Below are 56669 nucleotides of genomic sequence, written 5' to 3' on the forward strand. Positions count from 1 at the left end.
CCCAGCTGAGCTAATCACCCTTCGCTTCGGTGTGGCGCGCATTCTACGGAGCGACCCAACCTCTGGCAAGCACTTTTTAAAATAATTTTCTCAGGCCTTCCAAAGGCTTAGAGAAAGGTTGGCCTATGGCACGGCGAAGACAATAATGCCCCCCTTTGTATAAAGGAGAGACTCACCCCATGTGGTTCAAAAACCTGCTTATCTATCGCCTGACCCAAGATCTGCCTGTTGATGCCGAGGCGTTGGAAACTGCACTGGCCACCAAACTGGCGCGTCCATGTGCAAGCCAGGAGTTGACCACCTACGGTTTCGTCGCGCCATTCGGCAAAGGCGAAGATGCACCGCTGGTGCACGTCAGCGGTGACTTCCTGCTGGTGTCCGCGCGCAAGGAAGAACGTATTTTGCCAGGCAGCGTCGTGCGTGACGCGGTCAAGGAAAAGGTCGAAGAGATCGAAGCAGAGCAAATGCGCAAGGTCTATAAGAAGGAACGCGATCAGATCAAGGATGAAATCATCCAGGCCTTCCTGCCCCGTGCCTTTATCCGCCGCTCGTCGACCTTCGCCGCCATCGCGCCGAAACAGGGCCTGATCCTGGTCAACTCGGCCAGCCCGAAACGCGCCGAAGACTTGCTGTCGACCTTGCGCGAAGTGATCGGCACCCTGCCGGTGCGCCCACTGACCGTAAAAATGTCCCCGACCGCGACCATGACCGAGTGGGTCACCACGCAGAAAGCCGCGGACGATTTCTTTGTGCTGGACGAGTGCGAACTGCGCGACACCCACGAAGACGGCGGTATCGTGCGTTGCAAACGCCAGGACCTGACCAGCGAAGAAATCCAGTTGCACCTGAGCACCGGCAAAGTGGTCACTCAACTGTCCCTGGCCTGGCAGGACAAACTGTCGTTCGTCCTCGACGACAAGATGGTGGTCAAGCGCCTGAAGTTCGAAGACCTGCTGCAAGATCAGGCGGAACAGGATGGCGGCGACGAAGCACTGGGCCAACTGGATGCCAGTTTCACCCTGATGATGCTGACCTTCGGCGACTTCCTGCCGGCGCTGGTTGAAGCACTGGGTGGTGAAGAGACTCCGCAGGGGATCTAAACCCTGGTGATCTCAACCTGTGGGAGCGGGCTTGCTCGCGAAGGCGGAGTATCAGTCGACATCTATATTGACTGACACTCCGCCTTCGCGAGCAAACCCGCTCCCACATTTTATTTTGTGGTGCTACTTAATAACAAGGATCAGGCCATGCGCGCATTGGCTGCATTGAGTCGTTTTGTCGGTAACACGTTCGCTTACTGGGTACTGATTTTCGCCGTCGTGGCGTTTCTGCAGCCGGCGTGGTTCCTCGGCCTCAAAGGCGCCATCGTGCCCTTGCTCGGGCTGGTGATGTTCGGCATGGGCCTGACCCTCAAACTCGAAGACTTCGCCGAAGTCGCTCGCCATCCATGGCGGGTGGCCTTGGGCGTGGTTGCACATTTCGTGATCATGCCGGGGATGGCGTGGTTGCTCTGCCAGGTGTTCCACTTGCCGCCGGAAATCGCCGTCGGCGTGATCCTGGTCGGCTGCTGCCCAAGCGGCACGTCGTCGAACGTGATGACCTGGCTGGCCCGTGGCGATCTGGCGCTGTCGGTGGCCATCGCCGCCGTCACCACCCTCCTCGCCCCGTTGCTGACGCCAGCGCTGATCTGGCTGCTGGCCTCGGCCTGGTTGCCGGTGTCGTTCATGGAGTTGTTCTGGTCGATCCTGCAAGTGGTGCTGCTGCCGATCGTGCTGGGCGTGGTTGCCCAACGGTTGCTCGGCAACAAGGTCCGTCATGCGGTGGACGTTTTACCGCTGGTGTCGGTGGTCAGCATCGTGATCATCGTCACGGCAGTCGTCGCCGCCAGCCAGGCGAAGATTGCCGAGTCCGGCCTGTTGATCATGGCCGTGGTCATGCTGCACAACAGCTTTGGCTACCTGCTGGGATACTTCACCGGACGCCTGTTCAAGTTGCCACTGGCCCAGCGCAAGTCCCTGGCCCTGGAAGTCGGTATGCAGAACTCCGGATTGGGTGCCGCGTTGGCGAGTGCGCACTTCTCGCCACTGGCGGCAGTGCCCAGTGCATTGTTCAGTGTCTGGCACAATATTTCCGGGGCATTGCTCTCCACGTATTTCCGCCGCATGAGTGAAAAGCAGGATCGGGAAATAGCGGCGCAACAGGTCAGTGACTGACTTGAAAACTTGATCCCCGGATTAATGCTGGGCACTATATTGCGCATCGCGAGGACGACCTCGCGGCTCGATCGAGTCATTAATCTGGGGACGACCCCGTCAGACGATGGAGGTCTTTCATGTCCTGGATCATTCTGTTTTTCGCCGGCCTGTTCGAAGTGGGCTGGGCCGTCGGCCTCAAGTACACCGATGGCTTCACCCGCCCGCTCCCCACTGTGTTGACTGTTGCGGCCATGGCTATCAGCCTCGGCTTGCTCGGCCTTGCAATGAAGGAATTGCCGCTGGGTACGGCCTATGCGATCTGGACCGGTGTCGGCGCCGTTGGCACGGTGATCGCCGGGATCATTCTGTTTGGCGAGTCCATGGCGCTGGTGCGGCTGGCGAGTGTGGCGTTGATCATTTCCGGGTTGGTTGGGCTCAAGGTCAGCGCTTAGGCTACAACTGCCTTCGCGAGCAAGCCCGCTCCCACAATTGGAATGCAATCCTACTGTGGGAGCGGGCTTGCTCGCGAAGAGGCCCGTACTGTCACCGACTATCTAACTGCCCCGCGCAACTCCCCCACCAACGTCTGCAACCTGGCCGGTTCAGCCACTTCAACCGCCACCGCCGGCCCAGCCACCAACGTCACTCGCGACCACAGGCGGTGAAACAGCCCCTTGCCCGGATCGCGACTGAAGAAGCTCCCCCACAAACCCTGCAAGGCCAATGGAATCACCGGCACCGGAGTCTCTTCGAGAATCCGCGTCAACCCGCCCTTGAACTCATTGATCTCGCCATCAGCGGTCAATTTCCCCTCGGGGAAGATGCACACCAGCTCTCCGTCCTTCAGATACCGCGCAATGCGCGTGAAGGCCTTTTCGTAGATCTGGATGTCTTCATGACGCCCCGCGATAGGAATCGTCCCCGCGGTACGGAAGATGAAGTTCAGCACCGGCAGATTGTAGATTTTGTAATACATCACAAAGCGAATCGGCCGACGCACCGCGCCGCCAATCAACAAGGCATCGACGAACGACACGTGGTTGCACACCAGCAGCGCCGCGCCTTCATCGGGGATCAAATCCAGATTGCGGTGCTCGACGCGATACATGGAATGGCTGAGCAGCCAGATCATGAAGCGCATGGTGAACTCGGGGACGATCTTGAAGATGTAGGCGTTGACGCCGATGTTCAGCAACGAGACCACCAGGAACAGCTGCGGAATCGACAGTTTGGCCATGCTCAACAAGACGATCGAAACAATCGCCGACACCACCATGAACAACGCGTTGAGGATGTTGTTGGCAGCAATCACTCGCGCCCGTTCGTTCTCCGCCGTACGTGACTGGATCAGTGCATACAGCGGCACAATGTAGAAACCACCGAAGATCCCCAGACCGAGGATGTCGAGCAACACCAGCCAGGTGTGGCCAAAACCGAGGATTTCGATCCAGCCATGGCCTGAGGCGCTGTCCGGAATTGAGCCGGAATGCCACCACAGCAGCAAACCGAAAACGGTCAGGCCGAACGAACCGAACGGCACCAAACCGATCTCGACCTTGCGCCCGGACAATTTCTCGCAAAGCATCGAACCCAATGCGATGCCGACCGAGAACACCGTCAGAATCAGCGTCACCACGGTTTCGTCGCCGTGCATCCACTCCTTGGCATAGGCCGGGATCTGCGTCAGATAAATCGCCCCGACAAACCAGAACCACGAGTTGCCGACAATCGAACGTGACACCGCCGGCGTTTGCCCCAGGCCGAGTTTCAACGTGGCCCAGGACTGGCTGAAGATGTTCCAGTTCAGGCGCATTTGTGGCGCGGCGGCCGCAGCGCGGGGAATGCTGCGGCTGGCCAGGTAACCGAGCACGGCAATGCCGATGATCGCCGTGGACACCACCGGCGCGTAATGCGCCGAAGACATCATGACCCCGGCGCCAATGGTGCCGGCAAGGATCGCCAGGAAGGTGCCCATTTCCACCAGGCCGTTGCCACCCACCAGCTCATCTTCATGCAAGGCTTGCGGCAGGATCGAATATTTCACCGGCCCGAACAGCGCCGAGTGAGTGCCCATGGCGAACAGCGCCACCAGCATCAGCGACAGGTGATCGAACAGGAAGCCGATCGCTCCGACCACCATGATGGCGATTTCCCCAAGCTTGATCAGACGGATCAGCGCATCCTTGGCGAACTTTTCCCCGAATTGCCCGGCCAGTGCCGAGAACAGGAAAAACGGCAGGATGAACAGCAGCGCACACAGGTTGACCCAGATAGAGCGGTCGCCCTCGATGGTCAGCTTGTACAAAATGGCCAGGATCAACGACTGCTTGAAGACGTTGTCGTTGAACGCCCCGAGGGACTGGGTAATGAAGAACGGCAGGAAGCGCCGGGTACGCAACAAGGTGAACTGCGAGGGGTGACTCATCTTCCATGTGTCCCTGATTATGTAGAGAGTGGCCTGGATACTGTTATTGGAGTATCGAACGTCGATCCAGGCCACACCTTACCTAATCTTTGCCGGTTATTTCTTCAATCCGGCAATGCACGGCGAGACAAACAGCTCGCCCCGCCAGGCACCCAGCACCGTGCGCTTGCCGACGATCAGCCACATCACCGCCAGCAACGCCACCAGCACACAGCCAAACACATTGAAAAACGTCAGGTTCAAGGTGCTGGCCAGTTTCAACGTCGCTAGAGAATAGACGCCCAACGGAAAGGTAAAGCCCCACCAGCCGAGATTGAACGGAATGCCGGCACGCAAGTAGCGCACGGTAATCAGCAGCGCCATCAGCATCCACCACAAACCGAAACCCCACAGGGTGATGCCAGCCACCAGCCCCAATCCTGCCGCAATTTCACCGACTCCCGGCAGACCATTGGCGGAGAAGATCAGCGGTGCATCTGCGCCCAACACCAGCATTCCCAACGCGCCGGTGCCGATCGGACCAAGGGCCAGCCAACTCGAGGCGGCCATGTTTTCGTGGGGCAGTTTATGCAGGGCCATACGCAGCAGCAGAATGGTCAGGATGCTAAAGGCCACCGGCAGGGAAAACGCCCAGAGCACGTAGCTGGTCACTAGCACCACCAGTTGCGAGTGAACGTCGGCCAAATGCGGCGCCAACAGGCCTCCGCTGGCGGCCGCCACTTCTGCCGCGACCACCGGCAACAACCAGACGGCGGTCATCTGGTCGATGCTGTGCTCCTGACGGGTGAACATCATGTAGGGAATCAGCACGCCGCAGGCCAGAGACATGGCGACATCCAGCCACCACAGCACCTCGGCCAGCGAAATCACCCCTTCGCCCCAGCGCGGCAGGCCGAAGACCAGGAAGCCATTGATGATGGTCGCCAGGCCCATGGGGATAGTGCCGAAAAACATCGAAACCGTGGAATGGCCGAAAATCCGTCGTGCTTCGTTGAAAAACAGCAGCCAACGCGCGGCGTACAGCGCCGTAAACAGCAGAAACAACGCGATGTTGAACAGCCACAGGGCTTCGGCAAAGGCGTGCAAGGCGGGCATGGCGACCGGCAATTGCGCCAGTGCCAACGCCAGCACACCGGTGCCCATGGTGGCCGCGAACCAGTTTGGCGTGAACTGGCGGATCACTTCGCGTGGGTGCTGCAGGTGACTGAACGGTTTGATTCCGGGCTTGATGCTATTGGCGCATGTCATGGCGAACTCCTGTCCTCTCGTGAGGTAGAGCCCATGTTAGATCCGAATAGAATATCTATATAACGGGTAATATCTCTATATGTTATCTATTACATAGATATTTAATCAGGAACTGGCCTCACATGCCCTGCCTGAACGCGGGCGCATCAAACCTGCCAAAGCGCCAAGGGCCAGAAGAATCAACACCGTGCCATAACCGTCGACGGTCGCCACTAAACCGAGGGTTCGGCTCAGGCTCCCGGCCAGCAGCGATGGCAGGCAGAAGGCAAGATAGCTGAGCGCGTAATACGCCGATACCAGCCCGGCACGCTCATGGGGCAAGGCCAGCGGCACCAGACTACGCAAGGTGCCAAGAAAACCGGAGCCGAAACCACATCCTGCGACCAGGGTGCCAAGGAAGAACAGCAGCAGGCTGGCACTGTGCACACCCAGCAAAATCAACACGACACCCGTTGGCATCATGCTGGCGCCCAATAACAACGCCTTGCCGGCGGGTCGGTTGCGCATGCTGTAAATCATCAGCGCACCGGTCAACGTCAATGCGGCAACGCTCGCCCCGCCGATCATGTTCGAGGTCGAGCCCGTGGCCGTGCGCACCAAGGAAGGCGCCAGGGAAGCGTAGAAACCGCCGAGAGCCCACAGGGCAGTATTGAGCGGCAGCACCCGCCACAAAGTGGAGCGCGCTTGCAGCGGCACATGCAGAGTAGGTCGCAATGAGGCCCAAACCCCGGCCTGCCGCGAGACGCTTTCCGGCAAACGCCAGACATACAACGCCTGCATCACAAACAACGCCAGCAGCAGCCAGAACGTCAGGTGCAACGGCGCCGGGGCGAACTCGGCTAACGCACCGCAGCCCAGCCCGCCAATGGCCATACCGGTCAACGGTGCAACGCTATTGACCAGCGGCCCCCGTTCGCGGTCGGTATCCAGTAGCGTTGCGCCCAACACCGCGGTAGCCATGCCGGTGGCAAAACCTTGCAGCACCCGGGCACTGATCAGCCACGCAACGCTATCGGCGTAGATAAACAGCAGCATCGCCAGGATATTCAGCACCACCGCCGTGAAAATCACCGGTTTGCGCCCCAGGTAATCCGACAGCGATCCGACGGTCAGCAACGCCGCCAACAGGCTGAGGGCGTAGACGGCAAAAATCAGGGTCAAGGTCGCGGCCGAAAACTGCATCTGCTCCTGATACAGGTGATACAGCGGCGTCGGCGCGGTGGAGGCCGCCAGGAAACTGAGCAAGGTAATTGCCAGAAACCACAGGCTGGCACGATTTGAATGAGAACTGGGCATGGACCTACTCCGCAAAAGCTAAATATTTGCTTTTGCGGAGTGTGCTACTGCCTCCCTCTTAAAGCAAATTCTTTGTGTTAAGGTCCGAGGCACGGCTTTTACAGGAAACTCAGGATGACAGCTCCCACCTTACGCCCGGGCGGACGCAGCGCGCGGGTACAAGAATCGATTCATTCGGCCGTGCGTCAACTCCTCGAGGAGCAGGACCGCGCCAGTCTGACCGTGCCGCAAATTGCTGCGCGCGCAGGCGTTACACCCTCGACCATCTATCGGCGCTGGGGTGATTTGTCGGCGCTGCTGGCCGACGTCGCCCTCGCCCGCATGCAGCCCGACAACGACCCCACCCACACCGGCAGCCTGCGCGGCGATATTCGAGCCTGGGCGGAACAGTACCTGGACGAAATGAGCTCTGAACCTGGTCGCAACATGCTGCGCGACGTACAAGCGGCTCTCAAGCCAAGTTACTGCGCGACGATCATTGGCGGGCAGTTGCAGACAATCCTCGACCGTTTTCCCAACGAGCCCGTGCCGGGTGTCGATCGGCTGATCAACCTGATCGCCGCCCCCATCGTTTTCCGCATTCTGTTTTCCGAAGCAGCGCTGGAGGTTGAAGAGCTGCATCGGTTGATCGAAATTGCGTTGATTGCGTAGTACCGCTCTTCGCGAGCAAGCCCGCTCCCACAGTTGATCGCGTTTCTCCTGAAAGAAACCGCCCGAATGTGGGAGCGGGCTTGCTCGCGAAGAGGCCTGTCCAGCCACTGGAAATACCCCTGCGACACCCCGCCACGCCACGACCTTGGTCGACACTGACTAACGCTGGCGGTCGTGCGAGACTGTCTATCCGGGCGGGATGCCCGAGTGTCTTTTGTCTGGAGTCCCCATGTCGCTGTCCACCGGGCTGATTGCCGCCGTCGCCCTGGCCTATATGGCCATCATGTTCGCCATCGCCTTCTATGGCGACCGTCGCAGCGCGCCCTTGCCGCCGCGCATGCGAGCCTGGGTGTACAGCCTGTCGCTGGCGGTCTATTGCACCAGTTGGACCTTCTTCGGCGCCGTGGGCCAGGCCGCCGAACAGCTCTGGTCGTTCCTGCCGATCTACCTCGGGCCGATCCTGTTGCTGGTCGGCGCGCCGTGGGTCCTGCAAAAAATGGTGATGATCAGCAAACAGGAGAACATCACCTCGATCGCCGACTTCATCGCCGCGCGCTATGGCAAATCCCAGTCATTAGCGGTGGTGGTGGCGCTGATTTGCCTGGTCGGCGTGTTGCCCTACATCGCACTGCAGCTCAAGGGCATTGTGCTCGGTGTGAACCTGCTGATCGGCGCCGGTGCCGACGCCATGGGCACTCGCGCCCAGGACACCGCACTGATCGTGTCGCTGGTATTGGCGCTGTTCACCATTGTCTTCGGTACCCGCAACCTCGACGCCACGGAGCACCACCGCGGCATGGTGTTGGCCATTGCCTTCGAATCACTGGTCAAGCTGTTCGCGTTTCTCGCCGTCGGCGCCTTCGTGACCTACGGCCTGTACGATGGTTTCGACGACCTGTTCGACCAGGCCATGCTGGCGCCGCGCCTCGAACAGTACTGGAAGGAAACCATCAACTGGCCGTCGATGGTGGTGCAGACCGGTGTGGCGATGATGGCGATTATTTGCTTGCCGCGGCAGTTCCACGTGACCGTCGTCGAGAACATCGATCCCCAGGATCTGCGTCTGGCCAAGTGGGTATTTCCGGCCTACCTTGCCCTCGCGGCATTGTTTGTCGTGCCGATCGCACTGGCCGGCCAGATGCTGCTGCCCAGCTCGGTGTTGCCGGACTCGTTCGTCATCAGCCTGCCCCTGGCCCAGGCGCATCCGGCGTTGGCCCTGCTGGCGTTTATCGGGGGCGCATCGGCGGCCACCGGCATGGTGATCGTGGCCAGCGTGGCACTGTCGACCATGGTGTCCAACGACATGCTGTTGCCCTGGCTGCTGCGTCGCAACAACGCCGAGCGCCCGTTCGAAGTGTTCCGCCAGTGGATGTTGTCGGTGCGCCGCGTCAGCATCGTGGTCATTCTGCTGCTGGCCTACGTCAGTTACCGCTTGCTGGGCTCGACCGCCAGCCTGGCGACCATTGGCCAGATCGCCTTCGCTGCCGTGACCCAACTGGCCCCCGCCATGCTCGGTGCGCTGTACTGGAAACAGGCCAACCGCCGAGGCGTTTTCGCTGGCCTCGCCGCGGGCACGTTCCTGTGGTTCTACACCTTGATCCTGCCGATTGCCGCCCTCAGCCTCGGCCTGTCCTTGAGTACATTCCCGGGGCTGGCCTGGTTGCACAGCAATCCACTGAACCTGCCAATCACCCCGCTGACCCAAGGCGTGGTGCTGTCGCTGGCAGGCAATTTCACGCTGTTCGCCTGGGTCTCGGTGCTGTCGCGCACCCGGGTTTCCGAGCACTGGCAGGCGGGCCGCTTCATCGGCCAGGAAATCAGTGCACGCCCCAGCGCACGCTCGATGCTGGCGGTACAGATCGACGACCTTCTGCAACTGGCGGCGCGCTTCGTCGGCGAAGAACGCGCCCGTCAGAGCTTCATCCGTTTTGCCTATCGCCAGGGTAAAGGCTTCAACCCGAACCAGAACGCCGACAGTGAATGGATCGCCCATACCGAACGCCTGCTGGCCGGTGTGCTCGGTGCCTCTTCGACCCGCGCGGTAGTGAAAGCCGCCATCGAAGGCCGGGAGATGCAATTGGAGGACGTCGTACGGATCGCCGACGAAGCCTCTGAAGTCCTGCAATTCAATCGAGCGTTGCTGCAAGGGGCTATCGAGAACATTACCCAGGGCATCAGCGTGGTCGACCAATCGCTGAAACTGGTGGCCTGGAACCGTCGCTACCTGGAGCTGTTCAACTACCCGGATGGCTTGATCAGTGTCGGTCGGCCGATTGCCGACATCATCCGCTACAACGCCGAGCGCGGCCTGTGCGGCCCCGGTGAAGCCGAAGTGCACGTCGCCCGTCGCCTGCACTGGATGCGTCAGGGCCGGGCCCATACCTCCGAGCGCCTGTTCCCCAACGGCCGGGTGATCGAACTGATCGGCAACCCGATGCCGGGCGGCGGCTTCGTCATGAGTTTCACCGACATCACTCCGTTCCGCGAAGCCGAATACGCGCTGACCGAAGCCAACGAGGGCCTGGAGCAGCGGGTGGCGGAACGTACCCATGAACTGTCGCAGCTCAACGTGGCCCTGACCGAAGCCAAGGGCACCGCCGAAGCGGCCAACCAGTCTAAAACCCGTTTCCTGGCGGCCGTCAGCCACGACTTGATGCAACCTTTGAACGCTGCCCGACTGTTCTCCGCAGCCCTGACCCATCAGGAAGAGGGCTTGTCCGAGGAGGCGCAAAAGCTGGTGCAGCATCTGGACAGTTCACTGCGTTCAGCTGAGGACCTGATCAGTGACTTGCTGGATATTTCCCGCCTGGAAAACGGCAAGATCAATCCGGACGCCAAGCCGTTCGCACTAAATGAATTGTTCGACACCCTCGGCGCCGAATTCAAGGTACTGGCCCGGGAACAAGGGCTGGAGTTCCGCGTCCGGGGCAGCAGGCTACGTATCGACAGCGACATCAAACTGTTGCGGCGGATCTTGCAGAACTTCCTGACCAACGCTTTCCGCTACGCCAAAGGCCCTGTGCTATTGGGGGTTCGCCGGCATAAGGAAACATTGAGCCTGGAAGTCTGGGACCGTGGGCCGGGTATCCCGGAAGATAAACGACAGGTGATTTTCGAAGAGTTCAAGCGCCTCGACAGTCACCAGACCCGGGCCGAGAAAGGCCTCGGCCTGGGGCTGGCGATTGCCGACGGGCTCTGTCGCGTGCTCGGCCATACCTTGCGCGTACGCTCCTGGCCGGGACGCGGCAGCGTGTTCAGCGTCAGCGTGCCGCTGGCCCGGGCGCAAACCGCAGCGCCGGTCAAAGTCGCCGAGCTCAATGGCAAATTGCTCAATGGTGCGCAGGTGCTGTGTATCGACAACGAGGACAGCATCCTGATCGGCATGAACAGCTTGCTCAGTCGCTGGGGCTGCCAGGTCTGGACCGCGCGCAATCGCGAGGAATGCGCAACGCTGCTGGGCGAAGGCGTACGCCCGCAATTGGCGCTGGTGGATTACCACCTCGATCATGGCGAGACCGGAACCGATTTGATGGCCTGGTTGCGCACGCAAATGGGCGAGCCGGTTCCAGGGGTGGTGATCAGCGCCGATGGCCGGCCGGAGACGGTCGACCAGGTGCATGCCGCGGGGCTGGATTACCTGGCCAAACCGGTGAAACCGGCGGCGTTGCGTGCGTTGTTGAGCCGGTATTTGCCGCTGTAGCGCGGTTCAACACAGCCTCCTGTGGCGAAGGGGCTTGCCCCCGTTCGACTGCGCAGCAGTCGTCAGTCCGGCAACGCGTTTTACCTGAAGAGGCTCATTGAATGGTTTGGGGCCGCTACGCAGCCCAACGGGGGCAAGCCCCCTCGCCACAAGGTCCGCGGTCGACCGGGGGCTACTCCGGCAACTCTACCAACCCATCGACATCGGTCATCGCCCGCTCCAGCAAGTCCGCCGGCAGGCTCTTGCTCGCCCGCGCGCCCAGCAGCTTGAGCTGTTCACTGCGACTGACCAGGTTGCCACGCCCTTCTGTCAGCTTGTTACGTGCCGAGCTGTAGGCCTTGTCCAGTTGCTGCAGGCGATTGCCGACTTCATCCAGGTCCTGGATGAACAGCACGAACTTATCGTACAGCCACCCGGCCCGTTCGGCGATTTCCCGGGCATTCTGGCTTTGTCGCTCCTGCTTCCACAGGCTGTCGATGACGCGCAGGGTTGCCAGCAACGTGGTGGGGCTGACGATCACGATGTTGCGATCGAATGCCTCCTGAAACAGTGTTGGCTCTGCCTGCAACGCGGCAGAAAACGCCGCTTCGATCGGCACGAAGAGCAACACGAAATCCAGGCTGTGCAAACCGTCGAGGCGCTTGTAATCCTTGCCGGCCAGGCCTTTGACGTGATTGCGCAACGACAGCACGTGCTGCTTGATGGCGATCTGGCCGATGGCCTCGTCCTCAGCCGCGACGTATTGCTGATAGGCCGTCAGGCTGACCTTGGAGTCGACCACCACCTGCTTGTCGCCCGGTAGATAAATGATCACATCCGGCTGGAAGCGCTCGCCGTCCGGGCCCTTGAGATTGACCTGAGTCTGGTACTCGCGCCCCTTCTCCAGCCCCGCGTGCTCGAGCACGCGCTCAAGAATCAGTTCGCCCCAATTGCCCTGGGTCTTCTGCCCTTTCAAGGCACGGGTCAGGTTGGTGGCTTCATCGCTCAAGCGCAGATTCAACTGCTGCAGGCGCTCCAGTTCCTTGGCCAGGGAGAATCGCTCGCGAGCCTCGTTCTGATAGCTTTCCTCGACACGCTTTTCGAAGGACTGGATGCGTTCCTTGAGTGGATCGAGCAATTGCCCCAGACGCTGTTGACTGGTTTCGGCAAAACGCTGCTCGCGTTCATCAAAGATTTTCCCCGCCAGTTCGGCGAACTGCGCCCGCAGTTCGTCTCGCGAGCCTTGCAGGTCGTTGAGGCGTTGCTGGTGACTGTCCTGTTGCTCGCGCAATTCGGCGTTGAGCGACGCGGCCTGGGCATCCAGGCGGCGCAATTCTGCTTCTTTTCCGGCGCGTTCGATATTCCACGCATGGGCGGCGTCCCGGGCGTCGTCACGCTCGATCTGCAGCAGGTCGACTTCACGACGCAGTGCTGCCAGATCAGCCTGTTTAGCGGAATTGGCCTGGGTCAGATCAGCGATTTCATCGCGGCTGGACTCGAGTTGTGCATTCAAGCCGTCCTGCGCCAGTTGCGCCATGGCCAGGCGTTCCTGCAGCAGTGCAACGTCTGCCTGCGTAGTGCTGGCCCGACGCTGAAGTTGCCAGGCCAATACCAGCAACGGCAACCCTGCCGCTGCCAGACCCAGCAATACGCTGGTCAAGTCCATTGCCATAGCCACTCCTGCCATTCGGATAAAGCCTGAAGGTTAACCAAGGCGTCCGGTCTTGGACAGCTCAGTCTTCGATCAGCCCCAATTCCTGTTGAGCGCGGCGATCGCCTGCCCGAGCGGCCTGACGCAGCAGGTCCTGACCGATCCGGCGGTCCCGGGCATTCCCGCATTCGCGGCACATCAACTGGCCAAGGCGACTTTGCGCAGCCACCACGCCTTCACGGGCCGGTTGCTTGAGCAGACGTCCGGCGAGGTGTTTGACGTTAGGGTTTTCGCCCAGGTGCGGGCTGTCCAACAGCCACTCTGCCACACGCATGGAAAAGCGCTTGGTAGGGGCAACAGAGGGTGGTGTGGAGGAAGAGGAAACGGAGGCTGAGCGAAACTTCATAAAGCACTGTGGGGCAGATCGGAAGGCGCGCAACTTTACTCTCTTTTTCTTACAGGTAAAGCTGAAAATATCCCGGCACGCCCGTGCTAGAGCAAGCGCTCGGGACAATCCACAGAAGCTGTGGATAACTCAGTGGACAACCGCCCTTGAACCGGCTCAAAGCCCTGTGGAATGGGGCCCGCAGTCAAACTGACGATTTTTTCACCAGTAAAAAAAAGCGATGTTTTTCATTGACTTAAATTTTGGTTACAGGCAGCCATTGCGCTTGAACGTGAGATGACAGCAGGGTGACAGACTGCGCAACTAATGTGCACAAGTGCCTTTGTGACGGTTATATCAATGCACTTTTTCGGCGCATTTTTTGACGCTCCTGGGGATAAACCCTGCCGAACCCGGTATTTAGACGACTGCGTTGCTACAAACTTCCATGACCGGCGGTCGGATACTGTCCTGATACAGGGCGTATCCATCGGAGGCAGTGCAGCTTTATGCCGGCCAATACAACCCGATCAGGCACCTGCCGGGAAATTGTTTTCGCTAACACGCTTCCCTTGGCCAGTTCAATCCGTTAGTATCCGCGGCGTTAGTACCAAGCTGAAAGTCAATTCTGGTCGAACACATCCCCCCGGTCAGCCTTCCCAACGGAAGCCTCCACCGAACAATCGGGATCGACCACCTCGATGGTTTCCAGGTAAATCTTGCGCCAACACAACCTTTGAATCGAAAGCAAAGGGTGTTGCTCCGCCTGCTTACTCTGCTCGAACCAACCTGCAAATTGATCAGGATCTTCACCCCGGGCCCAGAACCTTTGCCCTCGATGTGTTGCCTGCCCTCCTAAGTACCTACCTGCCAGCCCAAGCGCGCCAACTTATCAGCGCTTCAAACTGGCTGCTTTGTTCCAGTCGGGTTCTTCGTTCGATCAATGGTGATCGTCGTCACTGGAACGTTTTAACTTTGCACGGTTCTTATCCGTGTCGCTTGTAGGAACACCAATTATGTCCACTCAAATCCACACTCAGGATGCCATTCGCACCCTAACCAACGCTTTTGCACCGATGAACTGCCTGATCATGGCCGCTCGCAAAGGCTGCTTCAGCTTCACCCTGGTCAACGAACACGGTATCGCTCGTCACAGCGAACGCCTGTACCCCGATCAATACTCCAGCGCCGAGCCGCTGCAGGCCGTGATCGAGCGTACCCGTCAGGCACTGGTTGCCTGAAACGCCAGAAAGGCTGGAAACCCGAAAGCCCTGCCCGAAAAGCAGGGCTTTTTATTGCCCGATGTTTCCCTTCCCTCGAACCACGACTAAGCACGATCCGATATAACGGTTATAACTGCTCGCTGGAAATATTTTAAAAACAGGCCTTTACAGCGCGAATATGACACTACACTTCAACTCAAGCGGCTTGACCCGCTTGCGGCGAGCCTGAGCCGATTCACTGCTGCCAAGCCCCTTCAGGTATCGCCGTCCAATCCAGGTTTCGAGGGTTTTATGGGTATCGCTGCCAGCGAACTGTGCCGCTACGTGATTCGTCCGACCTTGATCTACCTCGGACGTCATAGCGCTACTGCCGAATCCCTGCTGCTGGGCATTGCCGCCAGCCAGTCCGCCCTTGGTTCCGCCCTGCATGACCGCCGCGGGCACGGCCTGTACCGCATCGCCGAGCCCCGCCACCAGGCCCTTTGGGACCATTACCTGGCCCTTGATCCGGAGCGTGCAAGCCTGGTCCGCGGCCTGGCCAGTCAGCATGCGTTTCTGAGTGGCCCGCACCTCGAATTGACCGTCAACCTGCGTTACGCCACGGCCATCGCCTGGCTGCTGGTGGAAGAACAGAATACCCCCCTCCCCGCCCCCGATGATTTGTTGGGTATGGCCAGAATCTGGCGCCAGACATTTCAGCCCCAGGGGCGTCTGCGTGATTTCACCTGCGCCTGGCAAACCTGTGTTTCTCCCCTGAATCAAGTAGCCTGCTGACACCTCTGGATCCAAAGTTCGCGCATCACGCCGCGATTTTGGTCGGATTGTCCTACAAAACCGCTCTAAATCAAGGCATACAGGCTATGGCGCCGGGACGAAAATGTTGGTAGTTTTCGCCCCGGTGATCACCAGGAGTTCTAATAATGAAAAAAGTAATGCTCAAAACCACCCTTAGTCTCGCCGTTGCCTTGGCATCCACCCAGATCTTCGCAAGTGGCTTTGCCCTCAACGAACAGAGCATCAGTGGAATGGGGACTGGTTTTGCGGGACGCTCTTCATCTGCCGATGATGCAAGCACTGTTTTTGGCAACCCTGCCGGCATGTCGCGAATCAAGCGCCAGGAAGTCACTGGCGGGATCGCAGCTATCGATGCCTCGTCAGATATCAAAGACGCCCAAGGCGCCCACCCGGGTACCAACAAAGGCGACATGGTGCCATTCACAGCCGTTCCGATGGGCTATTACGTCAAGCCGATTGATGATCACTGGGCATTCGGCCTCGGTGTCTACGCACCTTTTGGTCTGATTACCGACTATGAAAATGGCTTCCAGGGTGCCGGTTTCGGCAGCAAGAGTGAAGTCAAGGTTGTCACCTTCCAGCCTACCGTCAGCTACGCCTTTAACGACAAAGTATCGATTGGTTTCGGCCCGACCATCAACCGCATTGGCGGCACTCTGGAGTCGGATGTACCTCTTTTTGGCGATACCCACGTCAAAATCAAAGGGGATGATGTCGCTCTTGGCTACAACTTCGGGGTCCTGGTACAAGCAACAGACACCACTCGTGTCGGCCTGACCTATCACTCGAAAGTGAAATACAAGATTGAAGGTCATACCGATATCACCGCAGGCGCAAATTCACCTTCCGCCTTCCTGAAAAGCAATCGATACGATGCTTCGCTGAAAATCGAAACACCTGAATCTGTCGACTTCTCCGTGACACAACAGCTGACGGATGCGTGGACCCTTTATGCAGGTTCCACCTGGACTCGCTGGAGCCGTTTGAAAGACATCACCGTCAACAACGACGGCGTAACGGCGGCACAAGGCGGTGCATTGTCCCCGGCCCTGTTCGGCACCATTACGGAAGAGCAGAACTGGCACAATACCTGGGCCTACGCCATCGGTACCTCCTACCAGCTGAATAAGCAGTGGGTATTGCGCACCGGCCTGAGCTTTGACCAGTCGCCTACCAACAATACCGACCGATCCCCACGTATTCCTACAGGTGACCGCACAATCTTCAGCCTTGGCGCCGGCTACAACGTCACCGATGATCTGACCATCGACGTCGCCTACTCCTACCTGAAGGAAGAAGCTGTCAAGGTGAATCACTCCAACCTGGTAGACAGTTACAGCGCCAAGTACGAAAACAGCGCCAATGGTTTCGGTGTCGGTGCGACCTACCGCTTCTGATGATTCCCGGCGAGCCTGAAGCGCTCGCCATCGGAATCAAAAAAGCCCCGCTCTCCTCACGGAGGCGGGGCTTTTCATTTGCAGGTCAGGGGGTTGAAACGAGCGGTGGCGAAGCCAGGGCTTTTTCTACCGCTGCGATGAACTCGGGATCATCCGGTTTGGTCAGGCTGGAAAAACTGGCGATCACCTTGCCTTGGCGATCCACCACGTACTTGTAGAAATTCCACTTCGGCGCGCTGGTTTGACTGGCGAGGACCTTGAACAAGTGCGTCGCCTCTTCGCCACGAACCTTTTGCGGCTCGGTCATGGTGAAGGTCACGCCATAGTTGACGTAGCAGACCCTGGCGGTCTCGGCGCCATCCTTTGACTCCTGCTTGAAATCGTTGGACGGGACGCCAATCACCTCCAGGCCTTGACCCTTGAAGCGCTGGTTCAGCGCCTCAAGGCTTTTGAACTGCGGAGCAAAGCCACAGAAGCTTGCGGTATTGACCACCACCAACGGTTTGCCGGCGAAGCGCTGGCACAAATCGATGGATTCCCTGGCATGCAACTTGGGCAAAGAGCCTTGCAAAAGATCCGGGCAATCTGCCGCGTGAGCCACCCCGGTAAACGCGACCAGTAACGCAGGAACTGCAAGCCAGCGCATCAACATGTCTGGACATCCTTGAGAAATCGTCAGGATTCGACGTTACTCGCCCCGCCATCCCCCTAGCAAGTCCCCATGCCCAACTGCAAAAGCGCCAGCCCGCCCTGATGCCAGCCCCACCACGTCAGGGCAAGCAGCAAGGCGAGGACAGCGAAAATCGTGATTCGAGGCCAGAGACTGTTCATGCCGCACTCATTTGTGTTTGCAGGCGTGCCACCGGACGTTCACGCACCGGCCAGTTCAGGGCGGCAGCCAACAGACTGAGAAGAATCGCAACCTGCCAGATCAAGTCATAGCTACCGGTACGATCGTACACCACGCCACCCAACCAGCCGCCCAGGAACGAACCGAGCTGGTGAAACAGGAAAACAATCCCACCGAGCATGGACAGGTTTCGCACACCAAACAAGGTCGCCACCGTGCCGTTGGTCAACGGCACCGTCGACAGCCACAGAAAGCCCATGGCCATGCCGAACAGATAAGCCGTCGTGGTCGTCACCGGCGCCCACAGGAACAACGCAATGACCACCGCCCGCAGTAGGTACAAACCAGTGAGCAAACGCGGTTTGGACATGCGCCCGCCAAGCCAGCCGGCGGTATAGGTGCCGAAAATGTTGAACAGGCCGATCAGCGCCAGCACCGTGGTGCCGACCGTGGCCGGTAGATGCTGGTCCACCAGATAGGCCGGCAAGTGCACACCGATGAACACCACCTGGAATCCGCAGACAAAAAAACCGAACGCCAGCAGCCAGAATCCGGAATGCGAGCAGGCTTCGCGCAGCGCTTCGCCAAGGGTTTGTTCGTGGCCCATGACGGGCAGCGGCTTGTCCTTGAGCATGCTCACCAGCGGCACGATCAACGCCACCAGCAAGCCCAGCGCCAGCAGCGCCGCGGACCAGCCAAGCCATCCAATCAAACCGAGTGTGCCGGGCAACATCGCGAACTGGCCGAACGAACCGGCAGCACTGGCGATCCCCATGCCCATGCTGCGTTTTTCCGGCGGTACTGCGCGGCCGACCACACCCAGAATCACCGAGAACGACGTACCGGACAGCCCAATGCCGATCAGCAGGCCGGCACTCAGGGACAGGGTCATCGCCGAGTCGGAGAGCCCCATGCAAATCAGCCCGGCCGCGTACAGGACGCCACCGATGAGCACCACTTTCGCCGCGCCGAAGCGGTCGGCCAGCGCGCCGGTGAACGGCTGAGCGAGCCCCCAGATCAGGTTCTGCAAGGCGATGGCGAAGGCAAAGACTTCGCGCCCCCAACCGAACTCGGCGCTCATCGGCGCCAGAAACAGCCCGAAGCCATGTCGAACGCCCAGAGACAACGCAAGGATCAGCGCACTCCCCAACAGAACCCAGCCGCATGTACGCCACATCGATGTCATTGTTGTTCTCCGGTAGCGGGTATATACCCGCTTAAGTTCGAAAAAACCGGCATCACGCCAGTTCGTCCAGCAGCTTCAATAAAATTTCGCGCTTCTCGGCGCCCAGGCGATCGATCAAGCGTTGCTGTGCGGCTTCCCAGGCCGGCAAGGCAGCCTTCAGGCGCTCTGCCCCGGCCTCTGTCAGCAGGACGATACGGTTACGCATGTCCTCGCCCTCGACCAGTGTCACCAGGCCCTCACCTTCCAGCACCCGCAAATTGCGCCCCAAGGTGCTGCGATCCAGCCCCATGGCCTCGGCCAGGGTCGAGATGCTCGGCTGATCCAGACGCTGCAGATTGCACAGCAAAGAATACTGCGCAACGTTGATCCCGAAGCCGTCGAGAGCGCCGTCGTAATGCCTGCTGACACCACGGGCGGCGCGACGCAGGTTGATGCATAAACATTGAGAATCGAGCATGGTGCGTGTATATACCCGCGAGCGTGTTAAATCAAGTTACAAGGGAGTGGCGCCTGTTAGATCGCTATCGCGAGCAAGCCCGCTCCCACAGAGATTTTCGGTGTGCCCACTTTTTTGTCAACGAAACTGAACCCTGTGGGAGCGGGCTTGCCCGCGAAGAGGCCAGAACATTCACCACTACGGCGTTCAGACTAATGCCAATCCAACCAACACCCCTACCTCCAGCAACTCCAGCATTGCCCCTGCCGTATCGCCCGTCGTTCCACCGAGCCGCCGCAGCATCACCTTGCGCAGCCAGACAAACCCGAGAACCGCCAGCAACACTGCCATTACACCGCTGACGCCTGCAATCAATACACAAGCCAGTGCACTGAACGCCAACACCTGCTTGCCCGCCGAACGCGGAAGATGATCGGCCAATGCCTGCCCCAGACCACCGGCGCGCACATAGGGTGTAGTCAGGAACAAGCCGAGCAACGCACTGCGGCCTATCAATGGCACGATGATCAATGCCAGCGAATGCGGCTGTTCGATCAGCGCCAGTAGCGCGGTGAATTTAAGCAGCAACACCAGCACCAGTGTCACCACGGCGATCGGCCCGCTACGCGGGTCTTTCATGATGGTCAGTGTGCGCTCACGATCGCCAAACCCACCGAGCCAGGCGTCGGCACTGTCAGCCAGGCCATCCAGATGCAACCCGCCGCTGAGCAGCACCCAAACGCAGAGCAGCAGCGCCGCGTGCAGCAACGTCGGCGTGCCAAGCAGCAGCCAGTTGATTACCCACAGAATGACGCCAAACAATAGTCCCACCAGCGGATAAAACAGCAGCGACCGTCCCAACGCCTGAGGCTCAGGCATACCGGGCAGGCGAATCGGCAGGCTGCTGAGAAATTGCAGGGCGATCCAGAATGGCAGCATGGTCAGCGCATTTCCTTTAACAAGCCAGCCGGCTCCACGGTCAGCGAAAACAGCGCGCCATGCCCGACCTCGACGTTGAGCAGTTGCTCTCGCGGCAGCCCTCGCGCCTGTGCCAGCAATAGACGCATCACACCGCCATGGCTGATCAGCAAAATGCGCTCACCGGCACAGGTCGAGTGCAAACGCTCCAGCGCTGCCAGCACCCGCGCCGAAAACGCTGTAACCGGCTCACCCTGAGGCGGCGTGAACGAATAAGGATCGGCCCAGAACAACCCCAGGGCCTGCGCGTCGGTTTCCATCAACGCCGCCGCGCTTTGCCCTTCCCAGGCACCGAAATGCAACTCTTGCAGGTCTTTATCCAGATGCACCGGCACACCCAATTGCGCACCGAGTTCCTCGGCAAACCGCGCACAACGCTGCAGCGGCGAACTGACCAACCGATCCCATGGCCCCAGCCCGACCACGGCGGCGCGCATCTGCGCCCAACCCAATTCGGTCAACGCATCATCGATGCTGCCGCGCAACCCGCCGCCGAATTCGGTTTCACCGTGACGCAACAGATCTACGCGCAAGGTCATGCCGGACGATCTGCCACGGCGGCTTCGGCGAAGGTCGCCATCTGCCCGTGCAGGTCGCAAGCCAGGCGCAGCAGCGGTACTGCCAATGCCGCGCCACTGCCTTCGCCAAGACGCAGGCCGAGATCGAGCAACGGCTGCGCATTCAGGGTTTCCAGCACATGACGATGCCCAGGCTCGGCGCCGCGATGCCCGAACAACAGCCACTGCCGACACTCTGGATTCAAGCGCACCGCAACCAGCGCCGCGACACTGCAAATGAAGCCGTCCACCAGCACCGCGACACCTTCTTGAGCGCACGCGAGATAGGCACCGACCAGCGCGGCGATCTCAAAACCGCCGAGGTTGAACAACGTCTGCAAGACATCGCTACGCTGCGCGCCATGCAATGCCAGGGCGCGCTCGATCACCTGGGCTTTATGGCTGACACCTTCGGCGTTGAGCCCGGTGCCGGGCCCGGTCAAATGACCTACTGGGCAATCAAGCAGCGCGCACGCCAGGGCGCTGGCGGCGGTGGTGTTACCGATGCCCATTTCGCCACCGATAAACAACTGCGCACCCGTGGCAATTGCCCGCTGCACACTGTCACGGCCGGCCTGCAAGGCAAGTTGCCCCTGGGCCTCGGTCATGGCCGACCCCTGTACAAAATTGGCCGTGCCCGGGCCGACGTTCAGGTGGCGCACGCCCGGCAGGTTCAACGACGGCGTCACCGTGCCAAGGTCAACCACCTCAAGGGAAGCGCCCAGTTGTCGCGCCAGCACGCTGATCGCAGCGCCACCGCTGACGAAGTTGTGCAACATCTGCCCGGTCACTTCCTGGGGAAACGCCGACACGCCTTCGGCGACGACGCCATGGTCACCGGCAAAAATCGCGATCCACACGTGCTCCAGACTCGGCTTGACCCGCCCCTGCAAACCCGCCAGTTGCACCGCCACCGATTCCAGCTGACCGAGGGAGCCGGCCGGTTTTGTAAGTTGCTGTTGCCGCGCCTGCGCTTGTTCGACCACTTGGGTATCGACCGGCTTGCACGGGTTCAGCCACCAGGATTGAGTCATAACGCAGTTCCTTTCAGAGTCAGGGGCAGGCCGGCGACGGTCAGGACGACGCGCTGACAGCGCTCAGCCAGAGCTTGATGCAGCCATCCGGCTTCATCGACATAGCGGCGAGTCAATTCGCCCAGCGGCACGACACCCATTCCGGTCTCGTTGCTGACAAAAATGATTTCACCCGGCAACGATGCCAGGCATTCGAGCAGAGCATCTCGCTCGGCTTGCAGGCGCCCGGCATCGTCGAGCATCAGCAGATTGGTCAGCCACAGGGTCAGGCAATCCACCAGCAGGCAGCGGTCGGCGCGGGCGGATTCGCGCAGCACCCGGGCCAGTTCGACGGGCTCTTCGATCAATGCCCATTCAGCAGGACGACGAGCGCGGTGATGGGCCACCCGCTCGCTCATTTCTCCATCCAGTGGCTGGCTGGTGGCGATGTAGGTGACGGCCAGAGCGCTGTCGATGGCGAGCTTTTCAGCCAGGCGACTCTTGCCGGAACGGGCGCCGCCGAGGATCAGTTGGAGCATGGTTACATCCTTTCAAATGGGCGGTGAGGCCACTTCAGTCTTCGCGAGCAAGCCCGCTCCCACATTACTGTGGGAGCGGGCTTGCTCGCGAAGAGGCCAGAGCTTTCACCTCAAATCCCGCAAAGCCGCCGCAATAGCCCGGTATCCAAATGCTTCTCCACCAGATCCGCCAGCCGCTCGATATCACGCTCGCGCAAGGCGTGGTAATCCACGGCCTGCACATCCTGCAAACCGGCCCAGCGCAGCAACGCGCTGCACGCCGCCGGCGATTCGAACAGGCCGTGCAGGTAGGTGCCGAAAATCTGCCCGTCAGCACTTTGCGCACCATCACAGCGGCCGTCATCCAGTTGCACGGCGGCGTTTTCCAGCGCTGGCCCGGAGGTCACGCCAGCATGAATTTCATAGCCTGATACCGGCGCATCTTCCAGCGCCAGGCGGCCACGCACATTGCGCAGCTGCTTTTCTTGTTCGAGCTGGGTCTGGAACGCCAGCAGACCCAGGCCGGCGCTGGAACCCGGTGTACCTTCGAGGCCCAGGGGGTCATGCACTTGCTCGCCGAGCATCTGCAGGCCGCCACAAATCCCCAGCAGTTTTCCGCCATAACGCAGATGCCGGGCGATGGCGGTTTCCCAACCGTTGGCCCGCAGGTGCGCGAGGTCGCTGCGCACACTTTTCGAGCCAGGAAGAATGATCAGGTCGGCGGGGGGAATCGCCTGGCCGGGGCCGATGAATTGCAGGTCTACCTGCGGATGCAGGCGCAGCGGATCGAAATCGGTGTGATTGCTGATGCGCGGCAGCACCGGCACCAGCACTTTCAGCACCTGTTCGGCTTTATCGGTCTGGCGTTGATCGATACCGTCCTCGGCCTCCAGGTGCAGGTCCATCACGTACGGCAGCACGCCGATCACCGGTTTGCCGGTGCGCGCTTCAAGCCAGTCGAGACCGGGTTGCAGCAACGCGATGTCGCCACGAAAACGATTGATGACAAACCCTTTGACCCGCGCCTGCTCGCTCGGCGAGAGCAGTTCGAGGGTGCCCACCAGGTGGGCGAAAACCCCGCCGCGATTGATATCGGCGATCAACACCACCGGGCAATCCACTGCTTCGGCAAAGCCCATGTTGGCAATATCGCCGGCCCGCAAGTTGATTTCCGCCGGAGAGCCCGCGCCCTCGACCATCACCAGCGGATACGCCGTGCTCAAGCGCTCGTGGGAGGCCAGCACCGCCTGCATGGCGATGGTTTTGTAGTCGTGATAGGCGACGGCGTTCATGGTCGTGACGGCGCGGCCATGGATGATCACCTGGGCACCGGTGTCACTGTTGGGCTTGAGCAACACCGGGTTCATGTCGGTGTGCGGTTCGAGGTGCGCGGCTTGGGCCTGTACCGCCTGGGCGCGGCCAATCTCGCCACCGTCGGCGGTCACCGCACTGTTGAGAGCCATGTTCTGTGGCTTGAATGGCACCACCCTGACACCCTGACGCGTGACCCAACGGCACAGCGCGGTCACCAGCGTACTTTTACCGGCATCCGATGTGGTGCCCTGCACCATCAGCGTGGTCATTGGTTTTCCTTGGCGAAATCTTCGAACGCCTGCGTCAGTCGCACCCAGGCGCTTTCATCACCGGGCAAGCCGAATCGCAGGCTGCTGTTGTGCGTGAACAACCGCAGGAGAATGCCGCGCCGGGCCATGAATTCATGCAGTTCTTCGGCGCGCTCGGTGATCAGCCACTGGAACAGCGCGCAACCGCCTTCGGGCTTGAAGCCGTGTTGTTCCAGCAACGACGCCAGGCGCTCGCTGGCCGCTTCGGTGCGCACCCGTTGCCGCGCCTGCGCTTCGGTATCGCGCAGACAGGCCTGGCCCACTACCCGGGTTGCCCCGCTGACGGCCCACGGCCCCACTTGCTCAGCCAGCAGCTTGAGCAACTTGCGCTCGGCCAGCACAAACCCCAGGCGCACACCGGCCAGGCCGAAAAACTTGCCGAACGAGCGCAATACGATCAATCCGACTTGATGGGCAAACGGCGCCAGGCTCAGTTGCGGCGTGTTATCCATGAACGCTTCGTCCACCACCAGCCAGCCACCGCGCTGGGCCAGCCGCGTGTGCCAGTCGAGCAGGCGACTGGGGGTCAGGCTCAGGCCCGTGGGGTTGTTCGGATTGACCACCACCAGCACGTCGAGACTGTCGATAAAGAAGTCGACTTCATGCTCCAGTACTTCGCGCACGATGTAGCCGTCGCGACGCCACGCTTCGGCGTGCTCGGCATAACACGGCGACAGCACGCCGACCTTGCCCGCCCGACGCAATCGCGGCAACAGTTGAATCGCCATTTGCGAGCCAGCCACCGGCAATGCCTGCAAGGTGCCGTAGTAATCGCAGGCGGCCTGCTCCAGACCATCGTCCGCCTCCGGCAAACGGGCCCAGGCCCGTAGCGGAATCTCCGGCACCGGGAACGGCCAGGGCGCAAGGCCCGTCGACAGGTCCAGCCACTCGGCTTCATCTATGCCGTATTCGAGCGCGGCCTTGCGCAGTCGCCCACCGTGCTCAAGCATAAAATTCGGCCCCCAGGCAGAGAATCAGCAGCCATAACCATACCCCGCGCTGGACCAACTGCCAGCCCCGGTCAACGGCGTCGGCATCCGCCGGCGCACCTTCACCCAACTGCGGACGCTGATGCAGTTCGCCGTGATAAATCGCCGCCCCACCCAATTCGACGCCAAGGGCACCCGCCCCTGCCGCCATCACCGGGCCGGCGTTCGGGCTGTCCCAGGTCGGCCCCTGGGTGCGCCAGCATTTCAACGCCAGACGGGTTTTGCCCAGCAGCGCGTAAGTCAGCGCCACCAGACGCGCAGGAATGTAATTGAGGACGTCGTCGATCTTTGCCGCCGCCCAGCCGAACCGTTCGAATCGCTCGTTGCGATAGCCCCACATCGCATCCAGCGTATTGCTCAGGCGGTAGAGCACCACGCCCGGCGCGCCGGCCACGGCAAACCAGAACAACGCCGCGAACACCGCATCGCTGCCGTTTTCCAGTACCGACTCGGTGGCGGCACGGGCGACTTCGGTTTTATCCAGATCACTGGTTTTACGACTGACCAGATAACTCACGCGTTTGCGTGCTTCATCAAGATCATCGCCGCGCAAGGCCGTGGCTACAGGTGTGACATGCTCACCGAGGCTACGCATGCCGAGGGCGCAATAGAGCGCGAGAATCTCGACGATCCAGCCGACATAAGGTGCCCAGGAAAATGCCGTGACCAACAGCGTCAGCGGCAACACGGCAATCACCCACGCCGTGACGCCATGGCTGCGCCAGCCTCGACCGCCGCCGTTGAAACGTTGCTCGATGCGGTCGGCAAAACGGCCGAACGCCACCAGCGGATGCCAGCGCTTGGGCTCGCCCAGCAGCGCATCCAGCGCAACCGCGGCGACACTCAACAACGCCATACTCATTGACTCACTCCCCAAAAGTTTTCGTACAGCAATTCCTGTAGCGGACGCGCCTGCGCCCAGCCTTCAAGTACCAGCATCGGTGCAGGATAGAATTCCCTCACCGGCCCCAGGCACAGCACTGCCAGCGGTTTGGCCCCTGGTGGCAACTTCAACAGATCGGCCAGGGCTTGCGGCTCGAACAGCGACACCCAGCCCATGCCCAGCCCTTCCACGCGGGACGCCAGCCACAGGTTCTGGATCGCACAGGACAGCGAAGCCATGTCCATTTCCGGCAATGTGCGGCGCCCGAAGACATGCCGCTCGCGGTCGTCCATCAATGCGGCGACCAGTACCTCGGCGCAATCGCTGATACCTTCAACCTTGAGCTTCATGAACTCATCGCTGCGCTCACCGAGGGCTTCGGCGGTGCGAATGCGCTCCTCTTCCACCAGGGCCTGGATTTGCCCACGCAAGGCGCGATCGCTGATGCGGATGAAGCGCCAAGGCTGCATCAGGCCCACGCTCGGCGCCTGATGCGCGGCCTCGAGCAGACGTCGCAGCAATTCGGGCTCTACCGTACCGCCGCTGAAGTGGCGCATGTCACGGCGTTCGGCGATGGCGCGGTAGACCGCTGCGCGCTCGACTTCGGAGAATGCGTTGTCGGTCATGGCCTCTTCGCGGGCAAGCCCGCTCCCACATTTAAAAGTGAGCTGTTTGAAGAAACGCGATCCCCTGTGGGAGCGGGCTTGCTCGCGAAAGCGACCTCAAGGCTCGGCGCAAACAATGCGGCAATCGCCGTGGGATTGGACGGAAAATAAAAGTGCACGTAAGAGGCGGTCATCCGCCCGTCACGGTAAACCGCCTCCGCTCCGCGCCCGCCGTTAGGGCTCGAGCCACGGGTAATCGGCGCCAGTTCAGTAGTGGTCAGCGAATGGTGATAGGTGTGCCCGCGCAGCGAACCTTCCGGCAGTTCCACCGCTTGCAACGCCAGCGCTGCCAGACGCTTTTGCATGACCGCATCACCGGCCAGCAAGCCAACCAGTTCGGTACGAGTGCCCTCGACATCGGTCAGGGAGTCGAGCAGATACAGCATGCCGCCACACTCGGCGAGCAATGGTTTGCCGGAGGCGTGGTGCGCGCGGATTGCCTCGAGCATCGCGGTGTTTTGTGCCAGTGCGACATGGTGCAGTTCCGGGTAACCACCCGGCAGATACAGGCTGTCCGCCTCCGGCAACGCACTGTCGCGGATCGGCGAAAAGAACGACAGCTCGGCACCCATCGCCCGCAGCAAATCCAGGCTCGCGCCGTAGGTGAACGCAAAGGCTTCGTCACGGGCGACAGCAATGCGCACACTGGCCAGCAGCGGTTCGACGACGATGGCATCGGGGGCGGAAAACTCGACTGCCGGTGGCAACGCGACTTCGCAACTGTTGGCCAGGGCATCGGCTGCCGCATCGAGGCGCAGGTCGAGATCGTTCAACTCACTGGCTTGCACCAGCCCCAGGTGTCGGCTCGGCAATTCGATCCCGGTTTCCCGGGACAGCGCGCCGTACCAGCGCAATCCTTCAGTCAGGCTGCCTTCGAGCAGTTGCGCGTGGCGCAACGTGCCGACACGATTGGCCAGCACCCCGGCGAACGGCAAGTCCGGCTGATAACGCGCCAGCCCCAGGGCCAGTGCGCCAAAAGTCTGGGCCATGGCGGTGCCATCGATCACACCCAGCACCGGCACACCGAAATGCCGCGCCAGATCGGCGCTCGACGGCGTGCCGTCGAACAGCCCCATGACGCCTTCGATCAGGATCAGGTCAGCTTCAGCGGCGGCTTCCCACAGCAACCGGCGACTCTCCTGCTCGCCGACCATCCACATGTCCAGTTGATACACCGGCGCACCGCTGGCACGTTCGAGGATCATCGGATCGAGAAAGTCCGGACCGCACTTGAATACGCGAACCTTACGCCCCTGATTGCGATGCAATCGGGCCAGCGCCGCGGTGACGGTGGTCTTGCCCTGGCCGGAGGCCGGCGCGGCAATCAGTACCGCCGGGCAATGACGAGGTGTGTTCACAGCTCGACGCCTTTCTGCGCTTTGATCCCGGCCTGGAAGGCGTGTTTGATCATGCCCATTTCGGTGACGGTGTCGGCCATCTCGATCATTTCCGGTTTGGCGGCACGGCCGGTGACCACCACGTGTTGCATCGGCGGTCGGGCCTGCAGGTCGCTGAGCACCTGATCGAGATCGAGGTAGCCGTGCTTGAGGGCGATGTTCAGCTCATCCAGCACCACCAGACCGATGGACGGATCGCGCAGCAGTTCCCGGGACACCGCCCAGGCGGCTTCGGCGGCGGCGATGTCGCGCTGACGATCCTGGGTTTCCCAGGTAAAACCTTCGCCCATCACGTGAAAGCGCACCTGCTCGGGAAAGCGTCGAAAGAACAACTCTTCGCCCGTACTGTTGCGGCCCTTGATGAACTGCACTACGCCGCATTGCATACCGTGCCCCATGGCGCGGGCGAGCATGCCGAAGGCCGAACTGCTCTTGCCTTTACCATTGCCGGTCAGCACCAGCAACAAGCCGCACTCGTTCGGCGAATTGGCGATGCGCTCGTCGATCACGGCTTTTTTGCGCTGCATGCGCGCCAGGTGGCGTTCGTCACGATCGGGGGTATCAGTCATGGGGGAGCTCTCCGTTGAGGCTGGAATAACGGCGGGCAGGCACAACAATAGAAGGCAAAAAGCCTGGCATCGCCCACCGTGATGCCGCTGGATGAATCAGGCCGGTCTCCGGGCTCATGAGTGGCCGCGGGGCCAGACTGTGCGCCTTCCCGCATCAAATCGACACAGTGGCACCAGACACAGTTTTCACTCATTTACCGTTGCGGGGGCAGCGCCGGAATTGCGGGCCTTCGACTAGAAGAAGAACTCACTCACCGGCTTCCCTGTTTCACTCTGTCGACCCAAGCCACAGAGCACCTGAAACAAGCCGCGAAGGTTAGAGGGTTGGGGGTGGAGCGTCAATTAAAGCCGGGAGGCCACCTGCCGAATAACTGCTGTCAATCAATAAACTGACGCCAATCTTGTGCCACGCTCTCAGCAGTGATATCAAAGAGCCACAACCCCACAACACAATAACAAGGGTGAGCCCATGCAAGGCATGATCATCAGCAATCCAAAGCTGGAATTCCTGCGCCCGGTGCTCGAGCGCTGGTTCGAATGCATCGACCGCTATAACGCCGTCCGCGGTGATGGCGACACACCGTACTGGCACGACGAAAAAGCCAATCTCGGATTGCTGTCTGCCGCAGCCTGGATGGCCGAGATGGTCACGCTGCAACAGACGCCAACCCGTAAACAGACCGAAGAAGGCGAACGCAACAGCCGCGCCGACCTGTTCCTCGCCTCGCCCGAAACCCGCGCCTACATCCAGACCAGCCAGCGCTGGCCACGGGTCAACAGTCTCAATCTGACCCAGGCCCTGCTCGATATCGCCAGCGACGCAAAGCGAGTGAGCCATGCCAGTGACCTGAAGCTCGGCTGCCTGTTCGTCGCCCCGCAAAAAGCCCAGCAAGGCGCCACGCCGGAAGAACTCCAGGACATGGTCGACGACCTGCAAAAGGAACACACCTGCGCTGTGGCCTGGTATTTCCCTTACGCCTATCGCAAGTTGCGCAACGAAGCCGGCAACTATCACCCCGGCATTGCGGTGCTGTTCAAGGAAGCTCGCGGCTAAGGGTTGAACCATCGGATGGCTATGCTTCTCTATGATTAGAACAAGGCATTCATAGGGAACATCAGCATGCGCACGCCCCCGCTCGTTCTCGTAATCGCGCTCTGCGGAGGGCTCGCCGCTTGTGGCGAGACCTCCAGGCTGCAAGTCTCCGACGGCACCGGCCCGTCACCTCAACTACCAGAACCCAACAAGACCCTGGTTCCGACCGTGAACATTGCACCTGCCATTGGCTGGCCGGAGGGTGCAAAGCCCATCGCCGCCAATGGCACCCAAGTGGCCGCTTTTGCCGAACACCTGGATCACCCGCGCTGGCTTTATGTGCTGCCCAATGGCGATGTGCTGGTGGCGGAAACCGCCGCACCACCCAAACCCGAAGACGGTAATGGCATTCGCGGTTGGGTCATGAAGAAAGTCATGGGGCGTGCCGGCTCTGCCGTGCCCAGCCCGAACCGCATCACGTTGCTACGGGACAAGGATCACGACGGCATCGCGGAAACCCGAACCGTGTTTTTGGAAAACCTCAATTCGCCGTTTGGCATGACACTGGTCGGCAAAAATCTGTACGTTGCCAATACTGATCGCTTGTTGCGATTCCACTATGAAACCGGCGACACGGCGATCAAGTCGCAACCCGTCAAAGTGGTCGATTTGCCCGGCGGCCCGCTGAACCACCACTGGACCAAAAACGTCATCGCCAGCAAGGACGGCAGCAAGCTCTACGTCACCGTGGGCTCCAACAGCAACGTCGCCGAATACGGCATGGACAAGGAAGAAGGTCGCGCAGCGATCTGGGAAGTGGATCGTGCCACCGGCCGGCACCGCATCTTCGCCTCCGGCCTGCGCAACCCCAACGGCATGGCGTGGGAACCGCACAGTGGCGCGCTGTGGACCGCGGTCAACGAACGGGATGAAATCGGCAGCGACCTGGTGCCGGACTACATCACCTCGGTGAAGGACGGCGGGTTCTATGGCTGGCCGTTCAGTTACTACGGGCAGCATGTCGACATTCGCGTCGAGCCGCAAAACCCGGACTTGGTGGCCAAGGCCATTGCCCCGGACTACGCGCTCGGCCCGCACACGGCATCCCTGGGCCTGACCTTCGCCGAAAACAGCAAGCTGCCGGCACCCTTCACCCAGGGGGCATTCATCGGTCAGCACGGCTCGTGGAACCGCAAACCCCACAGTGGCTACAAAGTGATTTTCGTGCCGTTCAGCACCGGCAAACCTGCGGGAAAACCGGTTGACGTGCTCACCGGCTTCCTCAACGACAAGGAACAAGCGATGGGTCGCCCGGTAGGCGTGGTGATCGACCAGCAAGGCGACCTGCTGGTGGCCGATGATGTGGGGAACAAGGTGTGGCGGGTTTCTGCGGCTAAATAAACTCCCAACTGCCAACCTCTACCCAATGTGGGAGCGGGCTTGCTCGCGAAGGCGTCATAACATTCAACATCAATGTTGACTGTCAATCAGCTTTCGCGAGCAAGCCCGCTCACACAGGGTTCAGCGTTTGCGACAGAGAGTGAGCCCATCACCCAACGGCAACAACGACAAATCCACCCGCGCATCGTCTTTCAAGGCTCGGTTAAGCGCCTGGATCGCTCGGGTATCCGCGCTCTCGGGATTGGCCTCAAGCACCCGCCCGCTCCACAGGGTGTTATCGAACACCGCCAGCCCTCCGACCCGCAGCAAGCGCAGGGCGTGTTCCAGATAACCCGGGTAGTTGGCCTTGTCGGCGTCGATGAACACCAGGTCGAACGACTCGCCCTGCCCTTGTCGCTCAAGCTCGGCCAGGGTTTCCAGTGCCGGAGCCAGGCGCAGGTCAATCCGCCCGGCGAGCCCTGCTTCTTGCCAGTACCGTCGCGCGATGGCGTTGTAGTCGCCGGGGATATCACAGCAAATCAGCGAACCGTCAGCGGGTAATGCCGCCGCCATGCACAGCGCGCTGTAACCGGTAAAGGTGCCGACTTCAAGCAAGCGCCTGGCCCCTGTCAGCTTCACCAGCAAAGCCAGAAACTGTCCCTGCTCGGGCGCCACCTGCCAACGCGCCATCGGCAGCGCCTGGGTCTCATCGCGCAAGCGCTTGAGCAGTGGCGTTTCGCGCAGGGAAACATCGAGCAGGTATTGGTACAGGGCGTCGTCGAGATTGAGCGTGCGAGCAGTCATGACAACCAGCTCCGGAAGTTATGGATTGCGCGCCAAATGTTCAGGCTGCAGAACACGTTTTGCGCTCAGATAAGCCTTTTGCCAATACGCTTTGGACAGGCTATCGAGCTTCACAGTGCCGCCGGTGGCTGGTGCGTGGACGAAACGTCCTTCTCCCACGTAGATACCGGCATGACTGACCTGGGAACCACCATTGGTGGCGAAGAAAATCAGGTCACCGGTTTGCAGGCCTTCCTTGCCCACGCTCGCCGCTTGCATGGAAATCATCTCGCGAGTGGTGCGCGGCAAGGAAATACCGGCGACATCGCGATACACGTAAGCGATCAAACCACTGCAATCAAATCCGGAATCCGGCGTGTTGCCACCCCAGCGATAAGGCGTACCCACCAGACCGAGCGCACGAAACAGCACGTCTTCCGCCTCGGGCGAAAAAGCTTGTGAAGAGCCAAATACGATGGGAGCGCGAACCACCGGCGCAGGAGGCGGTGTGCGGCTGGCGCAGGCACTGAGCAGCGCGGCGAAGAACATGATTGCGAGGCGGGCCGACGTCGTCATAAGCAGAGCATCCTGATCTGGCTGCGGCTTTTTTCCTGCCGGGAGTGCAGAAAAGAAAACCGCCTGCGCGTGACGCAGGCGGTTTGCCATCATTAATACATCAGGATTCTAGCGGCTATGCTGCAAACTTCAAGTAAGACTTTAAGTTCGCCTTATAAAGTGTCCGCTTATTTACGTGCGGTAACGATTGGCGAGGCGTTGGGTGCCATCGCCAGGGCGCGCTTGGCTTCGATGAAGGTCTTGCTCCAGTAGCTGTCGCCCAGGCTATCGATTCGCACACCACCGCTACGGCGGCTGCTGGAGTGGATGAACTGGTTGTCACCCAGGTAGATCCCGGCGTGACTGACACGGCCGCGACGACCATTGGTTGCGAAGAACAGCAGGTCGCCCGGTTCCAGCTTGCTGCGCGAGACCAGCGGAGCGTCCACGTTGATCATTTCGCGGGTGGAGCGTGGCAGGTTCATGCCCGCTTCTTCGCGGAACAGGTAGCCGATGAAACCGCTGCAATCGAAGCCGGCTTCAGAAGTACCGCCGAAACGGTAACGGGTACCGATCAGGGACATGCCACGTTCGAGGATGCTGTCGGCCAGGACCGGAAGCTGGTAGGACTTGCCACCGGCGAAGTCTGCGAGCTCTTTTTCGGTAGCCATTTCTTCCTGGTAAAAAGCGGAAGATTGGGCAGTAACGGAGTTTTGAACCTGCTGTTGCTGCTCTTGCTGAGACACCGGAGTGTGGGCAGCGCAACCGAACAACAGGGTAACGAGTGCGAGAGGCACGAGGGGTGCGAAGCGATTTAGCATGGGCACGACCGTGGCTGAAGGTTGTAAAGAAGCCGAGACTATGCCCGCTATCAACCTCATTTGCAAATTCAATCGATGCTTTTGTGACTTTCCGGTTTCTCGTTTACATCTAAGCGCTTAAGCCCATTTTAAACATACACGCAGCCTGCAACCGTGCAGGAAAGCGGGTTTTCTGGCGTCTGAAATATGCCAAAACCCGTCAGAGCCCCAGTTCAAGCGGGTTCTACCAGCCCAGGGTTTCTTTCAAAAACGGGATTGTCAGCTTGCGCTGAGCCTGAAGGGAGGCCTGATCGAGACGCTCAAGCAGCTCGAACAGCGCACTCATGCTGCGGGTACCGCGAGTCAAAATAAAATGCCCGACTTCGTCGGTCAGGTGTAAACCACGACGGGAAGCGCGCAATTGCAGGGCACGCAATTTGTCCTCATCGGAAAGCGGACGCATCTGGAAGATCAAGGCCAGGGTCAGGCGCGATTTGAGGTCCGCCAGCTTCACCGGCAACTCGCGGGGGGATGTCGACGCGGCAATCAGCAACCGTCGGCCGCTGTCACGCAAGCGATTGAACAAATGGAACAGCGCCTCTTCCCAATCCGCTCGCCCGGCAACCACTTGCAAATCATCCAGGCAGACCAGTTCGTACTGTTCGAGGTTGTCGAGAATTTCGATACCGCGATCGAGCAACTCGGCCAACGGCAGGTACACCGCCGGCTCACCCAACTGTTCAAAACGCAAGCAAGCGGCCTGCAACAGATGCGTGCGCCCTACCCCGTCCTTGCCCCAGAGGTAAATCAGGCTCTCGGTCCACCCGGCGTCGGCTTCGCACAGCCGCTCGACATAGCCGAGTGCAGCGGCATTGGCGCCTGGGTAGTAGTTGATAAAGGTGGCGTCGTCACGCAGACGCACACCTAAGGGCAGCTGAATCGGTTTCATGCTGACTGAACAGTTCCAAAGGAACCGTTAGTGGCCTCTGTGTAAAGTTTGCGAAGTTTATACCCGTGAAGCGGACCGCACAATGCGACAGACCACAAGCAAAATCAAAGGTTTGCGTTAACACACTGGTTTTGTGACAGTTTCTTTGGCGCTACATGTGACAGTCGCGTGAAACAAGCAGGCTGATCTGGCACGAACCCGGGCAGCCCGCCATCGCCAATCGACGCCCCTTATAGCTCCGGCTCGTCGACACCTCCGTAAATTTCAGAATCCTTATACAAATCATGCACATGGCGCACAAGCACCATGATCACCGCCGCGACCGGCAACGCCAGTAGCACGCCAGTAAAGCCAAACAGCTCACCACCCGCCAGAATCGAGAAAATCACCGCCACCGGGTGCAGGCCAATCCGGTCACCGACCAGCAACGGCGTCAGCACCATACCCTCCAGTGCCTGACCGACCATGAACACCGCGACAATGCCGAGCATCGGGTAAAGATCGCCACCGAACTGGAACAACCCCGCAATCAGCGCCGCGCCAATACCGATGATAAACCCCATATACGGCACGATCGCCGCCAGACCGGCAATCAGGCCAATCAACAAGCCCAGCTCCAACCCGACCAACATCAAGCCTGCCGCGTAGATCACCCCCAAGGCCACCATCACCAGCAACTGTCCACGAACGAACGCGCCGAGCACTTCATGGCATTCACCTGCCAGCAATACCGCGCGCTCTTCACGTTCGCGGGGCAGCAGGCTGCGGATCCTGGCCATCATCAAATCCCAATCCCGCAACAGGTAGAAACTCACCACCGGAATCAACACCAGATTCGCCAACCAGCCAATCAACGCCAGCCCCGAAGCAGTGGCATGACTCAGCACCACACCGACAACATCGGTGGTCTGACTCACATGCTCGCTGATGGCGGCCTTGAGCTTGTCGAACTTCCAGAAACCTTCCGACAAGCCGAACTTCGATTGTGCCCAAGGCAACGCCGTGTGCTGTAGCCAGTCGAGCATCTGCGGGGCCAGCTCATACAGACGAAACAACTGCCTGGCGAGCAGCGGCACCAATACCACCAGCAGCGCGGTGAAGATCAAAGTAAATAGCGTAAACACCGCCACTACACCCCAGGTTCGAGACAAACCCACCTTCTCCAGTCGATCCACCAGCGGGTCGAACAGATAGGCCAACAACAGCGCCACCAGGAACGGCGTCAGGATCGGATGCAACAACCAGACAAACGCACAAAGCAGGGCCAAACCGCCGAGCCAGAACCAACGCCGCGTATCGGCCATGAACCACTCCATTGCTTCTATATAAAGAAAGAAAAACTACCAGCGAAAACGCAGTTGCGGGGTTGGGGCCGGCGCTGCGGCAGGCGTCGAACCGCCGGTGGCAGGCTGAACCGGTGCTGCCGGGGCCGGTGCTTGACCCGCCGGTGTTTCCTGGAGCCTCGCCAGCGACAGTTGTGCACGCAGCTGATCGACGCTGCCATTGACCCGGTAGAGAATCCGGTCGCCCTCGACACTTTGTATGCGCCCACCAAAGGGCTCCAGCAAACGCCCGAGGGACGCATAGTGCTCAAGATTCATGCCTTGCACTTCCAGCAATTGCTCACTCGAAGCACCGGGCCTGGCGACAAACCGCGGCGCCAGGCGTTCGCTGACCGCCAGCATCACCGCATCGGCTACGGCGGCCTGATCGGCGCCCTGCACGCTGCCGGCCTCTTTCTGATCGCCCAGCCACAGGCGCCACTTGGCCTGCCATTGCCCACCCTCTTCCCGGGCGTGTACCGCGAGCAAGGCGTCGGCGCTGTAGCGTTCCGATGCAGCATGCAAAGGCGCGGGATCTGCGCCCTCCAGATTTGGCGCGGTGGCAACGATCTGTTCGTTCAGGTCCGCCAATGGCAGGCGCAATGGCAAGCCACGGTGCTGGGCAGCCCGACGCAGCGGCGCCGCGCTGGCCTGGCCGTCGCCCACCAGGCTTGATCCCTCAGTGGAATCATTCAACCACCAGCCGAGGATCGACGGCCGATTGGCCCCCCACATAGCCAGGCCGGCACGGCGCAAGGCCTGCTCGGTGGTGCCTGGATCGAAATCGACTTTCAGCACTTCCGGCGGCCCGGCATCAAAGCCGTATTGGCTGATGATCTGTTGCGGGTCTTTGCGAACCGCTGCCAGCCCGGGGTTTTGTGCCGCCTTCGGGTCACCTGTCAGGCGCAACACCAACGTATCCAGCGCCCGCTGAGTCGCCTGGTCGCGCTCCTCGGGCGATTGGCCATTCACCGGCTCGCGCACCTGGTAAAGGCCTTTGACGGTTTCGGCGTGACTGACCAGGCTGACCAAGGACAAACAACCCACAAACAAGAATTTACAAAAACGCATGGAGGATTCCTGACGACAAGAGCGGCTGGAACAGACCGCATGAAGACGATCGAGCAAGGCTGTGACCACTGCCCGACGCAAAACATTCACACGTCCCGGGTAAGTTTTCGCACTGTCATAACGATAGACGGTTAATCGCGATACCTTATACAGCCATGCAGGATGCCACCGACACCGCGCATTAACGGTTTTTTTTGAACGGATATGGCCCTGCTGTCGGCCTGAGGATGGCCGCTGCGGCTCAAGCCTGATAAAATCGCGCGCCTTCGCAGACCGGCAACAGCCGGGTAGTGTCCGAATAGCGCGCATGGTTCTCGCCTACGCAGTTTCGGCGCTCCCGACGGACTCGGTCGTTACCCAGAAATCCCCCCCTAAAGGCCTGGATCATGAGCAAGCAACCCTCCCTGAGCTACAAGGACGCCGGTGTAGACATCGACGCCGGTGAAGCATTGGTCGAACGCATCAAGAGCGTCGCCAAGCGCACTGCGCGCCCGGAAGTCATGGGCGGCCTGGGCGGTTTCGGCGCCCTCTGCGAAATCCCGGCCGGCTACAAGCAGCCCGTGCTGGTTTCCGGTACTGACGGCGTCGGCACCAAGCTGCGCCTGGCACTGAACCTGAACAAGCACGACAGCATCGGCATCGACCTGGTTGCCATGTGCGTCAACGACCTGGTGGTGTGCGGCGCCGAGCCGCTGTTCTTCCTCGACTACTACGCCACCGGCAAACTCAACGTCGACACCGCTGCCCAGGTTGTGACCGGCATCGGCGCTGGCTGCGAACTGTCGGGTTGCTCGCTGGTTGGCGGCGAAACCGCTGAAATGCCGGGCATGTACGAAGGCGAAGACTACGACCTGGCCGGTTTCTGCGTCGGCGTCGTGGAAAAGTCCGAAATCATCGACGGTTCCAAGGTCGCTGCCGGCGATGCCCTGCTCGCCCTGCCGTCTTCCGGCCCGCACTCCAACGGCTACTCGCTGATCCGCAAGATCATCGAAGTGTCCGGCGCCGACATCGAAAACACCCAGCTCGACGGCAAGCCGCTGACCGACCTGCTGATGGCCCCGACCCGTATCTATGTGAAGCCGCTGCTCAAGCTGATCAAGGAAACCGGCGCTGTCAAAGCCATGGCCCACATCACCGGTGGCGGCCTGCTGGACAACATCCCGCGCGTTCTGCCAAAAGGCGCGCAGGCTGTGGTTGACGTGGCCAGCTGGAACCGCCCGGCTGTGTTCGACTGGCTGCAAGAGAAAGGCAACGTCGACGAGAACGAAATGCACCGCGTGCTGAACTGCGGCGTGGGCATGGTCATCTGCGTGGCTCAAGAGCACGTTGAAACCGCGCTGAACGTCCTGCGTGAAGCCGGCGAACAGCCTTGGGTCATCGGCCAGATCTCCACCGCGGCCGAAGGCGCAGCCCAGGTTGAACTGAAGAACCTCAAGGCTCATTGATGTCCCAGACCTGTGATGTGGTGGTGCTGTTGTCCGGCACCGGCAGTAACTTGCAGGCCCTGATCGACAGCACGCGGACCGGCGACAGCCCGGTCCGCATCGCTGCGGTGATTTCCAACCGCGCCGACGCCTACGGCCTGCAACGCGCCAGGGACGCGGGTATCGACACCCGCACCCTGGATCACAAGGCTTTCGACGGCCGCGAAGCCTTCGACGCCGCGCTGATCGAACTGATCGACGCCTTCAACCCCAAACTCGTGGTACTGGCCGGATTCATGCGCATTCTCAGCGCTGGCTTCGTACGCCACTATCAGGGTCGCCTGCTCAATATCCATCCCTCGCTGCTACCCAAATACAAAGGGTTACACACTCATGAGCGAGCGCTGGAGGCTGGCGACACCGAGCACGGCTGCTCCGTGCACTTCGTCACCGAGGAACTCGATGGCGGACCACTGGTCGTACAGGCTGTAATACCGGTAGAGTTGCAGGATTCGCCGCAGAGTCTGGCGCAGCGGGTCCATGTTCAGGAACACCTGATCTACCCGATGGCCGTACGCTGGTTTGCCGAAGGTCGTCTGGCCCTCGGCGACCAAGGTGCTTTACTGGATGGACAGTTACTCGCGGCCAGCGGCCACTTGATTCAAAACTAGGAGATTTTATGCGTCGCGCCCTGCTCTTCGCTTGCGCTCTGCTCGCCTTGCCCTTCGCCCAGGCGGCAGACCTTCAACCTTTCTCCGCCAGCTACACCGCCGACTGGAAACAGTTGCCCATGAGTGGCACTGCCGAGCGCAGCCTCGAAAGAACCAGCGACGGCAAATGGAAACTGAGTTTCAAGGCGTCGATGATGATCGCCAGCCTGTCCGAGGAAAGCACCCTGACGCTGGACAAGGACACGCTTCTTCCAGAGTCTTACCACTTTGAACGTGGCGGCTTGGGCAAGGCCAAGAAGTCGGATCTGGACTTCGACTGGAACACCAAAATGATCACCGGCACCGATCGCGGTGACGCAGTGAAGGTTCCACTGAACCGTGGCATGCTCGACAAATCCAGCTATCAGCTGGCCTTGCAGCAAGACGTTGCCACCGGCAAGAAAAGCATGACCTATCAGGTGGTCGATGGCAGTGATGTCGATACCTATGACTTCCGCGTGCTGGGTTCGGAAAAAGTCGACACCAAGGCTGGCAAGATCGATGCGATCAAGGTTGAACGTGTGCGCGACCCGACACAAAACAAACGCATCACCGTGATGTGGTTCGCCAAGGACTGGGATTATCTGCTGGTCCGCCTGCAACAGGTCGAAACCGATGGCAAGGAGTACAACATCATGCTCCTGAACGGTACGGTCAACGGCAAGGAAGTCAAAGGCAGCTGATCCGGATCGATACCTGTAGGAGCGAGCTTGCTCGCGATGGACTTTAACGATGACTCGCCCTTGCGGATACACGCAGTGCCAGTGAGATCATCGCGAGCAAGCTCGCTCCTACAGATTGGAACACTCGACAAGCGCAATGGCTCTATACCTTCAAGGTCTTTTTTGATCGAATGAGTTTTCCTGTCGCCTGCGAGGTTTCCCATGACTGTCACCGTTAACACTGTCTCTGCCGAAGGTTTTCGCCACAGCGTACAAATCGATGACCACGAACTCTTCGCCGACGTGCCCGTCACGGCGGGCGGTGAAGGCTCGGCGCCGGAACCGCACGATTATTTCGATGCCGCTCTCGGCGCCTGCAAGGCCCTGACCCTGAAGCTGTATGCCAGGAAGAAGGACATCCCGCTGACCGGTGTCGGCGTGGAGGTCAAGCGCGATAACAGCCTGGAACAGAAAGGCCAATACGCGCTGCACGTCAAACTGACCCTCAAGGGCGTACTCACCGACGCCCAGCGTGAAGAACTGCACCGCGTGGCCGATCGCTGCCCGATCCACAAGCTGATGACCACGTCTGAAGTCAGCATCGAAACGCATTTGTCCGAAGGCGCGTTCAGCCAATAGCGGCAAGGGCTGCGCAAGCGGGTTATGCTCGAACGCATTACCCGCTCAGCCTGGAACGCACCATGAACACTCCACTCGTGATCCGCCCCCGCACCGAAGATGTCGAAGGTCAGCCAATTCTGCGTCCACTGCCATCCGCCAAGTGCCGCAGCGTCGGGCCATTCGTGTTTTTCGATCACATGCTGGAAACCCGTTATCCGCCGGGCAAAGGCATGAACATCCGCCAGCATCCGCACATTGGCCTTTCTACCCTCACTTATTTGTTCGAGGGGCAGATCCAGCACAAGGACAGTCTCGGTTCCGATCAAGTGGTCGGGACTGGCGACGTCAGCTGGATGACGGCTGGCAGCGCCATCGCCCACGTAGAACGCACGCCTGAGGCCCTCAAAGAACGCGGTTTCACGATGCACGGTTTGCAGATCTGGCTGGCCTCACCCAAGGATAAAGAACAAGGTCCGGGGCATTACAGCCACCATCCGGCTTCCACATTGCCGGTCAGCGAAAACCTGGGGGTGAAGATTCGCATGATTGCCGGGTCGGGCTTTTGCCTTGAATCACCGGTGCCGGTGCTTTCTCCTACGCTGTACGCGGAATTGCACCTGCAAACGGCGACAACGCTGCTGATCCCCACCGAGCATGAAGAGCGTGCGCTGTATGTGTTGAGCGGCGAAGTGCAGCTGGATGGCGAGCCACTAGAGCCACATTCGCTGGTGGTACTGCCTGCTGGGGAAGAGATGACTCTGTTTGCTGAAAGCGACAGCCACGCGGTGTTGTTTGGTGGCGCAGCACTGGACGGGCCACGGCGGATCAACTGGAATTTCGTCGCGAGCGATCCGGCAGTGATTGATGAAGCGCGCCGACGCTGGGCGGCCGGGGACTGGCCGACGGTGCCGGGGGAAGTTGAGAGGATCGAACTGCCCTGAGATTTTAGTTGCCCGTGAAGCCGCCTTCGCGAGCAAGCCCGCTCCCACATTGGAACGCGGTCAAATGTGGGAGCGGGCTTGCTCGCGAAGAAGCCGGTTCAGGCACTGACAAAGTCGGTGCCTGACACCAGATCAGCCCTTGAACACTTCATCCAGCAAGTTATGCATCGACGTGAACGCCCGAGCAGCGATCTTCGCGTCATACATCATCATGCCCGGCACCTTGGCATGCGGGTCGGTGAACGAGTGGAACGCACCGCCGTAGCTCAGTAACTGCCAGTCCACACCGGCCGCGTTCATTTCCTCTTCGAACGCTGGCAACTGCTCCTTCGGTACCAATGGATCGGAGGCACCATGAAGTACCAGCACCTTACCCTTGATATTTTTCGCATCGGCCGGATTCGGCGTGTCCAGCGTGCCGTGGAACGATACCGCCGCTTTCACCGGCGCACCGGTACGGGCGAACTCCAGGGCGCAGCAGCCGCCGAAACAGAAACCGTAGGTCGCCAGTTTCGAAGTATCGACGGCCACCTCGCCCTGCCCCTGCAACTGTTCGAACGCCGCCTGCATGCGCTTACGCAGCAATGCGCGGTCATTCTTCAACGGCATCATTGCCGCGCCTGCCTCGTCATTGTTCGTCGGACGAACCGATTGACCGTAAAGATCTGCGATCAGCACCACATAACCCTTGGATGCCACCGACTTGGCGATCTCTTCGGCACCGGCGCTGACGCCCATCCAGTTCGGCGCCATCAACAAACCCGGGCGCGGGCCTTTATGGTCGGCATCGAAGGCCAGACGGCTTTCGTAAGCCTGGCCATCAATCTGATAGGCAACGGAACGTACAGTGATTTGGCTCATTTCTGACTCCTGATTTTTTAACACCAGAATGAAAAAACCCGCCGAAGCGGGTTTTTCTACAACACAGTTAAGCTGATAGCTCGACCAACAGCTTGTTCAGACGGCGCACATACGCCGCAGGGTCTTTCAAGCTGTCGCCGGCCGCCAGGGCCGCCTGATCGAAGAGGATGTGCGACAGGTCGCCGAAGCGCTCGTCGCTCTGCTCGTTGTCGAGCTTCTCGATCAGCGGGTGAGCCGGGTTGAATTCGAAGATTGGCTTCGAATCCGGAACCTTCTGGCCGCTGGCTTCGAGAATCTGGCGCATCTGCAAGCCCAGGTCCTGCTCGCCGATGGCCAGGATCGCCGGCGAATCGGTCAGGCGATGGGACACCCGAACTTCCGCAACGGATTCGCCCAGCGCGGTCTTCAGACGCTCAACCAGACCTTCTTTAGCCTTGGCGACTTCTTCCGCAGCCTTCTTGTCCTCTTCCGAGTCCAGGTTGCCGAGGTCCAGGTCACCGCGCGCCACGTCGACAAAGCTCTTGCCGTCGAAGTCGCTGAGGTAGCTCATCAGCCACTCGTCGATGCGATCGGTCAGCAGCAACACTTCGATGCCTTTCTTGCGGAAGACTTCCAGGTGCGGGCTGTTCTTGACTTGCGCGTAGGTTTCGCCGGTCAGGTAGTAGATCTTGTCCTGACCTTCCTTGGCACGCGCCAGGTACTCGGCCAGGCCGACAACCTGCTCGCCATCGTCGCCATGGGTCGATGCGAAACGCAGCAGACCGGCGATTTTCTCCTTGTTGGCGAAGTCTTCTGCCGGGCCTTCTTTCATGACCTGACCGAAGTTTTTCCAGAAGCCCTTGTATTGCTCAGGCTCGTTCTTCGCCAGTTTTTCCAGCATGTCCAGCACGCGCTTGGTCAGCGCCGACTTCATGGAATCGATGATCGGGTCTTTCTGCAGGATTTCCCGCGACACGTTCAGCGACAGGTCGTTGGAATCGACCACACCCTTGATGAAGCGCAAGTACAACGGCAGGAAGGACTCGGCCTGATCCATGACGAATACGCGCTGCACGTACAGCTTCAGGCCTTTCGGCGCTTCACGCTGGTACAGATCGAACGGAGCACGGGTCGGCACGTACAGCAGCGAGCTGTATTCCAGCTTGCCTTCGACCTTGTTGTGGCTCCAGCTCAGCGGGTTTTCGAAGTCGTGCGCGATGTGCTTGTAGAACTCCTGGTATTCCTCGTCCTTGATCTCGGTACGCGGACGGGTCCACAGGGCGCTGGCGCGATTGACGGTTTCCCATTCAACGGCCGGCTTCTCTTCGCCCTCGGTGGCTGCCACTTCTTTCGGCAACTCGATTGGCAAAGCGATGTGGTCGGAGTACTTCTTGATGATGTTGCGCAGGCGCCAGCCATCGGCGAACTCGTCTTCACCGGATTTCAGGTGCAGGACGATGCGAGTGCCGCGCTCGGCCTTGTCGATGGTCGCAACTTCGAAGTTACCTTCGCCCTTGGACGACCAGTGCACGCCTTCGCTGGCAGCGCTGCCGGCACGACGGCTGAACACATCGACTTTGTCGGCGACGATGAAGGCGGAGTAGAAACCGACACCGAACTGGCCGATCAGGTGCGAGTCTTTCTTCTGGTCGCCGGTCAGGTGCTTCATGAAATCGGCGGTGCCGGATTTGGCGATGGTCCCCAGGTGGGTGATCGCGTCTTCGCGGCTCATGCCGATACCGTTGTCTTCGAGGGTGACGGTTTTAGCGTCCTTGTCGAAGTTCACGCGGATTTTCAGTTCGGCGCCGCCTTCCAGCAGCTCTGGCTTGGCCAGGGCTTCGAAACGTAATTTGTCGACAGCGTCAGAGGCGTTCGAGATCAATTCGCGAAGGAAAATTTCCTTGTTGGAATACAGCGAATGGATCATGAGGTGCAACAGTTGCTTCACCTCGGTCTGGAAGCCCAGGGTTTCCTTTTGAGTTTCCACACTCATGGTCATCAAACTCCAATCAGATGGCATAAGCCGCGACCTTGAAGGTCGGCGGCGGGTTGTCCTCAGAGTTTGGGGCGCCGTTCAGGATTTCAAGGGCTCTTCGAGTTTGAAATGTGCACGGGCCGTGGCAATGGGTTCGGCTTCGGTGCTTTGCCAGGCGGTAATCGCCACATTGGCGACCCGGCGACCCTGGCGACACACCTGGCATCGGGCCCAGGTATCGCGAAACTGCCCGGCACGCAGGTAATCCAGGGAGAAGTCGATGATTTTCGGCACCCCGGGCGATCCGGTAAACACCAACAGGTGCAGCGCGGCGGCCAACTCCATGAAACCGGCAATCACACCGCCATGAATCGCCGGCAACAAAGGGTTACCAATGTTGTCCTTGTTCGCTGGCAGCTTGAACAGCAGTTCATCTCCCACCCGTGAACATTCGACGCCGATCAGCCGGGCATAAGGAATCAAATCCAGCAGCGAGGCGTAGTCACCCTGCTCGTGGGCCTTTTGCAATTGCTCCTTCAGAGACTCGCTCATTGGACACCTCCGGCAACCGCGCCACCAAAGCCCTTGGTGCCTTTGAGACCCTTGCCCATGCGCATGAAAGTGCCCATCACATAGGCAATGGGTTGCTCGGGGTCATCCTGATAAGCAAAGCCTCGGGCGAAAATCACGTCGGTGGTGACGCGGTAGCACTGGGCAAAGCCGTAGACATCTTTATGCGGCTCGGCGGCATGCATGTAGTCGATGCGCAGATCGAGGGTCGGGCAGACCTCGAATTCCGGGAGCACGCAAAGCGTCGCCATCCCACAGGCCGTGTCCATCAGCGAGGTCAGCGCCCCACCATGAATCACGCCGGTTTCGGGATTGCCGACGATCTGCGGGCTGTACGGCAACACGATCGTCAGCCCTTCGCTGCTGGCGCTGTGAACGCGTAGTCCAAGTACCTGACAGTGTCGCAACGCCGACAGAAAGCGCATCGCACGCTCAAAAACGGGGTTTTCAGCCATTTGATAAAAACTCTTGTTTATATCCGTACAGTGCAGTGGCGGTCCGGGTAAAAGTTCCGCATTAGAGCAAACTTATATATCTGAAAGAATTAAGGAACTTAACCCTGATGCGTGGGTTCTTAAGGCCAGTAGATGCTTTTCATCAGGAGAAACACCCCATGCGTAAGACTTTAGCTATTGCCTTGATGTTGACCGCTTCCCTCGGTCTCGCTGCCTGCGATAAAAAATCCGAGGACAAAGCTCAAGATGCTAACCAACATGCTGAGCAAGCCCAGCAAAAAATGAACGAAGCACAGGATAAAGTGAACGACGCGGCGAAAGAAAACGCCGAAGCCGCCAAAGATCAGGCTGAATCGAACGCAGCAGCGGCAAAAGAGGCTGCGCCGGCCGCTCCGGAAGCACCTAAGAACTAATGCGGTTTTTAGCGTGATAAAAGAAAACCCGCCAAGTGCGGGTTTTCTTTTGTCTTCAAAAAAGCGGTTAGAGCAAAATCGTACGAAAGGTCGGACTAATCATCAGCAACAACGAACAGATTAATCCCACCAGCCAAACCAGACTGCGTTGCCAGGCCAGGTCTTTCCAGTAACACACCAGATAAATAACCCGCGCAATCACAAAGATGATCGCCAGACAATCGATAAGCCATCCCGCCGTCTGCGTGGTATGCGCCATCAGCACACCCACCGCAAACAACATGAACGCTTCGAAACTATTCTGATGCGCTGCCACCGCCCGGGCACCAAAGCCTGTGAGTTGCATCTGCTGTTGCCGCGGCAGGTGGTTGTCGTAGCCGCCCTGCTCTTTCATGGCCCTGGACACAGGCATTCGCGCCAGGTAGATCAACACCGCACTGATAAACACGCACCAGAATGGAATACTCATCAAGCAGCCTCTTTGATCACCTCCGGCAATGGCGCCTCTGTAGGGGTATAGACCATCACGTCGAGAACGTCGGAATGAAACTCTCGGCGGTACAACACAAACACCACGCCGGCACTCATCAACATGAACAACCATGGGCTGACAAACCAGGCCAGCATGGTCATGCCGAAGTAGTAGGAACGCAGCCCGAAGTTGAACTGGTTGGCGGCCATGGAGATGACTCGGGCTGCCCGGTTCGCAAAGGCTTTACGCTCCTGCTCCGAGACATGACGCTCACCGATCATGGGTGCCGAGCCCACCAGGATGGCCGCGAAGTTGTACTGACGCATGCACCAGCTAAAGGTAAAGAACGCATAGACAAACACCAGCGCCAGGCACAGCAACTTGATCTCCGACATGCCCTGGGACGCCTGTTGCACCATCGGGATATCCGCCAGCAACGAAACCGCCCGCTCCGAAGCCCCCAGCACTGTGAGAATACCGGCCAGGATAATCAACGTACTGGAGGCGAAGAACGAAGCATTGCGCTCCAGATTGCCGATCACGCTGGCATCGGCGATGCGGTTGTCGCGCAGCAGCATGCGGCGCATCCAGTCCTCACGATACAGGTGCAGCACACTGGCCAGACACGCGGTGTCACGGCCTTTCCAGGTGGCATAGCGGGTGTACCCACCCCAGCAGATAACGAACCAGATAGCGGCAAGAATGTGGATCAGGTTGGCTTGGATGAACGACATGCAGGTCCTTGTGTTGTGCAAGAAGAGTACCGAATCCCTGTGGGAGCGGGCTTGCTCGCGAAGGCGGCATATCAGTCAACATTGATGTTGACTGACCCACCGTCTTCGCGAGCAAGCCCGCTCCCACATCAGGTTTTGCAATGCTTCGACGTTAGCTCAACAGAAAAGACACCGCATCACCCCATAAAAAAATGCCCCGTATCGATTGATACGGGGCATTTCTGTTTTGTGACGGACCGGTAAAGCTTAAGCCAGTGCTTCTTCGCGCTTGCCCAGCAGGCGATCGCAAACCACCGCAACCACCAGCGTCATTACCGAAGGCACCAGCCAGGCCAGGCCCTGTTCGCTCAGCGGCAGGTGCGCCAGTTGCGTCGGCATCCAGTCCGCCAGCCCGGCGCCCTTGAGGGCGTCGATCAGGCCGAAGATGAACGACACCAGCATCACCGGGCCGAGGATACGACCCTGCTCATGCCAGAAGTCCTTGCAGAAGCTCAACGCCACCAGAACGATGCACGGTGGGTAGATCGCGGTGAGCACCGGGATCGAGAACGCAATCAGCTTGGTCAGGCCCAGGTTGGACACCAGCAGGGAAAACGCCGCCAGGATAATCACCAGGGTCTTGTAGGACAGTGGCAGCACGCGGCTGAAGTACTCGGCGCAGGCACAGGTCAGGCCGACCGCGGTCACCAGACACGCCAGCGAGATCAGCACGGCAAGGAAACCGCTGCCCAGCGAACCGAAGGTGTGCTGCACGTAGGCGTGCAATACCGCCGCGCCATTGGTAGCGCCAGCCGCCACTTCGTGGCTGCCCGAACCGAGACGGAACAGGCTGACATACACCAGCGCCAGGCCCACACCGGCAATCAGACCCGCGATGATCGCGTAGCGGGTGATCAGTGCCGGCGACTCGACGCCGCGGGAACGGATGGCGTTAACGATAACGATGCCGAACACCAGGGCACCCAGGGTATCCATGGTCAGGTAACCATTGATGAAGCCTTGGGAAAACGGGGCTGCCACGTATTCAGGGGTTGCATGACCAATGTCACCGGCCGGCAGGGCGAATGCTGCAATGCCCAGCACAGCCAGGGCGATGATCTTCAGCGGAGCGAGAAACCGCCCTACGGTATCCAGCAAACGGCCCGGATACAGCGAGATGAAGAACACCAGCAGGAAGTAAACCGAACTGTACAGGAACAGCGCCAGCGGGCTCTCGCCGGTCAGCGGCGCCAGGCCCACTTCGAACGATACTGTCGCGGTACGAGGCGTCGCGAACAGCGGTCCTACGGCCAGATAGCAAGCAGCCGCCAACAGGCCACCCGCCACTTTACCGATCGGGCTGCTCAACGCATCCATTGCACCACCGACCTTGGCCAGCGCCACAACGGTGATCACCGGCAATCCCACGGCAGTGACCAGAAAACCCAGCGCCGCCATCCAGACATTAGGCCCGGACTGCAAACCGACGATAGGCGGGAAGATGATGTTGCCAGCCCCGACGAACAGGGCAAACGTCATAAAACCAAGTGCCAGGATGTCCTGGCCTTTCAACACTTTCATTAAGGAAATACCACACTACTGAATCGGAATTTAGAGAGGGATTTCCCTATGGGTGAGGGAAATGCTGTCAGTCCGTATAAGACCGACCCTTTTAGCGCGTTGCAGCCTTGTGGGCCGCGGACGCAAAAATGGCGAGTAGCCTAACGAATTTGGACCAGAAACGCACTGTTAGAGGGCGAACATTCCGATCTACGACATTTTCGTGTCGCGTTTTTGCATATAAATGGTTGGTGTCTGTAAGTCCGCCTTCGCGGGCAAGCCCGCTCCCACATTGGAACGCGTACAAAATGTGGGAGCGGGCTTGCCCCGGGCGGCGTTCCGACGAAGGTGCCAGCAGAGCCAACACAAACCCCGGAAACGACAAAGGCCACCCGAAGGTGGCCTTTGTTTGGTGAAGCGTCAGCTAAGCGCGAGGCTTACTTGACAGCCCAACCAGTCAGCTCGGCCAGGGCCTTGCCGATGTCTGCCAGCGAACGCACGGTTTTAACGCCTGCGTCTTGCAGAGCAGCGAATTTCTCGTCTGCAGTGCCTTTGCCGCCAGAGATGATTGCGCCAGCATGGCCCATGCGCTTGCCCGGAGGAGCAGTCACACCAGCGATGTAGGAAACAACCGGCTTGGTCACGTGTGCCTTGATGTAGGCAGCCGCTTCTTCTTCAGCCGAACCGCCGATCTCGCCGATCATCACGATCGCTTCGGTCTTCGGGTCTTCCTGGAACAGCTTCAGGATGTCGATGAAGTTCGAACCCGGGATCGGGTCACCACCGATGCCGACGCAAGTCGACTGACCGAAACCGGCGTCAGTAGTTTGCTTCACAGCTTCGTAGGTCAGGGTGCCGGAACGGGAAACGATACCGACCTTGCCTGGCAAGTGAATGTGACCTGGCATGATGCCGATCTTGCATTCGCCTGGAGTGATCACGCCTGGGCAGTTAGGGCCGATCAGGGTAACACCCAGCTCGTCGCACTTAACTTTAGCGTCCAGCATGTCCAGGGTAGGAATGCCTTCGGTGATGCAGACGATCAGCTTGATGCCGCCGAAAGCAGCTTCCAGGATCGAGTCCTTGCAGAAAGGAGCCGGAACGTAGATCACGCTGGCGGTGGCGCCAGTGGCAGCTACAGCGTCTTTCACGGTGTTGAACACTGGCAGGCCCAGGTGCTCGGTGCCGCCTTTGCCTGGAGTTACACCACCAACCATCTTGGTGCCGTACTCGATGGCTTGCTGGGTGTGGAAACTACCTTGCGAACCGGTAATACCCTGGCAGATAACTTTGGTGTCTTTATTGATCAGGACGCTCATTATTTGCCCTCCGCAGCTTTAACGACTTGTTGAGCAGCGTCGGTCAGGCTGGTAGCAGCGATGATGTTCAAACCGCTTTCTGCCAGTACTTTAGCGCCCAGCTCAGCGTTGTTGCCTTCAAGGCGAACAACAACCGGGATTTTCACGCCGACTTCTTTCACTGCACCGATGATGCCTTCGGCAATCATGTCGCAACGAACGATGCCGCCGAAGATGTTGACCAGTACTGCAGCGACGTTAGTGTCGGACAGGATGATCTTGAACGCTTCGGTAACGCGTTCTTTGGTAGCACCGCCGCCCACGTCGAGGAAGTTGGCTGGCTTGCCGCCATGCAGGTTGACGATGTCCATGGTACCCATGGCCAGGCCAGCACCGTTGACCATGCAACCAATGTTGCCTTCCAGCGCTACATAGTTCAGTTCGAACTTGGCAGCGTGCGCTTCGCGCGGATCGTCTTGCGACGGATCGTGGAAAGTCTTCAGCTTAGGCTGACGGTACATGGCGTTGGCGTCGATGTTGATCTTGGCGTCCAGGCAGTGCAGATCGCCGTCAGCCTTGATCACCAGCGGGTTCACTTCCAGCAGGGCCAGATCGTGATCCTGGAACAGTTTGGCCAGACCTACGAAGATCTTGGCGAACTGGGCAACTTGCTTGCCTTCCAGACCCAACTGGAATGCCAGCTCGCGACCCTGGAATGGCTGAGCGCCAACCAGTGGATCGATAGTGGCTTTCAGAATTTTTTCTGGAGTGTCGTGAGCGATTTTCTCGATGTCCACGCCACCTTCGGTGGAAGCCATGAACACGATACGACGGCTCGAACGGTCAACGACAGCGCCCAGGTACAGCTCTTTAGCGATATCAGTGCACGATTCAACCAGGATCTTGGTGACTGGCTGACCATTGGCGTCAGTCTGGTAAGTCACCAGACGCTTGCCCAGCCACTGCTGTGCGAAGGCTTTGGCGTCTTCTTTGTTGCGAACCAGCTTTACGCCGCCCGCTTTACCGCGACCACCGGCGTGGACCTGGGCTTTGACAACCCACTCACTGCCGCCGATTTTGTCGCAAGCTTCTGCTGCTGCTTCCGGGGTGTCTACCGCGTAACCGGTGGAAACTGGCAGGCCGTACTCAGCGAACAGCTGCTTACCCTGATACTCGTGAAGATTCATGCTTATTACCGTCTTCGTTAGGTACTGCGCATTCGGTGCTGCACTCATTCAAGTGCCGCACCACCTGTGACTGCTGCTTGCATAGCTGAGCTATGCAAGACTGCGTCCAGCGGATATTCCGCGGTGAGTCTTGCGTGCAAGGCTCACGACGGGCCAAACCGCCGTGGTTTCTTATTATGTCTTAACGCTTCTTGCGGTTGGCGATGTGGATGGCGCCGCCATTCACTGCCAGAGCAGCTTCGTGCAAGGCTTCAGACAGGGTCGGATGGGAGAAAACCATCATGCCCAGGTCTTCAGCGCTGGTGCCGAACTCCATACCGATCGCGCCCTGCTGAACCAGTTCGGCAGCGCTTGGGCCAATCACGTGGACGCCCAGTACGCGGTCTGTCTTGGCATCTGCGATGACCTTGACGAAACCGCCGGTATCGTTGGCAGCCATGGCACGGCCGGAGGCTGCGAACGGGAAGGTGCCGACGTTAACTTCTACGCCTTCGGCTTTCAAGGCCTGCTCGGTTTTACCAACCCACGCGATTTCCGGGTGAGTATAAATAACCGAAGGGATCAAATCATAGTTCATCTGGGCCTTGTGGCCCTTGATGCGCTCGACAACCATGATGCCTTCTTCGGACGCCTTGTGCGCCAGCATCATGCCGCGAACCACGTCGCCGATGGCGTAAACGCCCGGTACGGTGGTGGCGCAGTGATCATCAACGTGCACGAAACCGCGCTCGTCCAGGGTCACGCCGCAGTCGGCAGCCAGCAGATCAGTGGTCACCGGACGGCGACCAACGGCTACGATCAGCTTGTCGAAAGTGATGTTCTGTTCGCCGTTGGCATCGGTGTAGTTCACAACGACTTCGTTGCCGTTAACCTTCGAACCGGTTACGCGAGCGCCCAGCTTGATGTCCAGGCCCTGTTTGGTCAGGGTTTTCAGCGCTTCCTTGGAAACAGCGGTGTCGGCTGCCATCAGGAAGGTGTCCAGGGCTTCCAGGACAGTCACTTCTGCACCCAGACGCGACCATACCGAACCCAGTTCCAGACCGATCACGCCAGCGCCGATCACGCCCAGACGTTTTGGAACGGATTGGAATTCCAGAGCGCCAGTCGAATCGACGATCACATTCTGGTCGACCGGAGCCGGTGGAATGTCGATCGGACGCGAGCCCGGAGCGAGGATGACGTTTTCGGCTTCGATGATTTCTACCGAGCCATCAGGCTTGGTGACTTCGACTTTCTTGCCGGCCAGCAGCTTGCCGTGACCCTGGATGGAGGTCACACCGTTGGCTTTGAACAGGGTCGCAACGCCGGAAGTCAGGCCTTTGACGATGTTGGCTTTACGGCCGACCATCGCTGGCACGTCCATGGTCACGCCAGCGTGATTGATACCGTGAATCGCGAAACCGTCCTGGGCCTCGTGGAATTTCCACGAGCTGTCCAGCAGGGCCTTGGATGGAATGCAGCCGACGTTCAGGCAGGTACCGCCCAGAGCCAGTTTGCCTTCCTTGTCGGTGTACTTCTCGATGCAGGCAGTGGAGAGTCCCAACTGCGCGGCCTTGATGGCAGCGACGTAACCGCCAGGGCCCGCACCGATCACTACTACGTCAAATTTCTGCGACATTCAAAAAATCCTCTTTAGCGAAAAGCTTCAAGCCGCGAGCGGCAAGCCAGGCTGCGGGTTTTCCGACAGCACGGGCTTGCAGCTCATGGCTGCTTCTATCAGATATCCAGCAACAGACGAGCCGGATCTTCCAGCAGGTTCTTGATGGTCACCAGGAAGGTCACAGCTTCTTTGCCATCGATCAGACGGTGATCGTAGGACAGTGCCAGGTACATCATCGGACGGATAACGACCTGACCGTTGATGGCCATAGGACGCTGGATGATGTTGTGCATGCCCAGGATGGCGGCTTGTGGCGGGTTGACGATCGGGGTCGACATCATCGAACCGAAAGTACCGCCGTTGGTGATGGTGAAAGTGCCACCGGTCATTTCGTCCATCGACAGTTTGCCGTCGCGGGCTTTCTTGCCGAAGGTGGCGATGCCGCCTTCGATTTCAGCCAGGCTCATCAGTTCGGCGTTACGCAGAACCGGTACTACCAGGCCGCGATCGCTGGAAACTGCAACGCCGACGTCAGCGTAGCCGTGGTAAACGATGTCGCCGCCGTCGATCGAGGCGTTGACAGCCGGGAAGCGTTTCAGCGCTTCGGTGGCTGCTTTCACGAAGAACGACATGAAGCCCAGGCGTACGCCGTTGTGGCTCTTCTCGAACAGATCCTTGTACTTCGAACGCAGCGCCATGACTTCGGTCATGTCGACTTCGTTGAAAGTGGTCAGCATCGCCATGTTCGACTGGGCTTCAACCAGACGCTTGGCCACGGTGGCGCGAACGCGGGTCATCGGAACGCGCTTCTCGATGCGGTCGCCAGCAGCGAACACAGGAGCAGCGGCAGCCGGAGCAGCAGCCTTGGCAGGTGCGGCAGCAGGAGCAGCTTTCTTGGCTTCGACAGCGGCAACCACGTCTTCCTTGGTTACACGACCATCTTTGCCGGTGCCTTTGACGGAAGCCAGGTTGATGCCGTTTTCTTCGGCCAGCTTGCGAGCGGCTGGAGCTGCGATAGCGTCTTCGTCAGCGCCGGCAGCTGGAGCGGCAGCAGCGGCCGGAGCAGCAGCGGCAGCGGGAGCTGCGGCAGCAGCGCCGCCTTCAACGATGGAGCCCAGGACTTCGTCGGACAGAACGGTGTCGCCTTCGTTCTTGACGATAGCGCCCAGCACGCCGTCAGCAGTAGCCAACACTTCCAGCACGACCTTGTCGGTTTCGATGTCGACGATCAATTCGTCGCGCTTGACCGCGTCGCCCGGTTGTTTGTGCCAGGTGGCAACGGTGCCATCGGCAACCGATTCCGGGAAAGTGGGGGCTTTGATCTCGATAGCCATTGTCTGTGGTTCCTTAAATTCGGTTTCAGGTGCGCGAAGGCGTTAAACAGTAAAGGCGTCTTGCAGCAGTTGTTCCTGCTGTTCGGCGTGCATCGATGCGTAACCGCATGCAGGTGCAGCAGAAGCCTCACGGCCCGCGTACTCGAGTACGAGAGACTTGTTGAGGTTGCTGATGCTGCGACGCATGTGGTGTTGGCTGCAGTACCAGGCACCCTGGTTCATCGGCTCTTCCTGACACCAAACGGCATGCTTGACGTTGGTATAAGGAGCCAGGACTTCTTTCAAGTCGTCCTCAGGGAATGGGTACAGCTGCTCGATACGCACGATGGCGATGTCGTCACGACCTTCGGCACGGCGTTTTTCCAGCAGGTCGTAGTAGACCTTGCCGCTACACAGAACAACGCGCTCGACCTTTTTCGGGTCTTGGGCATCGATTTCCGGGATGACGGTCTGGAACGAACCTTCGGCCAGATCTTCCAGCGTCGAGATGGCCAGCTTGTGGCGCAGCAGCGACTTCGGAGTCAGGACTACCAGTGGTTTGCGCAGCGGGCGAATAACCTGACGGCGCAGCAAATGGTAGATCTGAGCCGGCGTCGTCGGCATGCAAACCTGAATGTTGTGCTCGGCGCACAACTGCAGGTAACGCTCCAGACGAGCCGAGGAGTGCTCCGGACCCTGACCTTCATAACCGTGTGGCAGCAGCATGGTCAGACCGCACAGACGGCCCCACTTGTGCTCGCCACTGGTGATGAACTGGTCAATCACTACCTGGGCGCCGTTGGCGAAGTCGCCGAACTGGGCTTCCCAGATAACCAGGGCATTCGGCGTGGTGGTCGAGTAACCGTACTCGAACGCCAATACCGCTTCTTCGGACAGGAACGAGTCGTACAGGTCAAAACGCGGCTGACCGTCGTACAGGTTCTGCAGCGGGATGTAGGTGCCCGCATCTTTCTGGTTGTGCAGGACAGCATGGCGGTGCGAGAACGTACCGCGACCGATGTCCTGGCCAGTCATGCGAATCGGATGACCTTCGAACGCCAGGGTCGCGTACGCCATGGTTTCGGCGTAACCCCAGTTGATCGGCAGGCCGCCGGCTTGCATCTTCTGGCGGTCTTCGTAGATCTTGGCAACCTGGCGCTGAACCACGAAGCCTTCCGGGATTTCCAGCAGCTTGGCGGACAGTTCCTGCAAGGTCTTGAGGTCGAAGCGAGTGTCGTGACGCGCGGTCCAGGCGTGGCCCAGATACGGACGCCAGTCCACGAACAACTCTTTGTTCGGCTCTTTGACCAGGCTTTTCACTACGTGCAGACCGTTGTCCAGCGCGTTGCGATATTCGTCGACTTTCGCCTGAACACGCTCTGCGTCCATCACACCGCCCTGAGTCAGACGATCGGCATACAGCTCACGGGTGGTGCGCTGTTTGGTGATCTGCTGATACATCAGAGGCTGGGTACCGCTTGGCTCGTCGGCCTCGTTGTGGCCGCGACGACGGTAGCAGACCAGGTCGATCACCACGTCACGCTTGAACTGCATGCGGTAGTCGATGGCCAGCTGGGTCACGAACAATACGGCTTCCGGATCATCACCATTCACATGGAGGATCGGTGCCTGGATCATTTTCGCAACGTCGGTCGCGTACTCGGTGGAACGCGAGTCCAGCGGGTTGCTGATGGTGAAACCAACCTGGTTGTTGATCACGATGTGCACGGTACCGCCGGTCTTGAAACCGCGGGTCTGCGACATCTGGAAGGTTTCCATGACCACGCCCTGACCTGCGAATGCAGCGTCACCGTGGATGGAGATCGGCAGAACCTTCTCACCGGTCGGGTCGTTGCGACGATCCTGACGGGCGCGAACCGAACCCTCGACCACCGGGGAAACGATTTCCAGGTGGGACGGGTTGAACGCCATGGCCAGGTGAACTTCACCGCCAGTGGTCATCACGTTGGACGAGAAGCCCTGGTGGTATTTCACGTCACCGGAACCCAGCTCGACCTTCTTCTTGCCTTCGAACTCGTCGAACAACTCGCGCGGGTTCTTGCCGAAGGTGTTGACCAACACGTTCAGACGGCCACGGTGAGCCATGCCGATGACGATTTCCTTGGTGCCGTAGGAGCCGGAACGCTGGATCAGCTCGTCGAGCATCGGAATCAGGCTCTCGCCGCCTTCCAGACCGAAACGCTTGGTACCCGGGTATTTGGTACCCAGGTATTTTTCCAGGCCTTCGCCGGCGGTCACGCGCTCGAGCAGGTGGCTCTTGATGTCGGCGGAGTACGTCGGACGACCGCGCACGCTTTCCAGTCGCTGCTGGAACCACTGGCGCTGCTCGGAATCGGTGATGTGCGTGAATTCAGCGCCGATGGTGCGGCAATATGTCTGCTGCAACGCTTCGTGAATTTCGCGTAGGCTCGCTTCCTCTTTGCCGATGAACAGGTCGCCGGCACGGAAGGTCGTATCAAGATCGGCATTGGTCAAGCCGTAATGATTGATCGACAGGTCTGCAGGTGCAGGACGCTGCCACAGCCCCAGCGGGTCAAGCTGGGCTGCCTGGTGGCCACGCATACGGTAGGCCTGGATCAATCGCAGCACTTCAACTTGCTTCTTCTCGTGCTCACTGCTCACGCTGCCGGCGGAAACCGGTTGGGCGCGGCGCTGGTTCTTTGCCAGCAAGACGAAATGATCGCGAATTGTGGAGTGCGAAACATCGGTGGCAGAGTTGCCGTCAGCAGGCAACTTCTGGAAGTAGGTGCGCCACTCTTCTGGCACAGCGTTAGGGTCGTGCAGGTAGAGCTCGTAAAGCTCTTCCACATAGGCAGCGTTACTACCGGATAGGTAGGCACTGTTCCACATGCGCTGCATCACGCTTTCTTGCATGCTTGGTCACCCTCGGTTAGGGGAACACCATCGGTGTCGACACCGAGCAAACTTGCAGAAGTCCGAATGCAGCGACCAAAACAAGCCACTAGGATCACACTGATAGTCCGGGTACCAGCCCGGATGCCCCTGCTTGTCTCATTTCTTCAAAATAAGAGCCGCAGCCTTTTAAGCTGCTGCTCAGGTTAAAACTACGGCGCCGGTTGAAGCCTGCGCCGTAGCATCTACGGGTACTGCGGTCCTACGGGTACAACAGCTGAATCACACGCCGCTCGAGAGCAACATGTTACGGATGTGACCGATGGCCTTAGTCGGGTTCAGGCCTTTCGGACAAACGTTGACGCAGTTCATGATCCCGCGGCAGCGGAATACGCTGAACGGGTCATCCAGCGAAGCCAGACGCTCGGACGTCTTGGTGTCACGGCTGTCTGCCAGGAAGCGGTAGGCTTGCAGCAGAGCAGCCGGGCCCAGGAACTTGTCCGGGTTCCACCAGAAGGACGGGCAGGAAGTCGAGCAGCA

Annotated in this window: 54 protein-coding genes and 1 riboswitch (1 of these 55 running past the window's edge); of the genes, 16 read left to right on the forward strand and 38 right to left on the reverse strand. The window is 59.7% G+C overall.

Going from position 1 to position 56669, the window contains the following annotated elements; genetic code table 11:
- Window positions 1-179 precede the first annotated feature (179 nt).
- The 3 genes from rdgC to sugE all read left to right on the forward strand — a co-directional run bounded on the left by rdgC (window position 180) and on the right by sugE (window position 2647).
- On the forward strand, window positions 180-1100 hold the full coding sequence (gene rdgC, locus PMI28_RS20580) for a recombination-associated protein RdgC (RefSeq protein ID WP_007969735.1): 921 nt from the start codon (window positions 180-182) through the stop codon (window positions 1098-1100).
- Between the two features lie 147 nt (window positions 1101-1247).
- The gene (locus PMI28_RS20575; protein WP_007984483.1) at window positions 1248-2213 is read left to right on the forward strand and encodes a bile acid:sodium symporter family protein; all 966 of its coding nucleotides are present in this window, start codon (window positions 1248-1250) and stop codon (window positions 2211-2213) included.
- Between the two features lie 119 nt (window positions 2214-2332).
- Complete coding sequence (sugE, locus tag PMI28_RS20570) at window positions 2333-2647, forward strand: quaternary ammonium compound efflux SMR transporter SugE (RefSeq protein WP_007977599.1); 315 nt, start codon at window positions 2333-2335, stop codon at window positions 2645-2647.
- A 98-nt stretch (window positions 2648-2745) separates the two neighbouring features.
- On the opposite strand, the gene PMI28_RS20565 is transcribed toward sugE, so the two are convergent.
- The 3 genes from PMI28_RS20565 to PMI28_RS20555 form a co-directional block, all read right to left on the reverse strand.
- Window positions 2746-4620 (reverse strand): MFS transporter, encoded by a 1875-nt coding sequence (locus tag PMI28_RS20565; RefSeq protein ID WP_007984485.1) that lies wholly within the window; start codon window positions 4618-4620, stop codon window positions 2746-2748.
- 96 nt (window positions 4621-4716) lie between these two features.
- The gene (locus tag PMI28_RS20560; protein ID WP_007984488.1) at window positions 4717-5868 is read right to left on the reverse strand and encodes a TDT family transporter; all 1152 of its coding nucleotides are present in this window, start codon (window positions 5866-5868) and stop codon (window positions 4717-4719) included.
- A 105-nt stretch (window positions 5869-5973) separates the two neighbouring features.
- Window positions 5974-7164 carry an MFS transporter gene (locus PMI28_RS20555; RefSeq protein ID WP_007984490.1) on the reverse strand — a complete coding sequence of 397 codons (1191 nt, stop codon included), beginning with the start codon at window positions 7162-7164 and terminating at the stop codon, window positions 5974-5976.
- Window positions 7165-7278: 114 nt separating this feature from the next.
- Between PMI28_RS20555 and PMI28_RS20550 the strand changes: the two genes are divergently transcribed.
- Both PMI28_RS20550 and PMI28_RS20545 read left to right on the forward strand, forming a co-directional pair.
- Window positions 7279-7815 carry a TetR/AcrR family transcriptional regulator gene (locus tag PMI28_RS20550; protein WP_007984492.1) on the forward strand — a complete coding sequence of 179 codons (537 nt, stop codon included), beginning with the start codon at window positions 7279-7281 and terminating at the stop codon, window positions 7813-7815.
- Between the two features lie 229 nt (window positions 7816-8044).
- Window positions 8045-11515, forward strand: coding sequence for a hybrid sensor histidine kinase/response regulator (locus PMI28_RS20545; protein ID WP_007984494.1), 3471 nt, complete (start codon window positions 8045-8047; stop codon window positions 11513-11515).
- A gap of 172 nt (window positions 11516-11687) precedes the next feature.
- Here the strand turns inward: PMI28_RS20545 and rmuC are convergent, their stop codons facing one another.
- Both rmuC and PMI28_RS20535 read right to left on the reverse strand, forming a co-directional pair.
- Entirely contained in the window at window positions 11688-13052 is a 1365-nt protein-coding gene (gene rmuC / locus PMI28_RS20540) for a DNA recombination protein RmuC (RefSeq protein ID WP_177318959.1), read from the reverse strand.
- Window positions 13053-13227: 175 nt separating this feature from the next.
- Entirely contained in the window at window positions 13228-13551 is a 324-nt protein-coding gene (locus PMI28_RS20535) for a hypothetical protein (protein WP_081501395.1), read from the reverse strand.
- 995 nt (window positions 13552-14546) lie between these two features.
- Between PMI28_RS20535 and PMI28_RS20530 the strand changes: the two genes are divergently transcribed.
- The 3 genes from PMI28_RS20530 (at window position 14547) to PMI28_RS20520 (ending at window position 16945) form a co-directional block, all read left to right on the forward strand.
- On the forward strand, window positions 14547-14771 hold the full coding sequence (locus tag PMI28_RS20530; RefSeq protein WP_007898912.1) for a hypothetical protein: 225 nt from the start codon (window positions 14547-14549) through the stop codon (window positions 14769-14771).
- A 273-nt stretch (window positions 14772-15044) separates the two neighbouring features.
- A complete protein-coding gene (locus tag PMI28_RS20525; RefSeq protein WP_007984504.1) occupies window positions 15045-15527 on the forward strand; it encodes a hypothetical protein in 483 nt (160 codons plus the stop codon).
- Window positions 15528-15673: 146 nt separating this feature from the next.
- Window positions 15674-16945 (forward strand): OmpP1/FadL family transporter, encoded by a 1272-nt coding sequence (locus PMI28_RS20520; protein ID WP_007984506.1) that lies wholly within the window; start codon window positions 15674-15676, stop codon window positions 16943-16945.
- 85 nt (window positions 16946-17030) lie between these two features.
- On the opposite strand, the gene PMI28_RS20515 is transcribed toward PMI28_RS20520, so the two are convergent.
- From PMI28_RS20515 to cobO, 14 genes are all read right to left on the reverse strand, one after another.
- Window positions 17031-17597: a glutathione peroxidase gene (locus PMI28_RS20515; protein ID WP_007984508.1), complete on the reverse strand. Its 567-nt coding sequence runs from the start codon at window positions 17595-17597 to the stop codon at window positions 17031-17033.
- Between the two features lie 56 nt (window positions 17598-17653).
- Window positions 17654-17776 (reverse strand): hypothetical protein, encoded by a 123-nt coding sequence (locus PMI28_RS31385; protein ID WP_007984510.1) that lies wholly within the window; start codon window positions 17774-17776, stop codon window positions 17654-17656.
- Window positions 17773-18981: an MFS transporter gene (locus PMI28_RS20510; protein WP_007984512.1), complete on the reverse strand. Its 1209-nt coding sequence runs from the start codon at window positions 18979-18981 to the stop codon at window positions 17773-17775. Before PMI28_RS20510 ends, PMI28_RS31385 begins: the two co-directional genes overlap by 4 nt.
- A 52-nt stretch (window positions 18982-19033) precedes the next feature.
- Window positions 19034-19438 carry a MarR family winged helix-turn-helix transcriptional regulator gene (locus tag PMI28_RS20505; RefSeq protein ID WP_007984513.1) on the reverse strand — a complete coding sequence of 135 codons (405 nt, stop codon included), beginning with the start codon at window positions 19436-19438 and terminating at the stop codon, window positions 19034-19036.
- 186 nt (window positions 19439-19624) lie between these two features.
- A complete protein-coding gene (locus PMI28_RS20500; RefSeq protein ID WP_007984514.1) occupies window positions 19625-20356 on the reverse strand; it encodes an adenosylcobinamide-GDP ribazoletransferase in 732 nt (243 codons plus the stop codon).
- A 2-nt stretch (window positions 20357-20358) separates the two neighbouring features.
- Window positions 20359-20934, reverse strand: coding sequence for an alpha-ribazole phosphatase family protein (cobC, locus tag PMI28_RS20495; protein ID WP_007984515.1), 576 nt, complete (start codon window positions 20932-20934; stop codon window positions 20359-20361).
- Window positions 20931-21986, reverse strand: a complete 1056-nt coding sequence (gene cobT, locus PMI28_RS20490) for a nicotinate-nucleotide--dimethylbenzimidazole phosphoribosyltransferase (protein ID WP_007984517.1) — start codon at window positions 21984-21986, stop codon at window positions 20931-20933. The genes cobC and cobT overlap by 4 nt, the downstream gene beginning before the upstream one ends.
- Entirely contained in the window at window positions 21983-22504 is a 522-nt protein-coding gene (gene cobU, locus PMI28_RS20485; RefSeq protein ID WP_007984519.1) for a bifunctional adenosylcobinamide kinase/adenosylcobinamide-phosphate guanylyltransferase, read from the reverse strand. The genes cobT and cobU overlap by 4 nt, the downstream gene beginning before the upstream one ends.
- 110 nt (window positions 22505-22614) lie before the next feature.
- Window positions 22615-24066: a cobyric acid synthase gene (locus PMI28_RS20480; RefSeq protein WP_007984520.1), complete on the reverse strand. Its 1452-nt coding sequence runs from the start codon at window positions 24064-24066 to the stop codon at window positions 22615-22617.
- Window positions 24063-25055: a threonine-phosphate decarboxylase CobD gene (gene cobD / locus PMI28_RS20475; protein ID WP_007984523.1), complete on the reverse strand. Its 993-nt coding sequence runs from the start codon at window positions 25053-25055 to the stop codon at window positions 24063-24065. Before cobD ends, PMI28_RS20480 begins: the two co-directional genes overlap by 4 nt.
- A complete protein-coding gene (gene cbiB, locus PMI28_RS20470) occupies window positions 25048-25956 on the reverse strand; it encodes an adenosylcobinamide-phosphate synthase CbiB (protein WP_007984532.1) in 909 nt (302 codons plus the stop codon). The genes cobD and cbiB overlap by 8 nt, the downstream gene beginning before the upstream one ends.
- Window positions 25953-26603: a 5,6-dimethylbenzimidazole synthase gene (gene bluB, locus PMI28_RS20465; protein WP_007984535.1), complete on the reverse strand. Its 651-nt coding sequence runs from the start codon at window positions 26601-26603 to the stop codon at window positions 25953-25955. Before bluB ends, cbiB begins: the two co-directional genes overlap by 4 nt.
- Window positions 26600-28000, reverse strand: coding sequence for a cobyrinate a,c-diamide synthase (locus tag PMI28_RS20460; RefSeq protein ID WP_007984539.1), 1401 nt, complete (start codon window positions 27998-28000; stop codon window positions 26600-26602). Before PMI28_RS20460 ends, bluB begins: the two co-directional genes overlap by 4 nt.
- Window positions 27997-28608 carry a cob(I)yrinic acid a,c-diamide adenosyltransferase gene (gene cobO, locus PMI28_RS20455; RefSeq protein WP_007984541.1) on the reverse strand — a complete coding sequence of 204 codons (612 nt, stop codon included), beginning with the start codon at window positions 28606-28608 and terminating at the stop codon, window positions 27997-27999. The genes PMI28_RS20460 and cobO overlap by 4 nt, the downstream gene beginning before the upstream one ends.
- A gap of 82 nt (window positions 28609-28690) precedes the next feature.
- Window positions 28691-28924: riboswitch (cobalamin riboswitch) on the reverse strand.
- A 153-nt stretch (window positions 28925-29077) separates the two neighbouring features.
- On the opposite strand from cobO, the gene PMI28_RS20450 reads away from it, so the two are divergent.
- Together PMI28_RS20450 and PMI28_RS20445 are read left to right on the forward strand one after the other, a co-directional pair.
- Window positions 29078-29662, forward strand: a complete 585-nt coding sequence (locus PMI28_RS20450; RefSeq protein WP_007984543.1) for a hypothetical protein — start codon at window positions 29078-29080, stop codon at window positions 29660-29662.
- A gap of 66 nt (window positions 29663-29728) precedes the next feature.
- The gene (locus tag PMI28_RS20445) at window positions 29729-31042 is read left to right on the forward strand and encodes a PQQ-dependent sugar dehydrogenase (RefSeq protein WP_007984545.1); all 1314 of its coding nucleotides are present in this window, start codon (window positions 29729-29731) and stop codon (window positions 31040-31042) included.
- 120 nt (window positions 31043-31162) lie between these two features.
- Here the strand turns inward: PMI28_RS20445 and PMI28_RS20440 are convergent, their stop codons facing one another.
- The 6 genes from PMI28_RS20440 to PMI28_RS20415 form a co-directional block, all read right to left on the reverse strand.
- Entirely contained in the window at window positions 31163-31825 is a 663-nt protein-coding gene (locus tag PMI28_RS20440) for a class I SAM-dependent methyltransferase (RefSeq protein ID WP_007984547.1), read from the reverse strand.
- Window positions 31826-31843: 18 nt separating this feature from the next.
- Window positions 31844-32380 carry a C40 family peptidase gene (locus PMI28_RS20435; RefSeq protein ID WP_007984549.1) on the reverse strand — a complete coding sequence of 179 codons (537 nt, stop codon included), beginning with the start codon at window positions 32378-32380 and terminating at the stop codon, window positions 31844-31846.
- 167 nt (window positions 32381-32547) lie between these two features.
- On the reverse strand, window positions 32548-33180 hold the full coding sequence (locus PMI28_RS20430) for a C40 family peptidase (RefSeq protein WP_007984551.1): 633 nt from the start codon (window positions 33178-33180) through the stop codon (window positions 32548-32550).
- Window positions 33181-33403: 223 nt separating this feature from the next.
- A complete protein-coding gene (hda, locus tag PMI28_RS20425; RefSeq protein ID WP_007984552.1) occupies window positions 33404-34108 on the reverse strand; it encodes a DnaA regulatory inactivator Hda in 705 nt (234 codons plus the stop codon).
- Window positions 34109-34338: 230 nt separating this feature from the next.
- The gene (locus PMI28_RS20420) at window positions 34339-35412 is read right to left on the reverse strand and encodes an AI-2E family transporter (RefSeq protein WP_007984554.1); all 1074 of its coding nucleotides are present in this window, start codon (window positions 35410-35412) and stop codon (window positions 34339-34341) included.
- A gap of 36 nt (window positions 35413-35448) precedes the next feature.
- A complete protein-coding gene (locus tag PMI28_RS20415; protein WP_007984556.1) occupies window positions 35449-36501 on the reverse strand; it encodes a DUF2066 domain-containing protein in 1053 nt (350 codons plus the stop codon).
- 386 nt (window positions 36502-36887) lie between these two features.
- Here PMI28_RS20415 and purM point away from each other — a divergent pair, with 386 nt between their 5' ends.
- The 5 genes from purM to PMI28_RS20390 all read left to right on the forward strand — a co-directional run bounded on the left by purM (window position 36888) and on the right by PMI28_RS20390 (window position 40859).
- On the forward strand, window positions 36888-37946 hold the full coding sequence (gene purM, locus PMI28_RS20410; protein WP_007984558.1) for a phosphoribosylformylglycinamidine cyclo-ligase: 1059 nt from the start codon (window positions 36888-36890) through the stop codon (window positions 37944-37946).
- The gene (purN, locus tag PMI28_RS20405; protein WP_007984560.1) at window positions 37946-38596 is read left to right on the forward strand and encodes a phosphoribosylglycinamide formyltransferase; all 651 of its coding nucleotides are present in this window, start codon (window positions 37946-37948) and stop codon (window positions 38594-38596) included. The genes purM and purN overlap by 1 nt, the downstream gene beginning before the upstream one ends.
- Window positions 38597-38604: 8 nt before the next feature.
- Complete coding sequence (locus PMI28_RS20400; RefSeq protein ID WP_007984562.1) at window positions 38605-39318, forward strand: DUF3108 domain-containing protein; 714 nt, start codon at window positions 38605-38607, stop codon at window positions 39316-39318.
- A gap of 201 nt (window positions 39319-39519) precedes the next feature.
- Window positions 39520-39936 carry an OsmC family protein gene (locus PMI28_RS20395; protein WP_007984564.1) on the forward strand — a complete coding sequence of 139 codons (417 nt, stop codon included), beginning with the start codon at window positions 39520-39522 and terminating at the stop codon, window positions 39934-39936.
- Between the two features lie 62 nt (window positions 39937-39998).
- Complete coding sequence (locus PMI28_RS20390; protein ID WP_007984566.1) at window positions 39999-40859, forward strand: pirin family protein; 861 nt, start codon at window positions 39999-40001, stop codon at window positions 40857-40859.
- Window positions 40860-40991: 132 nt separating this feature from the next.
- Here PMI28_RS20390 and PMI28_RS20385 read toward each other — a convergent pair whose 3' ends face one another.
- The 4 genes from PMI28_RS20385 to PMI28_RS20370 all read right to left on the reverse strand — a co-directional run bounded on the left by PMI28_RS20385 (window position 40992) and on the right by PMI28_RS20370 (window position 44699).
- Window positions 40992-41720: a dienelactone hydrolase family protein gene (locus PMI28_RS20385; protein WP_007984569.1), complete on the reverse strand. Its 729-nt coding sequence runs from the start codon at window positions 41718-41720 to the stop codon at window positions 40992-40994.
- Between the two features lie 67 nt (window positions 41721-41787).
- A complete protein-coding gene (htpG, locus tag PMI28_RS20380) occupies window positions 41788-43692 on the reverse strand; it encodes a molecular chaperone HtpG (protein ID WP_007984571.1) in 1905 nt (634 codons plus the stop codon).
- 81 nt (window positions 43693-43773) lie between these two features.
- Window positions 43774-44226, reverse strand: a complete 453-nt coding sequence (locus PMI28_RS20375) for a PaaI family thioesterase (RefSeq protein WP_007984572.1) — start codon at window positions 44224-44226, stop codon at window positions 43774-43776.
- The gene (locus tag PMI28_RS20370) at window positions 44223-44699 is read right to left on the reverse strand and encodes a PaaI family thioesterase (RefSeq protein WP_007984574.1); all 477 of its coding nucleotides are present in this window, start codon (window positions 44697-44699) and stop codon (window positions 44223-44225) included. The genes PMI28_RS20375 and PMI28_RS20370 overlap by 4 nt, the downstream gene beginning before the upstream one ends.
- 158 nt (window positions 44700-44857) lie before the next feature.
- On the opposite strand from PMI28_RS20370, the gene PMI28_RS20365 reads away from it, so the two are divergent.
- Window positions 44858-45112, forward strand: a complete 255-nt coding sequence (locus tag PMI28_RS20365; RefSeq protein WP_007984576.1) for a hypothetical protein — start codon at window positions 44858-44860, stop codon at window positions 45110-45112.
- Window positions 45113-45179: 67 nt separating this feature from the next.
- Here PMI28_RS20365 and PMI28_RS20360 read toward each other — a convergent pair whose 3' ends face one another.
- The 9 genes from PMI28_RS20360 to PMI28_RS20320 all read right to left on the reverse strand — a co-directional run.
- Window positions 45180-45581, reverse strand: a complete 402-nt coding sequence (locus tag PMI28_RS20360; RefSeq protein ID WP_007984578.1) for an MAPEG family protein — start codon at window positions 45579-45581, stop codon at window positions 45180-45182.
- A complete protein-coding gene (locus PMI28_RS20355) occupies window positions 45581-46318 on the reverse strand; it encodes a DUF599 domain-containing protein (protein ID WP_007984580.1) in 738 nt (245 codons plus the stop codon). Before PMI28_RS20355 ends, PMI28_RS20360 begins: the two co-directional genes overlap by 1 nt.
- A 246-nt stretch (window positions 46319-46564) precedes the next feature.
- Complete coding sequence (gene brnQ, locus PMI28_RS20350; RefSeq protein WP_007984581.1) at window positions 46565-47878, reverse strand: branched-chain amino acid transport system II carrier protein; 1314 nt, start codon at window positions 47876-47878, stop codon at window positions 46565-46567.
- Between the two features lie 416 nt (window positions 47879-48294).
- The gene (sucD, locus tag PMI28_RS20345; protein WP_003223019.1) at window positions 48295-49176 is read right to left on the reverse strand and encodes a succinate--CoA ligase subunit alpha; all 882 of its coding nucleotides are present in this window, start codon (window positions 49174-49176) and stop codon (window positions 48295-48297) included.
- Window positions 49176-50342 (reverse strand): ADP-forming succinate--CoA ligase subunit beta, encoded by a 1167-nt coding sequence (gene sucC, locus PMI28_RS20340; protein WP_003223015.1) that lies wholly within the window; start codon window positions 50340-50342, stop codon window positions 49176-49178. The genes sucD and sucC overlap by 1 nt, the downstream gene beginning before the upstream one ends.
- A 181-nt stretch (window positions 50343-50523) precedes the next feature.
- The gene (lpdA, locus tag PMI28_RS20335; protein WP_007984586.1) at window positions 50524-51960 is read right to left on the reverse strand and encodes a dihydrolipoyl dehydrogenase; all 1437 of its coding nucleotides are present in this window, start codon (window positions 51958-51960) and stop codon (window positions 50524-50526) included.
- A gap of 98 nt (window positions 51961-52058) precedes the next feature.
- Window positions 52059-53276, reverse strand: coding sequence for a 2-oxoglutarate dehydrogenase complex dihydrolipoyllysine-residue succinyltransferase (gene odhB / locus PMI28_RS20330; protein ID WP_007984589.1), 1218 nt, complete (start codon window positions 53274-53276; stop codon window positions 52059-52061).
- A 42-nt stretch (window positions 53277-53318) separates the two neighbouring features.
- Window positions 53319-56150: a 2-oxoglutarate dehydrogenase E1 component gene (locus PMI28_RS20325; protein ID WP_007984591.1), complete on the reverse strand. Its 2832-nt coding sequence runs from the start codon at window positions 56148-56150 to the stop codon at window positions 53319-53321.
- 261 nt (window positions 56151-56411) lie between these two features.
- A protein-coding gene (locus tag PMI28_RS20320) for a succinate dehydrogenase iron-sulfur subunit (RefSeq protein WP_003223007.1) crosses the window boundary here: on the reverse strand, window positions 56412-56669 show its final stretch. It continues 447 nt past the right edge of the window; 258 of the gene's 705 nt are visible here — the last part of the coding sequence; its start codon lies beyond the right edge, outside the window; its stop codon occupies window positions 56412-56414.

This window comes from Pseudomonas sp. GM48, assembly GCF_000282335.1.
In the GTDB taxonomy this organism is placed as follows: domain Bacteria; phylum Pseudomonadota; class Gammaproteobacteria; order Pseudomonadales; family Pseudomonadaceae; genus Aquipseudomonas.

Excerpts from the sequence above, each read along its gene's own strand:
- PMI28_RS20560 (WP_007984488.1), bottom strand. The coding sequence starts at position 5,868 with ATGACATGCGCCAATAGCATCAAGCCCGGAATCAAACCGTTCAGTCAC.
- PMI28_RS20520 (WP_007984506.1), top strand. The coding sequence starts at position 15,674 with ATGAAAAAAGTAATGCTCAAAACCACCCTTAGTCTCGCCGTTGCCTTG.
- PMI28_RS20375 (WP_007984572.1), bottom strand. The coding sequence starts at position 44,226 with ATGAGCGAGTCTCTGAAGGAGCAATTGCAAAAGGCCCACGAGCAGGGT.
- PMI28_RS20515 (WP_007984508.1), bottom strand. The coding sequence starts at position 17,597 with ATGTTGATGCGCTGGCTTGCAGTTCCTGCGTTACTGGTCGCGTTTACC.
- cobC (WP_007984515.1), bottom strand. The coding sequence starts at position 20,934 with ATGACCTTGCGCGTAGATCTGTTGCGTCACGGTGAAACCGAATTCGGC.
- PMI28_RS20480 (WP_007984520.1), bottom strand. The coding sequence starts at position 24,066 with ATGACCACGCTGATGGTGCAGGGCACCACATCGGATGCCGGTAAAAGT.
- PMI28_RS20525 (WP_007984504.1), top strand. The coding sequence starts at position 15,045 with ATGGGTATCGCTGCCAGCGAACTGTGCCGCTACGTGATTCGTCCGACC.
- purN (WP_007984560.1), top strand. The coding sequence starts at position 37,946 with ATGTCCCAGACCTGTGATGTGGTGGTGCTGTTGTCCGGCACCGGCAGT.
- PMI28_RS20400 (WP_007984562.1), top strand. The coding sequence starts at position 38,605 with ATGCGTCGCGCCCTGCTCTTCGCTTGCGCTCTGCTCGCCTTGCCCTTC.
- PMI28_RS20385 (WP_007984569.1), bottom strand. The coding sequence starts at position 41,720 with ATGAGCCAAATCACTGTACGTTCCGTTGCCTATCAGATTGATGGCCAG.
- PMI28_RS20360 (WP_007984578.1), bottom strand. The coding sequence starts at position 45,581 with ATGAGTATTCCATTCTGGTGCGTGTTTATCAGTGCGGTGTTGATCTAC.
- cbiB (WP_007984532.1), bottom strand. The coding sequence starts at position 25,956 with ATGAGTATGGCGTTGTTGAGTGTCGCCGCGGTTGCGCTGGATGCGCTG.
- PMI28_RS20535 (WP_081501395.1), bottom strand. The coding sequence starts at position 13,551 with ATGAAGTTTCGCTCAGCCTCCGTTTCCTCTTCCTCCACACCACCCTCT.
- PMI28_RS20430 (WP_007984551.1), bottom strand. The coding sequence starts at position 33,180 with ATGCTAAATCGCTTCGCACCCCTCGTGCCTCTCGCACTCGTTACCCTG.
- sugE (WP_007977599.1), top strand. The coding sequence starts at position 2,333 with ATGTCCTGGATCATTCTGTTTTTCGCCGGCCTGTTCGAAGTGGGCTGG.
- PMI28_RS20450 (WP_007984543.1), top strand. The coding sequence starts at position 29,078 with ATGCAAGGCATGATCATCAGCAATCCAAAGCTGGAATTCCTGCGCCCG.
- PMI28_RS20390 (WP_007984566.1), top strand. The coding sequence starts at position 39,999 with ATGAACACTCCACTCGTGATCCGCCCCCGCACCGAAGATGTCGAAGGT.
- cobD (WP_007984523.1), bottom strand. The coding sequence starts at position 25,055 with ATGCTTGAGCACGGTGGGCGACTGCGCAAGGCCGCGCTCGAATACGGC.
- cobU (WP_007984519.1), bottom strand. The coding sequence starts at position 22,504 with ATGCTCCAACTGATCCTCGGCGGCGCCCGTTCCGGCAAGAGTCGCCTG.
- lpdA (WP_007984586.1), bottom strand. The coding sequence starts at position 51,960 with ATGTCGCAGAAATTTGACGTAGTAGTGATCGGTGCGGGCCCTGGCGGT.
- PMI28_RS20445 (WP_007984545.1), top strand. The coding sequence starts at position 29,729 with ATGCGCACGCCCCCGCTCGTTCTCGTAATCGCGCTCTGCGGAGGGCTC.
- PMI28_RS20510 (WP_007984512.1), bottom strand. The coding sequence starts at position 18,981 with ATGACATCGATGTGGCGTACATGCGGCTGGGTTCTGTTGGGGAGTGCG.
- PMI28_RS20395 (WP_007984564.1), top strand. The coding sequence starts at position 39,520 with ATGACTGTCACCGTTAACACTGTCTCTGCCGAAGGTTTTCGCCACAGC.
- cobO (WP_007984541.1), bottom strand. The coding sequence starts at position 28,608 with ATGACTGATACCCCCGATCGTGACGAACGCCACCTGGCGCGCATGCAG.
- hda (WP_007984552.1), bottom strand. The coding sequence starts at position 34,108 with ATGAAACCGATTCAGCTGCCCTTAGGTGTGCGTCTGCGTGACGACGCC.
- PMI28_RS20370 (WP_007984574.1), bottom strand. The coding sequence starts at position 44,699 with ATGGCTGAAAACCCCGTTTTTGAGCGTGCGATGCGCTTTCTGTCGGCG.
- PMI28_RS20325 (WP_007984591.1), bottom strand. The coding sequence starts at position 56,150 with ATGCAAGAAAGCGTGATGCAGCGCATGTGGAACAGTGCCTACCTATCC.
- bluB (WP_007984535.1), bottom strand. The coding sequence starts at position 26,603 with ATGACCGACAACGCATTCTCCGAAGTCGAGCGCGCAGCGGTCTACCGC.
- PMI28_RS20420 (WP_007984554.1), bottom strand. The coding sequence starts at position 35,412 with ATGGCCGATACGCGGCGTTGGTTCTGGCTCGGCGGTTTGGCCCTGCTT.
- cobT (WP_007984517.1), bottom strand. The coding sequence starts at position 21,986 with ATGACTCAATCCTGGTGGCTGAACCCGTGCAAGCCGGTCGATACCCAA.
- PMI28_RS20435 (WP_007984549.1), bottom strand. The coding sequence starts at position 32,380 with ATGACGACGTCGGCCCGCCTCGCAATCATGTTCTTCGCCGCGCTGCTC.
- PMI28_RS20555 (WP_007984490.1), bottom strand. The coding sequence starts at position 7,164 with ATGCCCAGTTCTCATTCAAATCGTGCCAGCCTGTGGTTTCTGGCAATT.
- rdgC (WP_007969735.1), top strand. The coding sequence starts at position 180 with ATGTGGTTCAAAAACCTGCTTATCTATCGCCTGACCCAAGATCTGCCT.
- sucD (WP_003223019.1), bottom strand. The coding sequence starts at position 49,176 with ATGAGCGTCCTGATCAATAAAGACACCAAAGTTATCTGCCAGGGTATT.
- PMI28_RS20550 (WP_007984492.1), top strand. The coding sequence starts at position 7,279 with ATGACAGCTCCCACCTTACGCCCGGGCGGACGCAGCGCGCGGGTACAA.
- purM (WP_007984558.1), top strand. The coding sequence starts at position 36,888 with ATGAGCAAGCAACCCTCCCTGAGCTACAAGGACGCCGGTGTAGACATC.
- sucC (WP_003223015.1), bottom strand. The coding sequence starts at position 50,342 with ATGAATCTTCACGAGTATCAGGGTAAGCAGCTGTTCGCTGAGTACGGC.
- htpG (WP_007984571.1), bottom strand. The coding sequence starts at position 43,692 with ATGAGTGTGGAAACTCAAAAGGAAACCCTGGGCTTCCAGACCGAGGTG.
- PMI28_RS20500 (WP_007984514.1), bottom strand. The coding sequence starts at position 20,356 with ATGCTGCCATTCTGGATCGCCCTGCAATTTCTCAGCAGCCTGCCGATT.
- PMI28_RS20355 (WP_007984580.1), bottom strand. The coding sequence starts at position 46,318 with ATGTCGTTCATCCAAGCCAACCTGATCCACATTCTTGCCGCTATCTGG.
- PMI28_RS20365 (WP_007984576.1), top strand. The coding sequence starts at position 44,858 with ATGCGTAAGACTTTAGCTATTGCCTTGATGTTGACCGCTTCCCTCGGT.
- PMI28_RS20530 (WP_007898912.1), top strand. The coding sequence starts at position 14,547 with ATGTCCACTCAAATCCACACTCAGGATGCCATTCGCACCCTAACCAAC.
- PMI28_RS20545 (WP_007984494.1), top strand. The coding sequence starts at position 8,045 with ATGTCGCTGTCCACCGGGCTGATTGCCGCCGTCGCCCTGGCCTATATG.
- PMI28_RS20440 (WP_007984547.1), bottom strand. The coding sequence starts at position 31,825 with ATGACTGCTCGCACGCTCAATCTCGACGACGCCCTGTACCAATACCTG.
- PMI28_RS31385 (WP_007984510.1), bottom strand. The coding sequence starts at position 17,776 with ATGAACAGTCTCTGGCCTCGAATCACGATTTTCGCTGTCCTCGCCTTG.
- odhB (WP_007984589.1), bottom strand. The coding sequence starts at position 53,276 with ATGGCTATCGAGATCAAAGCCCCCACTTTCCCGGAATCGGTTGCCGAT.
- PMI28_RS20415 (WP_007984556.1), bottom strand. The coding sequence starts at position 36,501 with ATGCGTTTTTGTAAATTCTTGTTTGTGGGTTGTTTGTCCTTGGTCAGC.
- PMI28_RS20575 (WP_007984483.1), top strand. The coding sequence starts at position 1,248 with ATGCGCGCATTGGCTGCATTGAGTCGTTTTGTCGGTAACACGTTCGCT.
- brnQ (WP_007984581.1), bottom strand. The coding sequence starts at position 47,878 with ATGAAAGTGTTGAAAGGCCAGGACATCCTGGCACTTGGTTTTATGACG.
- PMI28_RS20565 (WP_007984485.1), bottom strand. The coding sequence starts at position 4,620 with ATGAGTCACCCCTCGCAGTTCACCTTGTTGCGTACCCGGCGCTTCCTG.
- PMI28_RS20505 (WP_007984513.1), bottom strand. The coding sequence starts at position 19,438 with ATGCTCGATTCTCAATGTTTATGCATCAACCTGCGTCGCGCCGCCCGT.